Origin of the sequence: Kitasatospora sp. NPDC057965, assembly GCF_042887135.1 — a bacterium.
Lineage (GTDB): Bacteria > Actinomycetota > Actinomycetes > Streptomycetales > Streptomycetaceae > Kitasatospora.
In genome coordinates, this window is sequence record NZ_JBHVPZ010000043.1 from 1 (window position 1) to 41,697 (window position 41,697).

General features: G+C 71.2%; 39 protein-coding genes and 2 pseudogenes. 13 read left to right on the forward strand and 28 right to left on the reverse strand.

Annotated features, from left to right (window positions below):
• Positions 1–145: 145 nt before the first annotated feature.
• From ACFVVU_RS35705 to ACFVVU_RS35745, 9 genes are all read right to left on the reverse strand, one after another.
• Positions 146–1,822 (reverse strand): hypothetical protein, encoded by a 1,677-nt coding sequence (locus tag ACFVVU_RS35705; RefSeq protein ID WP_387794016.1) that lies wholly within the window; start codon positions 1,820–1,822, stop codon positions 146–148.
• 203 nt (positions 1,823–2,025) lie between these two features.
• Positions 2,026–2,430: a hypothetical protein gene (locus ACFVVU_RS35710; RefSeq protein ID WP_387794017.1), complete on the reverse strand. Its 405-nt coding sequence runs from the start codon at positions 2,428–2,430 to the stop codon at positions 2,026–2,028.
• Positions 2,427–3,095, reverse strand: coding sequence for an ABC transporter ATP-binding protein (locus tag ACFVVU_RS35715; RefSeq protein ID WP_387794018.1), 669 nt, complete (start codon positions 3,093–3,095; stop codon positions 2,427–2,429). Before ACFVVU_RS35715 ends, ACFVVU_RS35710 begins: the two co-directional genes overlap by 4 nt.
• A 1,747-nt stretch (positions 3,096–4,842) precedes the next feature.
• A complete protein-coding gene (locus ACFVVU_RS35720) occupies positions 4,843–5,031 on the reverse strand; it encodes a hypothetical protein (RefSeq protein ID WP_387794019.1) in 189 nt (62 codons plus the stop codon).
• A 383-nt stretch (positions 5,032–5,414) separates the two neighbouring features.
• Positions 5,415–5,819 (reverse strand): RidA family protein, encoded by a 405-nt coding sequence (locus ACFVVU_RS35725; RefSeq protein ID WP_380689666.1) that lies wholly within the window; start codon positions 5,817–5,819, stop codon positions 5,415–5,417.
• 391 nt (positions 5,820–6,210) lie between these two features.
• Positions 6,211–6,336, reverse strand: a complete 126-nt coding sequence (locus tag ACFVVU_RS35730) for a hypothetical protein (protein WP_387794020.1) — start codon at positions 6,334–6,336, stop codon at positions 6,211–6,213.
• 705 nt (positions 6,337–7,041) lie between these two features.
• On the reverse strand, positions 7,042–7,476 hold the full coding sequence (locus tag ACFVVU_RS35735) for a DUF6892 domain-containing protein (protein WP_387794021.1): 435 nt from the start codon (positions 7,474–7,476) through the stop codon (positions 7,042–7,044).
• 263 nt (positions 7,477–7,739) lie between these two features.
• Positions 7,740–8,018: a bifunctional DNA primase/polymerase gene (locus tag ACFVVU_RS35740; protein ID WP_387794022.1), complete on the reverse strand. Its 279-nt coding sequence runs from the start codon at positions 8,016–8,018 to the stop codon at positions 7,740–7,742.
• A 6-nt stretch (positions 8,019–8,024) separates the two neighbouring features.
• The gene (locus tag ACFVVU_RS35745; RefSeq protein ID WP_380688244.1) at positions 8,025–8,348 is read right to left on the reverse strand and encodes a hypothetical protein; all 324 of its coding nucleotides are present in this window, start codon (positions 8,346–8,348) and stop codon (positions 8,025–8,027) included.
• Positions 8,349–9,346: 998 nt separating this feature from the next.
• Here ACFVVU_RS35745 and ACFVVU_RS35750 point away from each other — a divergent pair.
• Both ACFVVU_RS35750 and ACFVVU_RS35755 read left to right on the forward strand, forming a co-directional pair.
• On the forward strand, positions 9,347–10,984 hold the full coding sequence (locus ACFVVU_RS35750; RefSeq protein ID WP_387794023.1) for a LuxR C-terminal-related transcriptional regulator: 1,638 nt from the start codon (positions 9,347–9,349) through the stop codon (positions 10,982–10,984).
• Positions 10,985–11,403: 419 nt separating this feature from the next.
• Entirely contained in the window at positions 11,404–11,559 is a 156-nt protein-coding gene (locus ACFVVU_RS35755) for a hypothetical protein (protein WP_387794024.1), read from the forward strand.
• Between the two features lie 194 nt (positions 11,560–11,753).
• Here the strand turns inward: ACFVVU_RS35755 and ACFVVU_RS35760 are convergent, their stop codons facing one another.
• The 6 genes from ACFVVU_RS35760 to ACFVVU_RS35785 all read right to left on the reverse strand — a co-directional run bounded on the left by ACFVVU_RS35760 (position 11,754) and on the right by ACFVVU_RS35785 (position 18,338).
• Complete coding sequence (locus tag ACFVVU_RS35760; RefSeq protein ID WP_387794025.1) at positions 11,754–12,653, reverse strand: nuclease; 900 nt, start codon at positions 12,651–12,653, stop codon at positions 11,754–11,756.
• A 19-nt stretch (positions 12,654–12,672) separates the two neighbouring features.
• Entirely contained in the window at positions 12,673–14,367 is a 1,695-nt protein-coding gene (locus ACFVVU_RS35765) for a GMC family oxidoreductase (RefSeq protein WP_387794026.1), read from the reverse strand.
• Positions 14,368–14,386: 19 nt separating this feature from the next.
• Positions 14,387–14,794 carry a sugar dehydrogenase complex small subunit gene (locus ACFVVU_RS35770; RefSeq protein ID WP_387794027.1) on the reverse strand — a complete coding sequence of 136 codons (408 nt, stop codon included), beginning with the start codon at positions 14,792–14,794 and terminating at the stop codon, positions 14,387–14,389.
• An 11-nt stretch (positions 14,795–14,805) separates the two neighbouring features.
• Positions 14,806–15,669, reverse strand: a complete 864-nt coding sequence (locus ACFVVU_RS35775; protein WP_387794028.1) for a nuclease — start codon at positions 15,667–15,669, stop codon at positions 14,806–14,808.
• 851 nt (positions 15,670–16,520) lie between these two features.
• Positions 16,521–17,129, reverse strand: a complete 609-nt coding sequence (locus ACFVVU_RS35780) for an SMI1/KNR4 family protein (RefSeq protein WP_380686902.1) — start codon at positions 17,127–17,129, stop codon at positions 16,521–16,523.
• 198 nt (positions 17,130–17,327) lie between these two features.
• Positions 17,328–18,338: an Lrp/AsnC family transcriptional regulator gene (locus ACFVVU_RS35785; RefSeq protein ID WP_387794029.1), complete on the reverse strand. Its 1,011-nt coding sequence runs from the start codon at positions 18,336–18,338 to the stop codon at positions 17,328–17,330.
• 189 nt (positions 18,339–18,527) lie between these two features.
• On the opposite strand from ACFVVU_RS35785, the gene ACFVVU_RS35790 reads away from it, so the two are divergent.
• On the forward strand, positions 18,528–20,123 hold the full coding sequence (locus ACFVVU_RS35790; RefSeq protein WP_387794060.1) for an MFS transporter: 1,596 nt from the start codon (positions 18,528–18,530) through the stop codon (positions 20,121–20,123).
• Positions 20,124–20,703: 580 nt separating this feature from the next.
• Here ACFVVU_RS35790 and ACFVVU_RS35795 read toward each other — a convergent pair.
• The 6 genes from ACFVVU_RS35795 to ACFVVU_RS35820 form a co-directional block, all read right to left on the reverse strand.
• A complete protein-coding gene (locus tag ACFVVU_RS35795) occupies positions 20,704–21,051 on the reverse strand; it encodes a hypothetical protein (RefSeq protein WP_387794030.1) in 348 nt (115 codons plus the stop codon).
• 400 nt (positions 21,052–21,451) lie between these two features.
• Positions 21,452–22,426: a DMT family transporter gene (locus tag ACFVVU_RS35800; RefSeq protein ID WP_380690001.1), complete on the reverse strand. Its 975-nt coding sequence runs from the start codon at positions 22,424–22,426 to the stop codon at positions 21,452–21,454.
• A 98-nt stretch (positions 22,427–22,524) separates the two neighbouring features.
• Positions 22,525–23,715, reverse strand: a complete 1,191-nt coding sequence (locus ACFVVU_RS35805; protein WP_387794031.1) for an argininosuccinate synthase-related protein — start codon at positions 23,713–23,715, stop codon at positions 22,525–22,527.
• A 13-nt stretch (positions 23,716–23,728) separates the two neighbouring features.
• Complete coding sequence (locus tag ACFVVU_RS35810; protein ID WP_387794032.1) at positions 23,729–24,454, reverse strand: 2OG-Fe dioxygenase family protein; 726 nt, start codon at positions 24,452–24,454, stop codon at positions 23,729–23,731.
• Positions 24,455–24,995: 541 nt separating this feature from the next.
• Complete coding sequence (locus ACFVVU_RS35815) at positions 24,996–25,127, reverse strand: hypothetical protein (RefSeq protein ID WP_387794033.1); 132 nt, start codon at positions 25,125–25,127, stop codon at positions 24,996–24,998.
• A 520-nt stretch (positions 25,128–25,647) separates the two neighbouring features.
• Positions 25,648–26,025 carry a nuclear transport factor 2 family protein gene (locus tag ACFVVU_RS35820; protein WP_380682847.1) on the reverse strand — a complete coding sequence of 126 codons (378 nt, stop codon included), beginning with the start codon at positions 26,023–26,025 and terminating at the stop codon, positions 25,648–25,650.
• 907 nt (positions 26,026–26,932) lie between these two features.
• On the opposite strand from ACFVVU_RS35820, the gene ACFVVU_RS35825 reads away from it, so the two are divergent.
• Both ACFVVU_RS35825 and ACFVVU_RS35830 read left to right on the forward strand, forming a co-directional pair.
• On the forward strand, positions 26,933–27,598 hold the full coding sequence (locus ACFVVU_RS35825; RefSeq protein ID WP_387794034.1) for a hypothetical protein: 666 nt from the start codon (positions 26,933–26,935) through the stop codon (positions 27,596–27,598).
• Positions 27,595–27,927 (forward strand): hypothetical protein, encoded by a 333-nt coding sequence (locus ACFVVU_RS35830; protein WP_387794035.1) that lies wholly within the window; start codon positions 27,595–27,597, stop codon positions 27,925–27,927. Before ACFVVU_RS35825 ends, ACFVVU_RS35830 begins: the two co-directional genes overlap by 4 nt.
• A gap of 370 nt (positions 27,928–28,297) precedes the next feature.
• On the opposite strand, the gene ACFVVU_RS35835 is transcribed toward ACFVVU_RS35830, so the two are convergent.
• The gene (locus ACFVVU_RS35835; RefSeq protein ID WP_387794036.1) at positions 28,298–28,798 is read right to left on the reverse strand and encodes a tetratricopeptide repeat protein; all 501 of its coding nucleotides are present in this window, start codon (positions 28,796–28,798) and stop codon (positions 28,298–28,300) included.
• A 546-nt stretch (positions 28,799–29,344) separates the two neighbouring features.
• Here ACFVVU_RS35835 and ACFVVU_RS35840 point away from each other — a divergent pair.
• Positions 29,345–30,061 carry a DUF6193 family natural product biosynthesis protein gene (locus ACFVVU_RS35840; protein ID WP_387794037.1) on the forward strand — a complete coding sequence of 239 codons (717 nt, stop codon included), beginning with the start codon at positions 29,345–29,347 and terminating at the stop codon, positions 30,059–30,061.
• Positions 30,062–30,595: 534 nt separating this feature from the next.
• On the opposite strand, the gene ACFVVU_RS35845 is transcribed toward ACFVVU_RS35840, so the two are convergent.
• Together ACFVVU_RS35845 and ACFVVU_RS35850 are read right to left on the reverse strand one after the other, a co-directional pair.
• Positions 30,596–31,657 (reverse strand): CU044_5270 family protein, encoded by a 1,062-nt coding sequence (locus ACFVVU_RS35845; protein WP_380682851.1) that lies wholly within the window; start codon positions 31,655–31,657, stop codon positions 30,596–30,598.
• On the reverse strand, positions 31,654–32,289 hold the full coding sequence (locus tag ACFVVU_RS35850) for an RNA polymerase sigma factor (RefSeq protein WP_387794038.1): 636 nt from the start codon (positions 32,287–32,289) through the stop codon (positions 31,654–31,656). Before ACFVVU_RS35850 ends, ACFVVU_RS35845 begins: the two co-directional genes overlap by 4 nt.
• A gap of 425 nt (positions 32,290–32,714) precedes the next feature.
• Here ACFVVU_RS35850 and ACFVVU_RS35855 point away from each other — a divergent pair.
• A pseudogene (locus ACFVVU_RS35855) lies at positions 32,715–32,852 on the forward strand (transposase); the annotation flags it as partial.
• Between the two features lie 155 nt (positions 32,853–33,007).
• Positions 33,008–33,562, forward strand: a complete 555-nt coding sequence (locus ACFVVU_RS35860; RefSeq protein WP_387794039.1) for a hypothetical protein — start codon at positions 33,008–33,010, stop codon at positions 33,560–33,562.
• 389 nt (positions 33,563–33,951) lie between these two features.
• Here ACFVVU_RS35860 and ACFVVU_RS35865 read toward each other — a convergent pair whose 3' ends face one another.
• The 3 genes from ACFVVU_RS35865 to ACFVVU_RS35875 form a co-directional block, all read right to left on the reverse strand.
• A complete protein-coding gene (locus tag ACFVVU_RS35865; protein WP_387794040.1) occupies positions 33,952–35,016 on the reverse strand; it encodes a hypothetical protein in 1,065 nt (354 codons plus the stop codon).
• Between the two features lie 221 nt (positions 35,017–35,237).
• Positions 35,238–35,780, reverse strand: coding sequence for a hypothetical protein (locus ACFVVU_RS35870; protein ID WP_387794041.1), 543 nt, complete (start codon positions 35,778–35,780; stop codon positions 35,238–35,240).
• Entirely contained in the window at positions 35,777–36,709 is a 933-nt protein-coding gene (locus ACFVVU_RS35875) for a class I SAM-dependent methyltransferase (protein WP_387794042.1), read from the reverse strand. The genes ACFVVU_RS35870 and ACFVVU_RS35875 overlap by 4 nt, the downstream gene beginning before the upstream one ends.
• Positions 36,710–37,024: 315 nt before the next feature.
• On the opposite strand from ACFVVU_RS35875, the gene ACFVVU_RS35880 reads away from it, so the two are divergent.
• The 3 genes from ACFVVU_RS35880 (at position 37,025) to ACFVVU_RS35890 (ending at position 39,023) form a co-directional block, all read left to right on the forward strand.
• Entirely contained in the window at positions 37,025–37,528 is a 504-nt protein-coding gene (locus tag ACFVVU_RS35880; RefSeq protein ID WP_387794043.1) for a hypothetical protein, read from the forward strand.
• A gap of 318 nt (positions 37,529–37,846) precedes the next feature.
• Positions 37,847–38,425, forward strand: a complete 579-nt coding sequence (locus tag ACFVVU_RS35885) for a hypothetical protein (protein ID WP_387794044.1) — start codon at positions 37,847–37,849, stop codon at positions 38,423–38,425.
• Between the two features lie 184 nt (positions 38,426–38,609).
• Positions 38,610–39,023 carry a hypothetical protein gene (locus tag ACFVVU_RS35890; RefSeq protein ID WP_387794045.1) on the forward strand — a complete coding sequence of 138 codons (414 nt, stop codon included), beginning with the start codon at positions 38,610–38,612 and terminating at the stop codon, positions 39,021–39,023.
• 189 nt (positions 39,024–39,212) lie between these two features.
• Here ACFVVU_RS35890 and ACFVVU_RS35895 read toward each other — a convergent pair whose 3' ends face one another.
• A complete protein-coding gene (locus ACFVVU_RS35895; RefSeq protein WP_387794046.1) occupies positions 39,213–39,764 on the reverse strand; it encodes a hypothetical protein in 552 nt (183 codons plus the stop codon).
• A gap of 385 nt (positions 39,765–40,149) precedes the next feature.
• On the opposite strand from ACFVVU_RS35895, the gene ACFVVU_RS35900 reads away from it, so the two are divergent.
• Complete coding sequence (locus ACFVVU_RS35900; RefSeq protein WP_380682866.1) at positions 40,150–40,707, forward strand: NUDIX hydrolase; 558 nt, start codon at positions 40,150–40,152, stop codon at positions 40,705–40,707.
• A gap of 676 nt (positions 40,708–41,383) precedes the next feature.
• A pseudogene (locus ACFVVU_RS35905) lies at positions 41,384–41,610 on the forward strand (transposase); the annotation flags it as partial.
• Positions 41,611–41,697 lie beyond the last annotated feature (87 nt).

The following is a 41,697-nucleotide window of genomic DNA, read 5'->3' on the forward strand; positions in this document are numbered from 1 at the left end:
CCACCTGCGGCAACAGGGGCTCTATCCGCTCCCACGCCGCGTCCGTCAACTCACCTCGACCTGCCACAAGATCAATTATCAGACAGGCCTTAGGACCAACTGCGCGAGGTCACCTGCGAGGACATCATCGCCGCGGGGCCGAGACCTAACGGCGAGGTGTGCGCAGGGTGACCCAACTGCTCGCAGTGGCGGCGAGGACGACGACGGCGATGCCGGCTCCGGCCGCGAGAAGGTAGGGAAGACGGCTGTCGAGGTGGTCCTCGTTGATCCGCAGGTAGGTGATGCCGACCATCGTGGAGGCGAGGGTGGCCAGTGCTGCGGAGATGGCCGCAGCAAGGAGGGCTTCGGTGTATTGGACGGCTGTCAGCCGGCCGCGCGCCATACCGAGGGCCCGTAGGGCGAACCACTCGCGGCGGCGTCCGCCGTCCTCGGTGACGGCCAGCAGGGCGCCGATGGCGGTGATCGCGGCGGCGACGGTCAGTCCGAGCAGGACCCAGTTGCCGGTGCTGTCGGTGACTTCCGACCACTGGTAGGCGTTCTCGAGCCGGAAGGCGGGTGAGGAGGACACCACCCAGGTCCTGGCCTCCTCCCAGGCCCGCACGTCCACGGCGACCCGCAGGTAGGCGGCAATCTGGAACGGGTCGCCGAGTTCAGCCAGGGCGGGGTCGTCGGGCGGCAGCACCATGACGGCCACGACCGGCGTGTCCAGGTCGGCGGGGAGATCGAGCGTTGTCGCGGCGGGCGGAACACTCGCCTGCCGGGTCCGGTCGGTGGATCGTAGGAGCAGGTTCCCATTGAGGTCCGGCGGGCTTGGCGCCACGGGTTCCCCGTCCACTGCGAGCGGGCCGCCGGCCCGCAGCATCATCCGGCCGCCGACGCAGTCGGGAAGCGCCCGGGCGAAGAGTTCCTCCAGCTGACGGCAGCCGGCGACGAGCGCGGTGTGCGCGGGACGGATGGCCTGGTCCTGAGCGGGAGACCACAGGGCGACGGCGGGCACCAGGCCGTGCACGGCCGCCGGAGGATCGGGTGTACGCAGGGGAACAACTTCCAGGGTCTCGGCTCTGGCCAGCAGGTCGGTGTGGCCGGCGGCGAGCGCCTGTTCGACCCAGGGCAGGTTGGGCTGGGCCATGACCTGGGAGACAGGTTGGGCTGCGCCGACCGCGAAGACGGCGATCCCGACCATTCCGGCGACGCGGAAGCGGGACTGCGGGTCCGCTGCCATCCGCCGCATCGCCAGCAGCCACACCACGCCGGCCTCGACCCGTCCGAGGAGCCGGGCCAGCCGCTGGCCCGCCCAGGCGGCGGCGCTGGGAAGGCCGGCGCCGAGCAGCACGATTGCCGCCCACAGGAGCGGGTCGCGCGGCTTGTGGCGGGAGTAGGCGACTGCCAGAAGGAGCAGTCCGGCGCCGAACAGCAGCGCCACCCACGGGCTGGTGAGCCGCACCGGCCGCAGGAACCGGACCTCGCGCGAGGCGCGGTCGGAGCCTGAGGCGGTGGCCGCGCCGAGCGATCCGGCGAGCGCGGCCACACCCAGGACGGTGAGAACCGACTGCCATGCGGGGACGCGCAGATCAGTGCCGAACAGCCAGCGGCCGGTCACGGGAAGGGCGAACATGTCCGGCAGCAGGAACGGCCAGGCGAGCGCGGCGGCGAACGCGCCGGCCGCGACCGGCGCGGCCGTCTCCAGCGCCCCGGCCAGCCGGGCCTGCGCTGCGGGCAGGCCGAGCAGGCGCAGTGCCTGGTAACGGGTGGTGCGGACATGGCGGCCGAATCGGCTGGCGGTCAGAACGAGCGCGACGGTGGGCATGACCAGGAAGAGCATGCAGCCGAGCGCCGGGTACCAGCCGAGTCCGCCGCCACTCTCGCCGCCGAAGCCCGTCAGCGGGCCCTGCAGGGTTCCCAGTTCCCCGGGAGTGACGCCGATGTAGGCGATGAGTTGGCCCGCGCTGCCGACGGCACGGGGCGGGAGGACCTCGGTGTCGGTGCCGACAAACCACTGTCCGAGGGAGGTGGGGGCCTGGCGGATCAGCCGGTCGAGCGCGGGCGAGACCAGGGCCCGCCCGGGGCTCGGCCAGGCGGTGACGCCGGGGGGAGAGGGCCGCGGGCGTACGGGTCGGCGACCCGCACGATCTTTATCCGGTGGCCGCGGTAGTCGTGTTCCACCTCGCTCCAGCCGGTCTCGGCCACGCCCGGGCGGCTGAGTACCGGTACCCCGCCGTAGCCGGTCTGCGGACCGAAGACCGGCACCGCCGCAGCGGTGCGGGCGCTCTCGCGGCCCTTCAACGACGCCGCACCAGCCGCGGCCAGCACCCCCAGCGCGGCGACCGCTCCGACCAGGGCGAGCAGGACGATCCTGCGTCGCGCCTGGCGCGACAGCACCGCCCGCCAAGCGACCGCCACCGCCGCCGGTACTGTGGCTGTCGGCCTCATGCCGGCTCCACCATCCGTCCTGCGGCCAGCACCACGGTGCGGTCGGTGCGCGCCGCCAGGTGCCGGTCGTGGGTAACCAGCACCACCGCCGCTCCGTGCTCCCGGGCCTGTTCCAGCAGCAGGCTGAACACCACCTCGGAGTTGCGGTCGTCCAGGGCTCCCGTCGGCTCGTCCGCGAACACCACGTCCGGGCGGTGCACCAGCGCCCGCGCGATCGCCGCCCGTTGCAGCTCTCCCCCCGATACCTCGCCGACCGTCCGGCGCCCCAGCCCTCCGATCCCCAGCGCCTCCAACTGCCCGGCGGCCCGTCGCCGGGCCTCCTTGGCCCTCATCCCTTGCAGGCGCAGCGGCAGGGAGACGTTCTCCAGCAGAGTCAACTCCGGTACGAGGTCGCCGAACTGGAAGACGAAGCCGAAGTGCGAGCGACGCAGCTCGTCGCGCTGTCGGACCGTCATGGCCTCGACTGGCCGATCGCGGAACAGGACGCTGCCGGTGTCGGCGAGCAGGAGCCCGGAGAGACAGTGCAGCAGGGTGGTCTTCCCCGATCCGGAGGACCCCACCACACCCACCACCTCTCCGGGGTCGACGCTCAGGTCAACGCCGGCCACCGCGGCCGCCGGGCCGTAACTCAGGTGCAGGGCCCGGGCTTGCAGCACTGGTGGCACGCGTTCACTCCTTACGAGGACTTGGTGGTTGGTTGGTCAGGTGTTGGTGGCGGTGACCCACCCGGAGCAGATGTCCGGGTCGTTCTGGCGCTCCTTGCAGACGTGGAAGTAGATGTACGGGCTGGTTACGGTGACACCGTAATAGCCCCAGTTGGTGTTGATGTCCTGCTGGCGGGAGATCCGGCTGCTGGCCGAGTGGTTCGCGTTGAACGCGTAGTCGACGTAGCAGTAGTCGCTGTCGTTGTTGTCCGCGTCTCGGATGCCGAACCAGTTGTTGGCATCGAGCCACTGAGCCTGGCACTGGCCGTTGGAGGCGTTTGATGACGCCGCTGTCGGCGGCGAGTGCCTGACCGGGCATCCTCCCCAGTCCCAGGGCCAATGCGGCCACTCCGACGGCGCCGCGCCGTATCCAGCTGCCGGTTTACTTCGAGCCCTTCATGAACACCCCTCCGAGAGTCGCCCATGTGGTTCATGGGTGCGTACACACGCTAGGCACCTCGAAAGGAAACTACAGGACGCCTTCAAGTCATTACAGTTAGTCACTATGGATACGCATGAAGCCGTCGAAATGGTCCCGCATCGATGTCAAACCAATGAGCGGAAGACGGTCACGATGAGACCGCGCGCCAGGTTACGGATCCACCCCGCCGGGTTCCGAGCAACGCATCTTTTGGCCTGAACCCGCCTGTCACCGGAGGCCAGTGCGGACGGCGCAGCTGTCATCGGTCTCCACCAGGGCTTCGAGTGGAGGGTGGGACGCAAGTCGACTCGACGAGTTCTTCAAGGCCGTCCGGATAGCCGGGGCGCAACTGCCGACCGCAACCCGCAGCGTCCGTTCTTCAGCAGTCGGCGCATCGGGCCCGTTTCGTGGGCCTGGGATTCGTGGGGCCGTGTACCGGCAGGCGGTGAAGCAGGCGTCGGCGCGGCATCGGAGGAGCTGCGCCTGGCCGCCGAGGCGAGGCCGGCCACCGCCGAGCTGCTCGCCGCCGTCCCAGCCGCGCCGCCCGCGTCGAGGACCTCCTCGAGCACGGACCCGCCGCCGCGGTGTGGCACCCGCTCGGCGGCGAAGGCCGGCACCCGTGCGACTGGACCCAGCTGCAGCCCTGACCACCCGCCCGCACCCTTGATGCCCCACCCGGGGCTTCCTGCCCGGGCGGGGCATCAAGGTACCCGGACCGGCCGCCACCAATGCTTTGACCTGCGAATTTTACCTATCCACCAAGGCTTCCGGAGCCGGTGGCAGCACGGCCGCCAAGGTATCGGGGGCGCCTTCCAAGGTGGTCATCAAGGTGACCACCGAGGCGGCGGGGCGGCCGTCAAGGAATCCCGCCTCGCCCTGGAACGGGCATCAAGGTACCCGCGGGGCGCAGCCGGACCACGGATCCGGTCGCGCGTACGATTCCCTGCCCAGGGCAAGCAGAAGACCTTCGAGTATCCTGACCGCCTGATCGCGGCGTAGCGTGCGCTGGTGGTCGTGCAGGCCGAGCGCCGGGCGCACCTGGCCGGGCTGCCGGGCTTCAGCGGTGATCTGGAGACGGCCCGGGAGGGGCTCGCCGAGGAGGTGCTGGCGGAGTCGGCACGCCTGGCGGAGGCCGAACAACAGGCCACCCACGGTGTGGGCGGACGAGTACTGGGTCGGTCTGTCGGGCGAGGACCGGGTCGCCGCCCGCAGCCGGCTCAAGCACACCGGCGAACCGGCCGAGCCCGCGGCCGCGCAGTCCGGCTCCGGGAGCCGCGCCGCTGCCCGTCACGCCCGGTAGGGCGTCGTCGAGGGGGTGGCTTCGTCGGCTCCGGGCGGCAGGACCGGCAGCGGCCAGGCGGGGTCCGGTGCCCAAGTGGGCCAGCCGGCACCGAACGGCCCGGCCTGGTCGTCCAGCATGCCGATCGCCCGGCCGCGGGCCCGGTCGATCTGGCCGGCCGTGTAGTCGTCGACCACCCCGAGGCGGCGCAGCTGCGCGTACGCACGGTGCGGTGCGGGAACGGCGCGCGTACCGCACCGACAGCTCGCGCGCCGTGCCCGCCATGCCGAAGGCTCTGCCCACCCGGCCCGGCCGTCCTACCTGACGGTCCAGCCCCGGGCCGGTGAGAACGGGGACGGTCCCGTTCTCACCTGCCACCCGAGCTCACAGGGATCCGGGGGTGGGATTCATCGGCCGGACGGTTGAGGGACGCCCTCCTGGACGCCGCGCCGCGCAGGATCCGGTGGCCTGACCGCTCCCGGGCGTGTTGCGGCGCCCGTCCCGGTAGAGGAGCCGGGTATGGGCCGCGCGCGGCCGGTTCCCGGAGCCCCTCCGTCTCGCAGGCCGAGCCTCGAGCCGGCTAGGGCTTCACATCAAGACGCACAAGGGCACCGATTTCCACGAGCTGGTCCGGCAGCGCCAAGTCCGATATGCCCATGACCGTGCTGGTCGGCCGGTGCTCCCCGAAGTAGTCGGCGTGGAGGCGTGCTGCCGCTTCGAAGTTCTCCCGCAGATTCCTCACTAGTACCGTGGTTTCCACGATCTGGCTCCGTTCAGCCCCGAACTGCCTCAGTACCAGGTCAAGGTTCTCCAGCGTGGTGCGAACCTGCAGTTCAAAGTCGCCGGCACCCACGAAGTCTCCATGCCGGTCATGGGACAACTGACCTGACACGTATACGGTTTCACCCACCTGAACGGCCTGGCTGTAACCGTACAGCGATTCCCACGGCATGCCGAACCCGAATTCCTTCACCTGAGAACTCACAAACCACTCCTTCAATACAGCACACGGTACTGCCGGTTGCAGACCGGAACCTTTCGGGTAGAAGTTACAGGTCCTCCGAAATTTTAATTTACCGACCGCGAACTCGAATTATTCTCTGCGCGCACGGACGGGGCTATGAACGCGGCCAAGCCCTCGTCGGCGCCGGGCGCGGCCGCGTAGCCGCCTCGGTGCGGGCGGCGGTGACTGGCCTGTGGTTCGTGGCCGAGGAGTGGCCGACCTGAGGCTGAGCCACCTGCCGCCCGCTCAGCCGTCGGGCGGTCTATCGTCCGGCGCGGCGCAGGGTGCCGCTGCGTCTACAGCGGGACGCCGAGGTGGACCCACTGTGCGAAGACCTCGGTGAGCGCCGTCTCGGTGCCGGCCTGCCGGCGGTTCAGGGCCAGGTCGGTGGCCGCGGCCCGTACCGCCGGGCCAGGACCGCCACCACCGGCTCCAGGTCCGCCGCCATCTCGGCCGGTGTCAGGCCCCTCGGGTGGTCCAGGCTCTCCCCCAGGAGCATCAGCGTCGACCGCAGCCGGGACGACTCCGTCCCGTCCCCGGCCGCGGCGCGCAGCGCCTCGAGGACGTCCAGCAGGGCCCGCAGGACCCAGGCGGGGAGGGCGTAGAGGACGACGGGGGGCGCGGTGTCCTGTACGGCGGCGGTGAGGTCGGCGGCGATCTCGGCGATGGCCTCGCCCGCCGTCTTCAGGGTCAGGGCCGGGAGCGGGTACGCGTGCGGGCGGACGTAGGCCGCCGCGGCGGTCAGGCCGAGAACTTCCGAGAGGTAGGCGGCGTGTGCCGGATCCAGGCCGGGTCGCCGGGCAGGACCCGGGGCAGCTCCAGGCCCGCCGGGCTCTTCGCCGCCACAGGGGCGAGTATCCCGGTTCCACGGTCACCGGCAGGCGGTTCCGGCGAAAGCCCCGTCCCGTCGCGGGCGCTGCGGTATCCGACGCGGCCAGCGTTCAGCGCCGCCGGTAGGTCGCGGCGGCCAACGGCGCGGCGGTCCGCCGACGCGGTCGTCCTACGCTCCTGAAACGCCGTCGACTCCGGTGCGCCATGGGTCGAGGATGCGGGCCGGCGCTCTGGGGAACCGGGCCATGACCTGGTGGCTGTCTCGGTCAGAGCCACCGACCGCCGCACACGGTTAGAGGGTTTCCTTCGGATCATCCGATCGATTGGCTGGTGTCTCGCTTGCCACGGCCCCGGCTCTGTTCCCGGCCGAGGCTCAGTCGGTCTCGATGCCGCGCGCGGCAAAGATCTCCGCCGCGTCCGGCACTGCGAGGACACCGTCCTCGACAAAGGTGACCTCCCGCAGGTTGGGCAGCAGGGCGAGATCGTCGAGCGAGCGGACATCGAACAGGTCGTCCTCGCCGTCCCAGGCAGGGGCACAGTGACGAAGGACATCCGCCCCCGCGTCAAAGCACAACTCCTCAACGCGGGCAAGCAGTTCGGCCGGGATCTCCAGGGACTCGAAATGGGCCCGGGACTCCGCCAGCACCTCCGTGTGCAGGCCGTTTTCCAGGACGTAGGACGCGGGGTCGCCGACCCCCCGCTCGGCCAGCCGCGCGGACACGTCGTAAACCGGGAGGAGCGGCTCGGGGCCGTACATGAGTTCCTCGATGACGAGCAGCTTGAGGTTGAAGTCGCTGAACTGGTTCATAGGGAATGGGTATCACGGAGGTACGACACCGGCCCCTGCCCGGCCCCACAACCGGGTGGAGGGGGCGGCGGCCCGCGCCGGGTCGCCGCTGGCGGGCAGCGGCGGACGGGAGATGTCGATCTGAGACGGCTGCTCCGTTCCGTCGGCTCAGACTGGCTATTGCCGCCTGGGCGCTCCTCGATCCATCCCGGCAGCGGGGCCACCGGGCGGTCCCGTTCGACAACGTACGAATGCCACTGACGTCCGAAGCCCGGGTCGGCGGGCTAGCCGCCGTTGCCCCCGCCCGGGCCTCGGACGTCGGTGCCCGGCCCGAGCCCGGTCCGGCCGCCGGAGACCGACGCGAAGGCGCAGCCGGGCGGGACGCGGAGGTACAGGTGCGCTCCGCCCGAGGGGCTGGTGACGGTCAGGGTGTCGGGCCGGGTTTCGCCGTCGTCTGGGCCGGCCGGGGCTGCAAGGACGTCCCGGCCGGCCCAGACGACGGGCAGGTCCAGGCCGAGCACCGAGCCGGCCCGGCAGCCGACGCCGATAGCGATAGATGGCAACGAGATCTAACCAACCCTGTCGTACTGCTGGATGTCGTCGAGGACAGTGATCGTCACCATGACGTTCAGCGGGCTTCCCCAGTCGACGTGAAGCAGGAACTCCACGCCGCCGGCTTCGGAACCGTTGCCATGAGCGCCGACGTTCGACACCCAGATGGGCGCTGCCCCGAGGCTCGGTCGAATATCCTCCAGGCCGCCGAACCCGCCAGGCCAGAAGAACTCTGCCGCAGTGATGATCACAGCGGACTTTTGACTGATGAAGGGCCAGTTGTGATTCCTCCTAACAGTACCTTCAACGCCGCTATAGAAGATGCGGAGTGAATGAGCCATTGCGCACTCCTGATGTTGGTCCAGACAGCCAATTCTGGACATTCGGGCGGAGGTGGACTTGACCTGGCCGAGCGCGCCCGCGCGGGGCGATCACCGCCGGTCTAAAGCCTTGTTCGTGTCGCGGAGTCGGGCGAGAAATCGTCGGCGACACGCAGGGCAGCGATGCTCTCTGTGGTGCCAGCCGTGCTGAATGCAAAACTCGGGATTGCTCGCGTTCCTGGTAAATGGGTAGCCGTCGTTGGCGAGCCCCTGAAGGAAGTCATCAATAGTGATGTTCATGATCTGCCTCGCTATAGATCAGAATGACCGGGCAGAGGGGGCCGTCGGCGTGTAGGCGCATCGAGGCCGCGCCCGCGTGGGGAGCAGGCCGGGATGGAAATGAACCGAACCGGGCTGGTGACTACTGAACTGTAGCCAGTACAGGTGGTGCAAGAAGTCGACAAGCGTTGCGCTTCACGAACTGCTCTCTGGTGCGGTGAACCTCGTGAAGAACTCCGAGGCTCCGCATCTGGAACTCTTCGACCCGTTCAGCGTGCGCCGGTGGGGGCCTGGGGCACATCGGGTGCACACCTCAGGATCCAGCCCGTCACGCCACTTCCCGCTCCATCCCGTCCGAGCACACCCCAGGCATGTCGGCCCCCTACGCTCGCAGGGCCTGCCCTGGCCGGTTCTGGATCCCTTGTGCCTCCGCGGGCGAAGGACTGATCTGGACATGATTGACTCCCATGTCGCTGTGGGCGGTTAGCGGTACCGGCGTCCTACGCGGCGGGATCCTTTGCGGATCGCCCTACGCCTCTGCCGGATCACGCTGTCGAACCTATCCGGGCGGGTGTGCACGCTGCGTCGGGTGAATGGCTCAAGACGCCCGGCGCGGTGGCATGGGCCGAACGGCCCACGGGCGACCGCCGGACCTGCCGGGTTCCGGGGCTCTCCACTAGATTGAGACAAGGAGCTCTGCATGGGGACTCGCGCCGGTATCTCGCGCACAGGGAGCGGCCATGAGTGTGGTGTCCCAAGATCTCGAACAGGGGCGCACCGCGTATGAGCGGCACTTCTGGGAGGAGGCGTTCACGCTGCTCAGCAGCGTCGACACGGCCTCGCCACTCGGCGCGGAGGACTTGGACCTGCTCGCAAAGTGCGCGTATTTCACCGGTCGGGGCGAGGTGTGTGTGGAGGTCGGCCGCCGTTCCTACACGGAGCGCCTGCGCGCCGGCGCTCCGCGCGGCGCGGCGATGTGCGCTTGCCAACTGAGCGTCGTTTTCATGCTCAGAGGCGAGGTGGCACTTGGTGGCGGTTGGTTGGCCCGCGCGCAGCGGTTGCTGGCGGAGGAGCCGGAGTGCGCGGAGCAGGGCTACGCCCTCGCGGTAGAGGCGGAGGCGCTCTACTGGGGTGGTGATCTGGAGGGGTCGCTTCTTCGGGCGTCCCGGGCGGCGGAGATCGGCAGCCGGTTCTCGGATGTCGACTTGGCGACCTTGGGCCTGCACCAGGTGGGCCGCGCGCGGTGCCGGCTCGGCGGGGTGGCCGAGGGGATGAGGCTGCTGGACGAGGCCATGGTCGCCGTGCTCGCCGGGGACCTCGACGCCTACTACGTGTGCTGGGTCTACTGCAGCTCGATTTCCCTGTGCCGGCTCGTGTCGGAGTTCCGCCGTGCTACGGAGTGGACCGCGGCCTATGGGCAATGGGTGGGCGCCCGCGAGGATGCCCTGATGTTCTCCGGCACGTGCCGCCTGCACCGGGCCGAGATCATGCGGCTCCGGGGAGCGTGGACGGAGGCGGAGCGCGAGGCGCGGCTGGCGTCCGAACAGCTGGACGGTCTGGACGCCATCGATGCTGCTGAGGCACTGTACGACGTCGGCGAGATCCGCCGACTGGTCGGAGATCTCCACGCGGCCGAGGAGGCCTACGTCCAGGCCAGCCGGCTGGGGCGGGAACCGCAAGCGGGTATGGCGCTCCTGCGGATGGCCCAAGGCCGGGTGGACGAGGCCGGGGCGGCGATCCGCCGGGCCCTGGCCGAACCCCACCGCGACCGTGCGGCCCGGGCGGCGCTCCTTCCCGCCCAGGTCGAGATCGCTGTGGCGGCCGACCGGATTGAGGAGGCACGCGCCGCGGTCGACGAGCTTCAGACCATCGCATCCGACTACGGCCCGGCCCTACGGGCGGCAGCGGAGTACTCGCAGGGGCTGGTGCAGTTGGCCGAGACGAACGCGAACGGTGCGCTTGCCTCCCTGCGCCGGGCGTGGCAGCTGTGGCAGGAGCTGGACGTGCCGTACGAGGCGGCGCGCACACGCCTGCGGATCGGTTTGGCGTGCCGTGCCCTCGGCGACGAGGACACCGCGCGCCTGGAGATCGACGCCGCGCGCTACACCTTCGCCCGGATCGGCGCCACGCCCGACCGCCGGCACGCCGAGCGGCTGCTCGGCAGAGCCAAGCGCACGGAGCTGCCCGGCGGGCTGACCTGCCGGGAAGCCGAAGTGCTGCGGCTGGTGGCCGCGGGCAAGAGCAATCGGCAGATCGCGGCGGACCTGTTCCTGAGTGACAAAACCGTGGGCCGCCACCTGAACAACATCTTCCTCAAGATCTCGGTAACCTCCCGTGCCGCGGCAACGGCCTACGCATACGAGCACCAGCTCGTCTGACCCTGCGCCGCAACCACGCAACTTGTGGAAGACGGAGCCCGCCGCGCCCTCCGCGACGGCCGTCTGACCGCCGGCCTGCGGAATCAGTTCTGTAGGCGGTCGGGGTGACGGAGTGGAGGCGCAAGCGCCGTGCGGGCCCTTGTCCCGGCTCGGCGAGGCCTTCGCCAGTTCACCTGGCAGATGGTCGGCAACCTGTTCGCAGGCCCCCTGCCCGAGCTCTCCTCAGGTCCGCTGCTGCCGTGGTGACCAGTTCAGGTCGAAGTCGTTGGGGTCGAAGTCGAAGTCGCCGGCGGTGAACCCGCCGTAGCCGGCGCCGCCGTCGAAGTAGTCCGCTAGCCAGTGTTCAGGTTCTCAGGTCCGCTGTGGCGTCGAGTGGGTGGGATGCGAGGCTGCCACGCGTCCGACACGTCGTCCCGGAGATGGCCGATCAGGCTGCCGCCCCACATCACCTTCCGAAGCAGTCGTACACGGGGCTGAAGAGGTTCGGGAGCAACCTGGTCAACGGAGTGCGTGCGATGCTCCTGGGCATCGCCCGGAAGATCATCGGAGAGGACACCCGGCAGCGGATCAAGTGACCGGACGCACGGTGGTCAGCGCGCTGCTCCCCCGATGGCAGGAGCAGCCGCGGCAGCAGGGCCGCGCTGGCCGACGTGCGGGCGGCGGCGGGGCGGCAGTCGCGAGCCCGCGCCGTGCCCCCTACCGCCGCCACGGAGGCGGCCGGCGCGTCCGCGGGCCGGGGTGGCTCGCGGGCGGCGGGTGTTTGCTGGTGCTACTTCTCGGCGAAGATGAGGTCCTCGATCGGGCGGGTCATGCGGAGGGTGCCGTCGGTCACTTGGACCACGTGCTGGAGGCCGAAGATCCTCTTATTGCGGTCCTCGGGGAGGGTGTACTCGTCGGCTTTGCCCGCCAGGAAGGCGGGTACGCCGCCCAGGTCCGGGCCGAAGACGCGGACGTAGTCGACGAGGTGGCGGAAGAGCTTGGGCAGCATGACCAGGTCGTCGGTGAGCGATTCGAGGTTCTCGATCTTCTCGCCGCTGGTGGTCTTGTCGTTCAGCCAGACGCTGTCGGGGGCCTTGTCCTTCCGGGCCTGCTGCGCGGTGGCGGTCATGTCCATCCGCAGGTCGGCGGGGAGGTTCTTGTAGAAGGTCGGGTAGACCAGCCCGAGGGAGAGCAGGTGGTGGTTGGCGGTGGCGCGCAGCATGTCGACCGTGACGTTGAGGTGGGTGCCGCTGCGCGCGGGATCCGGGTCGGTGCCGATCTTGGGCGCGTCGCCCCGGCCGACCAGTGCGATGCAGCGGTTGTAGACGTCGGCGCCGCTGGTGAGGATGTAGCCCGGCACGGCCCCGGGCTTCGAGGAGCCGACTCGCTCCTCCTCCTTCTTGTCGTCGCGCACGACCTCGGTGAAGCCCAGCCACGTCAGCAGTTCGTTCCGGGCGGCGTGCGCACCGAGCCCGAGCGGCTGGTGCACGAAGTCGCCGACGCCCGGGTAGTGGGTTTCGAGGGCGTCGATCCCGTCCAGCCGGATCGAGACCCCGCCGTGCTCGTTCCGCTTGACCTTGTGCATGCCGGGGACGTCGCACCAGAACGCCGCGTCGTCCGGGTAGAAGCGGACGGTGTCGCCGTCGGGGGAATCACCGGTGATCCGGTAGGTGCCGGTAATGAGCAGCATGGACATGTGTACCTCCCGGTCACAGGGTGTTGGCGAGGGCGTCCGCGGTGCGGAGGGTCAGGGCGGCGAGGGTGAGGGTGGGGTTGGCGGTCCCGGCCGTCGGGAAGACGGAGGAGCCGACGACCCAGACGCCCGGGTGGTCGTGGGACCGGCCGGTGGCGTCCACCACCGAGGTGCTCTTGTCGGTGCCCATGCGCATGGTGCCCATGAGGTGGCCGGCGCCGAGGAAGCGCAGGTCGGCCTGCAGGGGCTCGACCGCGGTGGCACGGGCGGTGTCCTGCAGGTGCTGCCACATCCGGCGGGCGACGCTGTGGCCATAGGCGAGGGCCCGCTTGGAGTACTCGTCGATCCGGTAGGTGATCCTGGGGCGGGGGACGTCCAGGGCGTCGCGCTCGTCGGAGAGGGTGACGCGGTTGTTCGGGTCCGGCAGCTGCTCGGTGGAGTAGCTGAACCGCAGCTGGTGCGTGATGCGGTCCTGGACGGCCTGCTGAAGGGGCTGGCCGATCTTCTTGATCTTCTTGTTGTCGGAGTCCCACAGCGCGTGGTCGAGGGCGAGGCCCACCGGCTCGCTGCGGCCCCAGCCGTCGTTGCCGATGGTCATCCGGAAGGCGCCGTTGTTGCCGCGGAACTTGCCGTCGCGGAAGGTGTCGATGCCGAGGGCGGACTGCGGGCCGCGGAAGGGGTAGAGGGGCTGGCCGAACAGGCCGACGACTTCATTGGCCAGGTGGTCCATCAGATTGCGGCCGACCTGGTCGCTGGTGTTGTCGAGGTTGGACAGCAGCCACAGCTTCGGCGTCTCGATGCCGTTGACGGCCAACACGACGTGCTGGCCGTCGACCTGCTGCTCGGCCTTGTCGGCGGTGCTCCAGTCCTTGAAAACCACTGTCGGTGCGAGGTCGCCGGGCCGCTTGGCGAGCCGGGTGACGACGCAGGCGGTGCGGATCTCGACCCCGAGGCCGAGGGCCTTGGCGATGTGGACCCCGCCGTCGTACTTGGCCCCGGAGGGGCAGATGGGCAGGCAGCTGCTGTTGCCCTGGCAGGCCGGACGGCCGTCGTAGTCCTGGGAGAGCCGGGCCTGCGGGGTGGTGAGCACGGTGACCGGGACGTCGTCGATCGGCCTGATGGTCGACAGGGCGGCGCGGACCAGCTCGTCGCCGTAGCTGGGCGCCATGCCGGGCATCGGGTAGGGGGCGCTGCGCGGGGTGAGGTCCGTCCACTCGGCGTCGTTGCCGGAGACCCCGAGCTCCCGCTCGGCCTGGACGTAGTACGGCTCGATGTCCTCGTAGGTGATCGGCCAGTCGACGCCGACCTTGTACAGGGTATTGAGTTTGAAGTCGTTCTGCAGGAAGCGGGGCGTGTTGCCGCGCCAGGCCCAGGTGCTGCCGCCGAGCATCCGCTGGAAGCCGCTCTCGTACAGGTCCGGGCCGGTCTCGACGTAGTAGCGGTTCATCGCCACCGGGTCCGGGGTGCCGTCAGAGGAGGGGGCGTAGGCGAGCCGGTTGTTGTCGAGCTTGGCGTAGGGGGAAGGGACGTTCTTGTTCCCGGCGGTCCGGTAGGCGTCGACGAAGGCGTCCCGGTCGGGCCCGGCCACGCCGTTCTTCCCGGCATCGATGATCAGGATCCGGGTGTTCGGCTTGGTGGTCTTGATCCGGCAGGCGGCGAGGGCTCCGGCCACTCCGCCGCCGACGATCACGACGTCGTACTGGGGGTTCATGACGGACGGTCTCCTCGCCTCACGGTTGCTTGGTCCAATAGCCGTAGCCGTCCGGGCTGGGCGGCTGGGGCGTGGTGCCCGGCGCCTTGGCCTTGATCACCCGCCAGAGCAAGCCGTCCTGGTACTGCGCGGCCGTGGTGGGGGTGTCGGGCTTGCCGTCCGGCCGGCTGAACTGGGCGAGGTACCAGACGGTGACGGTCTCCCGGGTGATCCGGGCGAGGGCGGGGTCGGCGTTGACCGCGTCGACCAGGGCGGTGGCCGGGTCGGGCTGGCCGGCGGCGGTGCGGTAGGCGTCGAGCAGGCGCGGCACGTCCGCCGGGAAGGCGGCGGTGAGCCGTTGGAGGTACTCGTCGGAGCGCGTGGCGTCCAAGGAGGCCTCGCCGGTCAGCAGCTCGGACAGCGCCAGGAAGTCGGTGGCGTCGCTCATGTCGGGCTCCCTCACGCCTCGTCGAAGACGAGGTCCTCGGGCGGATTGGTCATCGCGAGGGTGTTGCCGTTGGTGACCTTGACGACGAAGTCCAGCCCGGTGGTGAAGTGGCCGGTGGAGAGGATGGTGTACTTGTCCGCCCGCTGGGCGAGGTAGGCGGGGAAGCCGTCGAGGTTGAAGCTGCCGAGCTGGAAGTAGTCGATCAGGCGGCGGAACAGCTTGGGCAGGATCACGGCGTCCTGGGTGACGGAGGTCAGCCCGGTGATCTTGACGCCCGTGGTGGTGGCGTCCTGCGGCCACAGGCCGAGCCCGGCGGCGCGGGCGGCGACCGCGACCGCGGTGAGCTCGTCGCGCAGGTCGGGGAACAGGTTGCGGTAGAAGGTGGGGTAGGCGAGGCCGGTCGCCACCAGTCGGTGGTTGGCGGTGGTGCGCAGCAGCGGTACGTCCACGTTCACGTCGGTGCCGCTGTCCGCCGGCCCCTGGCCCTCGCCGACCAGGGCGATGCAGCGGCCGAACTGATCGGCGTCGCGGGTCAGGATGAAGCCGGGGTCACGGCCGGCGTGGCGGTGGTGATGGTGATGGTCTCGCTCGCGTCGCGCTGGAACTGGCTGAAGCCGAGGAAGGTGAGCAGTTCGTCGGCGGCGGCGTTGGCCGGGGACGAGGAGCTGGTGGTCGCGGTTGGGCCCGTAGTGGGTCTCGGTGGCGTCGATGGCGTCCAGCCGGAGCTGGGTGCGGCCCTGGCCGTTGTGGTGGACGGTGTTGGTGCCGTGCAGCAGGTTCCAGTCGTTGGGGTCGTCGGGCGTGAAGTGGATGGAGTCGCCGTCGGGCTGGGCGCCGACCACCTGGGAGGAGCCCTGGATCAGCAGCATGGTCATGATGGCCTCCGTGGGATGAGGGGGAAGGGCCCGTACGGCCGGTTCGACCGGGGCGGCTCGCTGGGACCCGCACGTCGGCGGCGTCACAAGGGCCATCATCACCACGGCGCGGTGCAGGCTGCTGCGTCTGTACGCCTATTCGGATGCCGACCGGCGTCCCGCCCCCGCTGGCGGGGGCGGGGGCGGGGGCGGGACGCCGACGGGAGGCGATGGTGCGCCGTACCCCGGGTCAGCGAGCTGGGATGATCATGGTCGAGCATCAGGCCGGCGGCGGCGACACTGCTCGACAGCGGTGAGGAAGCCGGCCGGGGCGCCGACAGTGACGTGCTGCTCGCCGGGGAGGTACTCCCAGCGTCCAGGAGGAGGGTGGAGGGGGTCGCTCCCCGCGCGCACGGGCCGGACACTCTCTGACTTACGGAGTTGGAAGAGTGTCGGCTGGTTGTGCGTGGGTGGGAGCGCCAGCGGGTCGCCCCGCAGGCGCGGGGGTCAGCCGTACCAGGGGCGGCCGCTGGGCCGCACCAGACAGTCCTCCCCGCGCAGGCGCGGGGGTCAGCCGGACCCGAGCGGGGGTTCCGGTGGGATCGGCGGGTCCTCCCCGCGCCGGCCGGGGCAGCCGAGGTACACCAGGAGTAGGCTGCGCCGACCATGAACGCACACGTCGACCCCGAGCGGCCCCGGCACGACGTGACCGCTTCCGGGCCGCCCATCCGGCGACTGTTCCAGGACGTCATCGCCGATCGCCTGTCGCCGGGCCGTAGGCCGCCCCAGGCGCCGATGCTGTTCGACGCCGAAGCGATCCCCGCTGGGACGATTCGTCTCCATTCTCAACCGGATGACGCGGCTTCGGATTCTCAGGACCGTGACAGATCCTTGCGGTCGCGGTGCTGTCTCTCGATGCGGTCGGCCGGCGCTCGCAGGGCGGGTGAGGTCAGGTTCAGGTTGCGGTTGTCGCGCCCGGCGAGCATGTGGTCGAGCCAGCGTTCGTACCAGGCCAGGAAGTCCGTGGCCGACGAGACGTTGGGGCCCCAGAAGCCGTCGGCGTTTCCGGTGACGACGCGACCCGCCAGGGGACCCGTGATACCGAGAAGCACCAGGTCGGAACACCCCGCCTCGATGATGTGCAGGAACAGGTCACTCCGGTGAGACGGGCCGCCGGTGAACGTGAACCCCCGAGGGCGGCCGGGCTCGCCGCGGGGGTCCATCCTGAACAGCCGGCATGACTGCAGCGGCAGCAGGCCGTAGAAAGGCGATGCGCCGCCCCCGCCCAGCCTGGTCAGGAAGCTGCGGTAGGGGGCGGGCAGTTCGATGTGGCGGTCGGCCTCGAACTCGGCGACCTTCGCGTCCGGCAACGGGGGTTCGAGGCGGAACCCGTGCTTCTCTTCGCCGAAGGAGTAGCTTCGCAGCGCGGCATAGGGCACCTTGGCGAGCTTGCGTCGGATACGGGCGATCCGGGAGTCCATGCGAACTCTTCTCTCTGTCCTCCGCAAACTACCTGCTCACCGGTACCGGTGTCACCAGTGTGATCGGCTGCCCCCATAAGCCCCTCCCCCGCTCCTTCGCGAGCGCTATGTTCGCATCCGCGTGAGGCGCCCACGTCGGGCCCCGCAGGCGCGGGGGTCAGCCCACGCCGGACGGCGAGATCTGAACCCGCGGCCCCTTCACCCCCAGCCCGGGTGGATCAGCCGTCCGTGGTGGATGAGGGACACGGACTGCTTGAGGCGGCGGGCGCGGATGCTGATCTCGTAGCCCCTGATGCCCTCGATGTGGGCCAGGCGGCGGCTGAGGTAGCGGTAGAAGTCCGGGGTGTCCTTGCAGATCACGACGGCCAGGAGGTTGTGCTTGCCGCTGGTGGCCGCGGCGAAGGCGCATTCGTCGTGCCGGTCGATCTCCTCGCCGATGCGGTGGAGGGCGGGCAGGTCGACCTGGAACCAGAGGAGCGCGCTGAATTCGTAGCCGAGCCGTTCGGCCAGGATGTCGATGCCGTAGGCGAGGGAGCCTGCGGATTCCAGGGCCTCCAGCCGGCGGGCGACGCGGGCCGGGGACCAGCCGGTGGTCTCCGCCAGGCGGGTGTGGGAGGCGCGGCCGTCCTCCGCCAGGGCCGCGAAGAGGGGCAGGTCCTCGTCGGTCGGGGCAAGCGGCGGCCCAGCGGGTACGGGGCGCTCCGCCATCAGCTGCCGCACCTGCTCGTCGGTGAGGGAGCGTTCCCCGCCGGCCCAGCCGGCCGTGGCCGGGGTGGTGAACGTGTGGATGAGCAGGTCCACGCTCGTGTCGAGGAGTGAGGCAGCCCTCGGGAGCTGCCGCAGCAGGACGTCGTCGCGCCCGGTGCCGCTGGCCGAGCGGATGAGGCAGATGACCTCTGACCCGCCCGAGGCGATGCCGGCGTAGCCGACCTCGGGCCTGCGGGCGAGGGACTCGGCGACGGGCCCGGCGGCGTCCGGGCGGCACCGCAGCCGCGCGATCCACTCCGCCCGTCCGTGGGCGGCCGGGCTGCTCAGTCCGACCACGCGCAGGACCCCGCCGCGGCGCAGCGCATTGTAGCGGCGGGCCACGGTCTGTTCGGACACTCCGATGACCTCGCCGAGGCGGCGAAACGAGGCCCGCGGGGCACAGTGCAGCCCGTGGATGATTTTGCGGTCCAGGTCGTCATACACGGAGGAATCCTGACACACGCGAGCGTACAGATGGAGGTTCTTCTCCTTCTACCGAGATCGCTTGGGGACTATCCGCCGGCGGGGGCGAAGCTGGTCGCTGCCCAACCAGCAGCCGGTGCCCGCGCGGCACCCCGCAGCCGAAGGAACCACTTCGTGAACCCCGCAACGGTGCAACGCCCCGGGGCCGGACGAGGCGTCACGCTCGTCATGGCCTGTCTCGGCGTCTTCGTCGCCTACCTTCCCGTGACCACCGTGTCGGTGAGCCTGCCCGCGATCCAGCGGACGCTGGGCGCCTCGACCTCCCAGCTGTCCTGGGTGTCGGACGCGTTCGTGCTACCGATGGCCGCGCTGATCCTGACCACCGGCGTGTGGGGCGACGTCCACGGCCGCAAGCGGGTGTTTCAGGCGGGCGTGGCCTTCTGCGCGCTGGGCGCGGCCGTCTCGCTGGGGTCGGACTCGGTGCAGTCGCTGTGGATCGGACAGGCGGCCTCCGGCCTGGGGGCGGCGGCCCTGCTGCCCACCACGCTGGCCCTGATCAGCCACGCGGTCCCCGACCACCGGGAGCGGGGCAGGTTCATCGGCGTGTGGGCGATGTCCATGCTGGCCTCGCTGGCCGTCGGGCCCCTGATGGCCGGGGTGCTGCTGGAGCACGTCGGGGTGCGCTGGATCTTCCTCCTGCCGATCCCGGTGTCCCTGGTCGTGCTGGCCGTCGCGGCCTTCCTGCTGCCTGACTCCCGGGCGCCGCACGGCCGGCGGCTCGACTGGCCCGGGCAGATCAGCGCGGCTGTCACCGTCACCTCGGTCGTCTACGGCGTGATCGAGGGCGGCGCCAACGGCTTCGGCGAGCCCGCGGTGGTGGCGGCCCTGGTGCTCAGTGCCGTGAGCGCGGTCGCGTTCGTCCTCGTGGAGCGTTGCAGCAGCAGCCCGATGCTCGACCTGGCCCTGTTCCGCAGCCCGGCCTTCGCCGCCACCACCCTGGTCGCCATGATCAGCTTCCTGGGGCTGATCGGCTTCTTCTTCGTCCTGAGCCTGTACTTCGGCCTGGTGCAGCACCTGACCACCCTGGAGGCCGGACTGCGGATGGTCCTGGTGAGCGGGACGTCCCTCGTCGTCGGCATCCCCGTCGGGCGCCTGATGCACCGGGTGTCCGCCCGGGTCATGATCACCACCGGTCTGGTGGTGATGGCGGGCTCACTGCTGTCGCTGACCGGCATCGACGCCGGCACCTCCTACGGGTCGCTCGCCTGGCGCCTGGTCCTGCTCGGCCTCGGCATCGGCGCCGTCCTCACCCCGATGACGGCCGCCGCCGTCTCCTCCGTGCCGCACCACCTGACCGGCATGGCCGCCGCGGGGAACAACGCCTTCCGCCAGCTCGGCGGCGCCCTCGGCCCCGCCGTGCTCGGCGCATTGCTGACCACCCGCGCCCTCGACTCCCTTCCCAGCCGACTCGCCGACGGCGGCGTGCCGGCGGAGGCCACCGGCCGTGCCCTCGCCGCCGCCCGGGACCAGGGCCTCGGCGCCGTGACCGGGCTCGACCTGGGCCCCACCACCGAACCGGCCCTGGCCGCGCTGGGCGGCTCCTTCCTCGACGGCCTCCGGCTCTGCCTGATCGTGTCGGCCTCGCTCGCCCTGCTGGCCGCCCTCGGCTGCGCCCTCCTCCTGCGCCCGGCCGCGCCCTCGGGCCGCCCCTCCCCCAGCGCCGGGTCCCCGGCCGCGGCCCCGGCCCCGGCCCCGCGGATCGCCGCGGCTGCCGCTGCTTCCACTGATGGCGCGTCCGTCGAGGAACTCCAACGCACACCGTGACATCGGGTGCGCTGCCCCACCCGGGGCGGCGCACCACCCCGCGTTCCGAACCAACGTCAGCCCGTGCTCCCCGCGCCGACGAGGGTCAGCCGGCGGTGGACGGTGGCGGCGACTGATCGGCTGGGTCCTCCCCGCACGCGCGAGGGTCAGCCCGGCTTCCCGGCGGCGAATCGGCAGACGCTGTGGTCCTCGCTTCGCAGGCGCTTCGGCGGCCACTGGCAGTCCGTGCCGCCGGCGCGCCGAGCGGAACTGGAAAAGCTCTGAACCGGACTGCTGACCAGCACCGAGGCGGTCGGCGCACTGCCGACGAGCCCGTCCGACCTCGTGGTTGACCGTTCCCCTGCGTCACGACGCCGTCCGTTCCTAGGCTCGCCGGCACACCGTGGGCGAGGAGGGGAACGCCGTGGCCCGCAGGCCCGCACGCCGACGCACCACAGCCGCCCGCGACCTGCTCGACGAACGTCCGCCGCCCGTAGGAGACGTCCTCGCACATGAAGCGCCGGGCACGAAGCCGCAGCACCACCCGCCGTCCCACCATGGGCACGTCAGCCGGAGACCGCAGGGCCGCTGGTGGGCGCTCTCAGTCGAAGTGCTGGATCACCGCGCTGCAGGCCAGGCCGCACAGCACGCTCAGGGCGGCTGCAACGAAGCGCCACGGAGCCCAGCGCATCCGGTGCGGCAGGATCCAGGCGGCCGTGACGAGCAGCAGCTGCGCGCCCATCAGGCCGTCGGCGGCGCTGTACTGCGGGCCCCAGTCCCGCCCGCAGGCACCCCGCGGCACGCACTGGTCGACCTCGACCGCGCGTACCAGGACGAAGTACCGGTAGAGGACCTGGCAGAGCGGCAGCAGTACCGTCGCGACGAGCGGGAACTTCCACGCGTCGCGGTCGCGCGATGACGGGTCAGGTCCGGCCGGGAGATTGTCCACGGGCCGATCCCACCGCACCGCACCGAACCGCACATGAGTGCGACTACTCAGTCGGGGGCGGATCAGGTACCCAGTCGTGCCCGGCCGGGTACCTGATCCGCCGCGGTACGGCCTGACGTCCGGCCGTGGCGGCCGGGCCGGGAAGGGCGGCGGCCGGGGCCCCGGACACGGACCGGCCGTCGCGACCGGGGGCATGGGCGCCGCCCGGGCCGCGGCTCACCGCGACCTTCGCCGGCCGTGGCCGCCACGAACCCGGACAGGAACTGCGGGCCTCGCACGGGATCTCGGGCGCATGCCGCTCGCGCTGTCGCATGCCGCCGTCCACCTCGTCGACCCGGGCCTCCGGCCGTCGAGAAGGTGCCCGGCGCAGGTCGTGGCGTGCCGGTGTGCGGGCCCTGGGTCAGGCCGGGTGGGCGAGTTGGGTGTCGGCGGGATCATGGTCGGGCGATTCGCCGTCCGGTTCGGGGTGGCCCGCCGTGCCTTCCCGGTGTCGGCGTTCGATGCGCTGTCCCCAGCCGGCGCCGATGATGATCAGCGCCGCGCCCGCGGCGCCGTACGGTCCGAGGTGGTCCCCGCCCAGGAGGACGCCGACCAGCAGCGCCCACACGGGTTCGGTACCGAGCAGCAGGCTGACCCGGGACGGTGACGTGGTGCGTACCGCCCACATCTGGACGAAGAACGCGAAGACCGTGCAGATCAGCGCGAGGTAGAGGAGGTCGACCCACTGCATGGGGCCCAGCCGTGCGGCCAGGGCGGGAGCGGAGTCACCGGCCAGCGGGCCGGCCAGGCAGAACAGCACCGCCGCCGTCGCCATCTGGAGGAAGGTGAGGGTGAACGAGTCGTAGCTCTTGCGGGCCGAGCGCCGGTGCATCACGGTGATGTGCACGGCCCGTACGGCCGCCGCCGCCAGGATCAGCCAGTCGCCGAGCGTCGGGGCGTGCAGGCCGGAGCCGGAGGCGAGGAGGGCGACGCCGGCCACGGCCATGGCCGCGGCCAGGAAGAACCGGGCGGGCAGCCAGGAGCGGCTCACCGCGCTCTCCAGAAGCGGGGTCATGACGATGGTCAGGCTGATGATGAGGCCGGCGTTGGTCGCGGTGGTGTGGGCGATGCCGAAGGTCTCGAACAGGAAGATCACGGCGAGGATGAGGCCGAGGAGCGTTCCGGTGACGATCTCGTCCCGGCCGGCACCGCGCAGTCTGCGCACGGCGAGCGGCAGCATGGCCACCGCGGTGACCAGGAACCGCAGCGCGAGGACGGCGACGACGGTGGCGGGCGTGACGAGTTCCTTCGCCGCCAGGTAGGTGGAGCCCCAGACGGCTGCCACGAGCAACAGCAGGAGGTCGATCAGACCGGCGCGTGACTGTCCTTTGGGCACGAGGTGCTCTCTCGCTTTCGTGGTGTGGAGTGGGTGCGGCGGGCCGGGTGACCGGGGGTTCCCCGGCCACCCGGCCCTGCCCGTCACGCGGGGCCCGGTCAGGCTGCCAGGTACGGAGCCCGCTCGGTGCGGATCGATTCCTTCTCCCACGCCTCACGGTCACGCAGGTAGCGCGGCTCGTCGGCGACGATCGCCCGGGTGTCCGCGCCGCCGCTGGTCAGCCGCCAACGTACCGTCCCGGTCACGCGGCTGGCGCAGGAGTCGATGAAGTGCTGGACGGCCAGGCGCAGTTCGCCGTACCAGCGGCCTTCCAGCGCCTCGCGCACCCACAGCTGCTCCAGGTGCATCTTCTCGCGCATGGTCTCGGCTTCGAGGGTGGCGGTCTCCAGGTGACGGAAGGTGCGCAGCAGCAGCCAGGCCGCCGGCATCTCCCGGATCTCCAGGACCTTCTCCCCGTTGTCGAGGTGTTCGAGGCCGCTGTAGCGGCCCAGTCCGTAGGCGCCGACGCGGGTGTTGAGCCCGGCGATCAGGTCGAGGATCGGCAGTTCCTCGCCGTCGACGGCCACCGGGACGCCCTGGTGGAAGCGGATCTCGACGGTCTCCTCGGTGTGTTGCGGCCGGGGGGTGCTCCATGCGTACATGTGGGCGGGTACGGCGTGCTCCTCGGGGTCGTCGAGGATGCCGGACTCGAACTCGCGGCACCACAGGTTGGAGTCGCCACTGACGACGCGTTCGCTCATCTGGTCCAGGCCGGCCTCCTTGAGTTCGAGGATCTTCTGGTCACGGTCGACCGGGTCGAGGTCGTACGGGCTGCCGTAGGCGCCGCGGAAGTCGAGCAGGGTGAGCGCGCCGTTCAGCCGGCGCAGGGTGTTCTGCGACCGGTTGGCGGTGTGCAGGACGGCGATGGCGTCGAGTTCGCGGGCCAGTTCGACGGCGAGGCGGGCGATGAGGGGGCGACTGAGCGTGGAGCTGACGGGGTGGGTGTCGAGGTAGACCGCCTGGGCCGCGATGGCCGGGCGGACGAACTCCTCGGCGAAGACCTGCCGGCCGTCGATGACGTGCAGCCGCACGCCGAGTTTGTCGGCGATTCGCTGCTTGTGCTCGGTGGTCTCGTCCTCTCCGAGGTTGACGCTCACCGCGTGCACGTCGCGGAACCCGGCGTCACGCAGGCGCAGCAGCAGGTAGCTGCTGTCCAGGCCTCCGCTGAACAGGGTGACGACGGGTGCGGCGGGGTCCAGGTGCTCGGGGGTGAGCTGGCGGAAGGAGCGGATGATCCGGCTGTGGTTCATGGCCCTCTCCTGGTCAGCCGTCGGCACGGGTGAACATGGCGATCAGGACGTCGCGGTGGCCCTGGCCGCCCGGACGGGCGGGGGTCAGCGGGGTCACGCCGTGCACCATCTTCTCGTCGTCGGCGAACAGGAACTCCCCGGGTTCGGTGAGCAGGACCTCGGCGCGGCATTCACGGGTGCGGGCGTCGTAGAGCGCGCTGGTGCCGCCGTCGATGGACTCGCGCCCGACGAGCAGGGTCAGGACGAAGTCGACGCCGTCGCGGTGGATTCCTTCGGGCGTGGGCTGTCCCGCTTCCGTGGAGCGCGCCAGGATGCGGTTCTGGAAGCTCTGCACCTTCCAGTGCGCGGTTCCGGTGGTGCGGGCCAGGATGTCGGCGCACCACTGGAAGATCGTATTCAGCACGGGGCTTTCGGCGACGTGTCGTTCGAATGGGTCGAAGTGTCGTTCGATGCCTCCGTTCAGGTAGTTGATTTCCTTGGTCTGGGAGTAGGGCACGTGCGGGAGCAGGGCCGTGCGTCCCTGGGCGGCGTCGTGCGAGAACTCCGAGTAGCGGCGTTCCCGGTAGGTGCCGCCGTCGGACATGTAGCCGTCCCGGCTCAGGCTGTTCCAGCTGTCGGCGAAGAGTTTCCAATCGGCGCCCTGAATGAATTCGGGACCGATCACGGTGCCAAATCGGCTGTGGACGTACCCCCGCTCGCCGATTTCGAGCGCACCGGCGGGCTGGCTGGACTCGTTCATTGATTCCCCCTCTGCAATGTCCGGCGGAAAAATGTTCTGGATCCACTCGTCGACCGGCTTCGTTCAGCTCCGGAGCGTCGGAAACATACCAGCGGAACCTGACGAGAAGGTTCCCACCCGCGCGGGGTCGAGCTTCCGCACGGCGTCCGACATGCGAGACTTCGGGCAACCCTCGAAAAAACTATTGGAAACATCGCATTCCCGAAAGATTCTCCGTCCATCCTGCAGTGGCCCGGACGATCTTCAATCGGTACCGCCGGGAATTACGCGAAACATCCGGCGAGGAGATGTGACCCACCTCACCGCGGCATGGGAATGGGGAAAGATCTCGAAGATTTGTCGATTTCGCAGCTCGCGGCAGGTGCGAAGGCTTCTCCGACCCCGGGGCCGAATCGCCGTTCCGATCCGTTCGAGCCACCGACCGTGGACAAACACGCCATCTTGCGCACCGGCGGCAATGGCGGCAGCGGCGGCAGCGGACCCGGCCGCTCGGCCGGCCGGGCGAGCACGGGGCCGGCGGGAGGCGCCGGGCCCGCCCCCGTCACCACGATGCCCCCGGCACCCGGATCGGAGGCGGTTCGACGTCGCGGTCGTCGAGTTCCAGGTACCGCGTGATCCGCTCGACCCTCTTGTCGCTGGTCTTCGCCGAGATCGCAGCCTTCAACTTCGGCATGGCGCCCCTCCTCACGGACGGCGGATTCCCCCCTCGGCGGCGTCTGCGCTCCACCCGGGTGGCCCGACTCGCCCGAAGCATACCGTGCGTATGCGAATACTCACCGTGCGCCACGCCTCGTGGGGACCGGGCCACCCCACCGCGCCCGGGGCATGCTTCTTCCACGCGGCGAAGAGCAGGCCGGTCCACCCGGGGGCGGCACAAGCGCCCGCGCCGCTCTCGGACCGCCACGCGAAGAGAGCGTTCACCTCGGGCCGCACCACCTCCGGGACCGGGAAAGACGGCCGCAGGCGGAAGGCGACCCGCGGGATCAGCCGGTGGCGGTCCCGGCGCGCCGGGTGAGCGCATCCAGGCGCGCGGTCCGCCGCCCGGTCAGCTTCCCCTCCACCCCGGCCAGCGCGGCCACCCGCTCGCGCCTGTTCGCTCGCCCGGGGCGGGCTACAGGCCGAGAGGGCGGGCCGGGCGAACGCCTGGTCCCTCGACGCGGCCGGCAGGGGAAGGACAGCGGCAGAAGGATCACTCAGGAGGCGGACGGTTCGATCTCCCCCGCAAAGACGATGACCTGATCGATGAGGCTCCGCCGCAGATGGACGACGTCCGTTCCCGCCAGGCGGGGACCTCCGTCCGGCGTGGTGAAGACCCATCGGTACCGGGCCCACTCGTCAGGCATGTCCACCTCCGAGCAGCGCATCATCGTGCCGGTCCCCGCCGGGTGGCGGCGGAGGTCCAGCACGAACCGCTCGACCGCTGCGATTCCTTCGCTGCGACCCAACGGCCCCCAGAAGACCACGTCCGAGGTCAGAGCCTGGGAGAGCAGGGCAGTCACATAGCTGTCGTCCGAGGCGTTGAACGCGGAGATGAACGTGTCGATCGCGGAGCGTGCAATCTCTTCCTGCATACCCCAGTAATACCAGCCGTTGCGCGTGCGCCCGTCCCGCGAGCCGCCTTCCGATCACCCGGATTCGCCCGCCAGTACCGGAAGACCGTTGCCCTGAACGATGTCGATCCGCCCCGCCGCGATCAAGTCGAGGGCGGGTTCCTCTCAAGTTCGCCCTGGCCGAGCGTGGTGCACAGCGAGTCGGGGAAAGCGTGTCGGGCACCGTCGGCGGCAATGCCGGACTCGTCGAAGATGTGGACCAGGTGCATCGCGACGGCGAGCCAGGCCGGCCAGGAGGGATCCTTCCACCGGGAGAGGACGCGGTCAGGCTGCGCCCTGGACGGACACGGCCGAGCCGGCGCGGCCGGTCAGAGAATCGGAAGGATGAACCCCAGGCAGACGCGCTCTCCGGCTTCCTCACGATCAACGTGGTCCACATCTCCAAAGCCCCGTGGAGTTCCCGGGCTCCTACGTCGACTTCGACGGCACGTACAACCGATGGTTCGCCCCCTCGAACGCTCAGGCGATCCTCGTGCGCCCGGACTTCTACACCTACGAACAGGCGAACACCTCCGCGGAGGTCGCCGACCTCCTCACCGCAATGGTCGGCCGCCTGCGGAACCCCCCTGGACGCCGCACCCAGTCTGTACTGACGGCCGGGCAGTTCCAGGGCCGGGTCCGGAACCCGCACCCCGCCCCGCCCCGCCCTGGAACAGCCGCGCGACACCACGGGGCATCGCGCCGCTCCGACGACGTCACGGGCCGCGTCGAGGATCCGCCGCCTGCTACGTGCCGCGTCCCCCCGCATGATGTACCGCCTTCCACGAACCCGCTCGAACCGGAGAGTTTCTCTCCGTCTATGCTATCGTCTTAGAAGCGGAGAAAAGGTCTCCGTTTAAGGGCTCCTTCTCATCGAAAGGGGCACGCCATGAACGGCGCGCTGACCGTCCGGACCGTGATCGACGGCACCGAGTACTCGCAGGACGACATCCGCGCATGGGAACTGGACCGCGCGCGGAACGCGCTCGCCCTGCTCAAGAACCGGATCGGCGACGAGTCCATGCGCGAACTGCTCGCCGAGGACCTGCGGGCGGCGGACGGGATCATGGCCCCGCTGCCCGGCGCCTCGGGCGGCGCCTGGCGGTCCGCCGTGACCGAGCTGGAGATCGGCGGCATCACCGCCGAGGAGTTCCTGACCTGGTGGCAGGGCCGGCTCGCGAGCGGCGACCGGACGGCGCTGCTCGCGGCCAACCCGGAGCACTACCTCGCCGCCTCCGCCGACGGCGTGGTCGAGATCATCGAGACCATCGGCTCCGGGCCGCTGCGCTTCTTCCTCACTTTCCACGACGGCGTCGCGATCGAGGACGAGGGCCACGAGACCTACCCCGTGCGCATCGGCGGCACCGGACGGCTCACGGACGCCACCGAGATCTGCCGTGTCATGCACGAGTTCGGCGACGGCCCGCGCGGCCTGCGCATCCGCCTGACGATCCAGTTCCCCACGAGCGCCCCCGAGCACGTCTTCACCGGCCACCAGTGGCACTTCGCCTGCGAGTTCCTCAACTGGCTGGAGGCCGCGCACACGGCCCGATGACGACGGCCGAACGGCGGTGGGGAACCCCTCGCGCTGCCGGGTTCCCCACCCCGCAGTCCTGCCGGCACGCACGACACGGATACATCGAGGTCACCCCTCATGCGGACCAGCCCCCCGGATCCCCCCTCCTGATCGGCGCCTTCCTGCGCCGCCCGTCCTCCCTGCCGCTGCTGCCGTACACCGTCGGGCTGGCAACCGCCCTCATCATCGCCTCACTGGGCCCCCGCAGCGGCGGATCCGCCAACCCCGCACCGCAGTTCTGGCACACGCTCACCGCACCCGCCCGCCGGGCCCGCACCCGCCACGCCCCCGGTACGGACTCCGGCTGATCGGCCCCGCCCCCCGCGCGGGGCACGCCAGCCGCAGCCGGCACGGTCACCGCCCGCCGACAGCGGACCGTGCTCGTGCCGCCCGCGGCGCACCGAGCTGTCCGTTCTCGGACGCCGGGGACGCGGTGGCGCCGGACTTCCTCCAGCAAAACCGAGTGCCCTTCCCCGTACCTGGCCACGGCCGCGAAGACACCGTCCACTGCGGTGCCGACGGGTGGGCCGGGGGGTCGGCTCGGCGTGTGTCGTGCGGCCGGCCGGGGCGGCCGTGCCCGGGGGCGGCAGGTCCTCGTGGACGCGCCGGGGGCGCGGGTCGGCGACGGCGGGCCGGGGGGGCGTCGCAGCGGAGGGGGTGGCTCCGCTGCGAGCGGGTTCAGGCGGTGTGGTGCAGGTCCTTGGCGTAGTACTCGATGGCGCGGCGGTAGCGCCGCACGTCCGGGTCCTCGCTGGTGGTGGCGAGCAGGTCGAGCAGCAGGCTCATCGCGCCGTGGTGGTCACCGACGTTGAACAGGGCCATGCCGAGGAAGGTGCGCAGGGCACCGTCGTTCGGGTGGCGCTGGACGCCGGCGCGCAGCGTGTCGACCGCTTCCGGGTAGCGGCCCAGGACGCGGTAGGTGCTGCCGAGGCCGAGGAGAGCGCCGCGGTGGTCCTCCTCGGACAGGCCGGTGGTGGCGAGGCTGCGTTCGTAGAAGGCGACGGCCTCGGCCTCCAGGCCCATCCGGTCGTGGACGGATGCCGTGACGTAGGCGATCTCGGCGTCGTCCGGGAAGCGCGCGGACAGTTCCAGCAGACGTGAGCGGGCTTCCTCGAAGCGCTCCTCCCCGCGCAGGCGGGCGACTTCGGACAGGCCGGCTTCCTTGGTCTGTGTGCTCATGCGCACATCGTCGCAGAGCCCGCGGGCGGCTTCTCACCAGGCGGGAAGGCGGGGGGAACGAAAGGGGAAGCGGCACTTCGACACTCGGCGCAGTTGCCGTGGCCGGGAGGGGCGGGCCCATGACAGAGGCGTTGGGCGGGAGCGGGTGCTGGTGGTGGAGCCGTCACCGGGGCTGCTGCGCCGGGCGGCGCGGGCGGGGTTCCTCGTCCGGCCGCCGGCCGACACGGGCGACGCCGCGCCTTCCGGCACAGGCTTCCCCGCTCCAGGAAGCCTGCGTCCACACCCTGGTGACAGCGCGTTCGACACTCCACGGACACCGGGGGCGTGCGGCACACGCATCGCTGCGGGACAGCGGCGGGCAGTGTCCACGGCTCAGCGGGAAGGAAGCGGACCAGACCGATGCAGGTGTGCTCAATTCACCCAGGGTTGGCGGCATGGGCCCCTTCCGGCTGCCGGCAGACAGGGAAACGAGCGTTGGGAGGGCAGGCCGCCTCCCGGGTACTCGACACCCGGGTCGGCACCGCTGTTCACCCGCACACTGGGGCCATGGCCTCCTCCTCGACGAACCATCTCCCCGGCCCGGTGTCCCACCTCCGACCGGAGAGCGACGGCAGCCTCGCGGACACCTTGTGCCGCACAGCCGCCCGGCTCGGCCTCTCCCTCCCCATGGCGGAGGACACGTGGGAACGTAAGGCGGAGTTCCACAACGACGGTCGGCGCGTGGTCGTGCGTCTCCTGCGCGATGAGCGTGGCTACTGGGTGCGCTGCCACAAACAGGGCGCTTGGCTCGCCACCGGGATGACTGCGGAGCTGACCGCCGTGGTCAGGGCCGCGGCCGCCTGGACGGGCGGTGCGGACCTCGAACGGATCCGGGACGCCGCCCCGTTCATCCAGTTCGGGGATTGGGCCCTCGCCCACGAGCGTGAGCCGCTCGACCCGGTCGAACTGGCGTGGTGTCACAAGCTCGACTCCCTGCGCCTGTCGCCGTGGGACCGCACCCCCCGCAACCTCGCCCTCCTGGAGGCGGCTTACGCCCGGCCGGAACTGCGCCGGCTGACACCGGTCACCAGCCACTTCATGCTCTGGTTCTCCACCCGCGCACACTTCCCGTACGCCCGGGTCGGGTATTCCATCGACCCACGCCCTGACGGGCGATACGTCGTACGAGACAGGGGAGACGTCGTCGCACACACCGCGAGCCCCGAGGAAGCCGTCGCCCTCGTAGTGGCCGAACTGCCCAACGACACCGGGCCGGCTCACTGACCAGGGCCCATCGGGGGCCGACCAGGACAGCGGCCCGGGGCAGGGCGCAGCGGGACGGCCCGGCCGTCGCCCAGAACGACCGCCGTCCGTCAAGCGGTACCCGGCGGCTTGACGCCGGTCACCCGCATTGCGCACCGGCCGGTCAGCCACGTCGCCACGGCACGATGGTCATGCCCGCCGAGAACCGCGCCCACTGCCGGACGTGCTCCGGGCCCGGCCCCTCGTGCCGCGGGAGGGACGGGGCGGGATCGACCGGCCGTGCCACCGGTACGGGCCGGGCTTCGGCGCGGTGCTCCTGGAACTCGCGCACAGCCGGAACTTCGACTGGGCGTGCTCGGCCAAGGCCCTGTACGCGGCGAGTGGCGGGCGCGACCCTCACCACCGCCCCACGCGAAGAGGTCTGTGGCATCCGGCACGCTGCTGGGGGTGACTCAAGGCCGGCGGTCCGGTTCACCGGTCGCGGCGAACCGCCGGTCGCGGTCGCGGATCACCGGCGGCACCGGCCGGGGCGGCGCCCCGGCCGGCACCGGGCTGTCAGGCCGTGGCCTGCCCGGCCCCGGGGCGCTGGTTCTTGGCGTCGACGACCGCGCGGGTGACGATGGACGTGCGCTCCACGACGGTGCCGGGCTTGACGCCGTTGACCTCGCGGATCTGCACGCCGCGGCTGCCGAGGTACTGGTGGCTGTCCCGGTCGAAGATCCACTCCGACCGCTCGCCGGTCTGCGGGTCCAGACGCGCCAGCGCGATCCCGTCGCGGCCGGAGGCGTCCTGCGCGTGCTCGACCACCACGACGCCCGGGATCCTGCCGGCCGCCTCGTAGAGCGCGGCGGCGAGGCCGGCGGGCACGAGTTGCTCGCGGATGACGGAGCCGATCTCGTTGAACGCCTGCTGGTCACGGTCGCGGGTGCCGCTCACCGTCGAGTAGGCGAACTTCAACAGCGCTTCGGGGTCGGTGGGTTGGGTCGCGAGCCACTGGTAGGTCTGCTGCTTGCGGGGATCGCCGTTGTCCAGCGTGATACCGCCCTTGTCCTGGTAGCCCGGTTCGTCCAGCCAGCCCTTGGTGCCGTCGGGGGACTTCCACACCTCACGGTCGTGCAGCGGCTGGACCCAGGTGGCGGACTCCCCCGTGTCCGCGTTGAGGCTGGAGGCCATAAAGGAGACCCTGCTCTTGATGTAGATGTATTGGCCCGGTCCGGGCCGGGGCGTGGCGTTCGCCGTCGCGGCTGCGGCGGCAGCGATCTCGCGGACCGTCGAGGCGAGTTGGACGGTGCTCCCCTCCTCGATCTGCACGACGGGCGCCTTGACCAGCCGCGGAGCCGCCACCGTCGTGGTGCCGGGCGAGCCGCCCGAGGAGACGACCAGGGCCAGGGCCGCGGCCGCGGCGACCGGCACCGCGATCAGGGCGGCACGGCGCAGCGGGCGGCGTGGAGGGGAGGGCGCGGGGGTGTGGGCGGAGTGGTGGATCTCGTTCATCAGGTGGTCCTCGAGCAGGTGCCGGCGGTCTGCCGCCAGGCGGGGGTCGGCCGGCGCGGGCAGGAGGCGGGCCAGTTCCGCGTGGTCGAGCGGTTCGTTGCGCCGCCGCGGGTTGCGGATCATCGGTGCGTCTCCTTGTGCGGCCGGGCCGCGGTGTCGCGGCTGCCCTGTGTTTGTCCGGGGGGCCGGAGGGGTTCCGTGTTGTTCTTCGTGGCGCGCAGTTCCTCGTCCGCGAGTTTGCGCAGCCGGGTGCGTGCGCGGGACAGACGCGAGCGCACGGTGCCGACGGGCACGCCGAGGGTGGTCGCCGCTTCGGCGTAGCCGAGCCCGGACCAGACGCACAACGCGAAGACCTCGCGTTCCGGGCGCCGCAGGCGCGCCAGGGCCTTGCGGGCGGCCGCGAGTTCCTCGGAGTCGGCCATGCGGCCGACGAGTTCGTCCGCGAAGTCGGGGACCGCGTCGGCGGCGGGCACACGGGACATGGCCGCGCTGTGGCGGCGGGCGGCTCGCGTCGTGTTGCGCAGCACGTTCACGGCGATGCCCATCAGCCAGGGGCGTGGGCTGTCGCCCTCGTCGCGGAGCTTGCCGCGCAGGCGCCAGGCCTCCAGGAAGGTCAGCGAGACCACGTCCTCGGCCAGGGCCCAGTTCCCGGTCACGCGCACGGCGTGGCGGTAGACCAGGCAGGAGTGGTCCCGGAACAGGTCGCGGAACGCTTCGGGATTCCCGGCCCGCAGCCGGGAGTGTGGATGGTTCACGTCATGCCTTGTCCGGGCCGAAACACCGGTTCCCGTGACACAGGTCACCGGCCGGGGCCGGCGAGGGTGGGTGCGAGGCCCGGCCCAGAAACCCGGATCCTACATACCCGCCCCCTCGCACCGCGGGAAACACCCCCTGAAGAGAGCCTGGACAAGGACGTCCCCGACCAAGCTGCCGGCCGGGCCCACACGTTCGGCGCCGACCCGGCGGCCGTCGACCACCTGGTGGGCGAGCTCCGCCGACAGCCCCGTCTGGGAGCGGGCGGACGGCGAGCCGGCCCGCGCGCTCACCACGACCACCGCGTCAGGCCGGCCCGCCCGGGCCGGGCCCGCCGGGCACTGCGGGAGACCGCCGCCCGCCGGCACCACCGGCCCCTGCCCGGCGAGAGACCCGGCGGGCGGCTGTCGCGATGACCCACGCCCGCCGGACCTGCGCCCGCGCCCTGATCGACGTCGGCGACGCGAGCGCGTTCCCGAGCGCCGCCCACCTCGCCTTCTACGCCGGCCTCGCCCCCTCGACTCGCTGTTCCGGCTCCTCCAGAGGACCCGCCGCCCCGGGAGGCCGCCACCACCGTCCGCTCCCGGCTGCTCGCCGCCGCCGCACCCGATCAGTACCGGACTGTCCTCCGGCAGGCGATCTGCCCCACGCCACCGGAGCTCGGCCAGTCCCGGAAAGGTCCGGCCGGGGAATGTCGGACCTCGTTCCTACGATCACGGCATGCCTGATGCCTTCACCGTCCTGTGGACTCATGACACCTGCCGTGCTTTGCGCCGGGCCGGACGTGTGGGCGAGCGGCCGCCGGTCGCCTACAGCGGGGTGCACACCTCCCTGCCGTCCTGGTCGGGAGCCCGGGTCGGCGACGAGGTGTACGCGCTGCACGTGAACCGGCGCGAGGTGTTCGTGGTGAGCCGGATGCGCGTGCTCGACAGGGAGCGCCGCGACTGCTGCGGCACCGCGCCCGTGACGTGGAACGACCCCGCTTTCCCGGGCCACGACGACTGGTCGATGCTCGGCGCCGCCGGCTGCGGCGCGGCACCCGTGCACGTGGACGCCACGCCCGTGGACTTCGAGACCCCGGTACCCGGCGACCTGCTGGAACGGCTGACCTGGCGCAACCTCCGGGGCCGGACCCGGGGCCTGAAGTACGTGGTGGACGGCCGCCTCGAACGTTCCATCAGTCTTCAGGGGTTCTACCGCCTGACCCCCGAATCGGCAGGCGAGCTGGCGCGAGTCGTCGGCGCCACCGACCGGCCCGCGGTCGAGCAGCGTTGACGCCCTCCGACAGGCCGTCCCGACCGGCATGCGCCAAGGGCCGTGCGGACGTGCCGGCTGCCGGGTCCCCGGCTCGTCGGGTCGGTCGGCGGGGGCTTTCTCGGCAGCGTCGGGGTACGCCTCGCGTTCGGCGTGCTCGGCCAGTGCCCGGTAGGTGCCGGCCACCGAGAGGTTGCGCTCCTTGCGCTTGCCGGTGGGGGTGATCAGGTCGGGCTGGATCTGCTCGACGCACTCGCCGTTCGCACGGCGCCGCACCACGGTGTGCAGCATGTCGTCGGTGATGACCGGCGGTCGGCCACCGTGCTTGCCCTTGCGAGAGGCGGTGTCGAGCCCTTCCCGTGTGGACTCGCGGATTTTCTCCTGCTCGGCACCCCGCGGGAAATGGCAGCTCAGCCGGCGCGCGCAGTCCACTTCGGCGGCGTCCACAACCGGGCAGTGGCGCTGCCGACCTGGATCAGCGTTCCGGTATGTCGATCCTGACGCGCCGGGCGGAACCCGTCGATCGCGAACACCTGCTGTCCGCTGATGATGTCGACGCCCTGCAGACCGGCCTCGTCGGCGATCAGCAGATGCTCTCCGTCGGTGAAGAAGCCGAGATCGCCGACCGGCCAGGGGAACGTCGCGACCGCCTTGATCCATCGGACGCCCGGCGAGCGCAGTTCGATCGAGGTGGGGTCGAGGACGTGGACGGTACCGCTGCCGGCATCGTCCCGGTCATACACGGCGATCCGCCCGTCGTCGATCCACACCACCGGCCAGTTCCACTCCGAGACCTCGGGATACACCGCATAGCTGGGCCCGTCCTCGGACTCATTCGGGTTGTCGTGCAGCCAGGCGGTCAGGCTCCACACCGCCGGCATCCCCCACGGCTGCCACACCCAACCGCCGTCGTAGACACGAGTCCCGTCAGGACTCAGCGACGGCGCGCCGTGGAAGTAGTCGAGGTCGTGCTCCGCATCGTCCTCGTCTCCATCCGGGCTGTCCCGCGCCGTGAGCACCTCGCCGGACGCGAGATCGGTGACATCCAACCGGTTCCAGGCAGTGCGATGGACGACAACCGGCCGGCCACCGTGCTCGGCGAACGCCAACGCGAACGGGACGGTTTCACAGCAGTAGTCCCCGCCGTCCAACTTCAACGCCGGCGAACCGGTGGTGAGATCGACGACGGTGCCGTACCGACCGCGGTCCTGAACCACCGCCGCCCAACGGCCACATCGAGACACATGAAGCCGCAGTCGAACACCGCCACCGTATTCGGACGCCAGCCTCTCCTCCCGACACCGGGCCACGTCCTGCACCTCGCCGGTCGCCGGCGTCCACCGCGCCAGCCGTCCGTCCCCGGACAGCACCAGCCACGCCGGCCCCGCGTCACCGAGGGCCGCCGGCAACGCTGCCACATCCACGACCGGCCGCAGCGCGTCGGGAGCTGCCACGTCCACCGTGATCGTCGCCATACTGATCCCCTCGGTGCGCCCGTGCGACCCCCGCGGCAATGTGAACAGCAGGTGATACGGCACCGTACCGGCAAATCGGTGAGCGCCGCGATGCCGGTCACGGCGGTGAGGTGAGCACGGGACCGAGAACGACGACAAGGGCGAGCAGTCGCCCCGGTGCTGGGTCGGCCGGTCGGTGGGGTGACCTTGCCGCCAAGGTCCGGAGGTGGCGAGGAGCGCCATCAGTGCTCGGCGACGGCGTTGCCGGGTGTGGCGTGGGCGGGGCGGTACCAGCGATGGTGGACGAGGGGCTCGACGGACAGCATCGCTGTGCCGGCCACTGCACCGACCAGGAAGGAGGCCCAGCCACCACCGTTGAGGAGCGCGCCGAGGCACGCGGCGGCGATGGCCAGTGGGCGCAGGAGGGTGAGCGGGCCGAGTCCGATGACCACGGCGAGGGTGCCGGCGCGGAACGGCAGGAGGAAGTAGGCGCCGAGCGAGAGGAGTACCGCGGTGGCGTAGAGCGTGAGCGGGAGCAGGTAGCCCAAGCCGCCGGCGGTCAGCGTGGCGTAGGCGCGCTGCGGGTCGGTGGCGGTGAGCAGATGGAGGACGGCGGTCACTGCGGGGGCGAGCAACAGGACGGTCCCGACGGCCAGTCCGCGCAGGGCGGCGCGCGTGGTGGCCCGATGCTTGCGGATGCGAGCGTCGCAGCCGGCATAGGCGCGGAAACCGCTGAATGCCGCGTCGACTGCGCCGAGTACCGCCAGTGGCAGGGCGGGTGTCATGGGGCGGCCTGTGCGAGCTGCTCGGGGCCCAGGAGCCGGCGGGAGGAGCGGCCAAGGGCCTGGCGCAGAGGTGCTTCCAGGTGCGGGCGCAGCCCGAGGACCGGGCGCAGGGTGGTGCAGAAGGGGTTGGCGATGCGTCGGGGCTCGTAGAGCAGTGGCCGCATGCCCGAGGCTGCGGCGGCCCGCAGCAGGGTCTCGTCGCTGTGGGCCCGCCGGGCGGAGGCGACGCCGTCGTGTCGTCCCAGCGGGTGGCGCATCCGGGCGCGGTGGAACATCCACGCGCCGACAGGGGCGAGGCCGGTCGCGGCGATGTCGTAGTGGCAGAACGCCAGAGCAGGGGAGCCTCCCTGGGCCGCGAAGAAGTCCGTCAGCGCCGGCTCGGGGAAGTGGTGCAGCACGCCGGTGGACACGTACACGGTGGCGGCCTCCGGCAGCGCGAAGGCATCGCCGTGGACGAAGCGGCAGCGCAGCCCCTCGTCCCGGGCCAAACGCCCTGCCTCGCCGACCAGCGCCGCGTCGAGGTCGACCCCCAGCAGTTCGACGTCCGGAGCAAGGGCGCCGGTGGCCGCGAGCCAACGAACCAGGTAGCCCAGCCCGCAGCCGATGTCGACCAGGCGATACGGCCCCGGCACACCTGAGGCCCGGATCGCGGTGAACAGCGGGCAGAGCAGGTGGACGAGGCGCTCGCCGATGCGCAGTTCCTCGCTCAGGCGCTGCAGCTCGGTGTGCACGCTGATCAGCAGCCGGTCCACGGCGACCCCGTCCAACACTCCGTCCTGGTCGGCGGGCAGCCCCGCCACGATCCTCGCGGCCCGCTGGTCGCCGTGCGCGCGCAGCCGCTCAACGACCTCGGCACGCCGAACCGGCAGCCGTCGTCCGGTGGCCGGGTCGACTGCGGTAATCAGGTCAGAGATCTCAAGCGGAGACACCCGGAGCACTCTACGATGCCGCTACGAGGCTCGATTTCCCACCGAGCCCGGGCGCCACGCCAAGCAGCGGCCTCCTCTCAACGCCCCTCCACGGACACGTTTCGAGTGGTGCACGCCGCTCTGTACCCTGCGGAGCAGTTTCCGGAGCACGCCGACAGGTGTCGGTGCTTGTGTGAACGCGCTCAGGCACGTACCGATGAACGTGCCCGGTCTCGCCGAACCCGAACGGGTCTCTGCGGGGCTTCGACATGCATCAGGGGTGCCACGGTGTGTGGCAGGCTTCCATCCACCAGTTGGTTGAGAGGGGCGACAGTGATGTCGAGCGGCGCGGTGTCTGCGGATTCGTGCTGGGACCCGGACGAGCACGTGCGGTTTGCTCGCTACCGGAGGGCGTTCGACGAGGTGGCCCCGGTGGATGCCGTTGCCCTTGTCGCCCGAGTACTTACCGATCCCGACAAAGGGATGGCGAACAGTGCCGTCTGCGAGTACCTCGACAGACGGGCCGCTGAACTGCTCGCGGATCCCGGCTATCCCTCCTGGTACCTGGAAATGGCCGACGCCGTTGTGGTGGACGACTTCTCCGCACGACGCCTCGACGAGTGGACTTTGCTGCGGGCGATGACCCTGGACGAGCCGTGGGACACCAAGAGCCTGCTCGCGGCCTCCAACTGGCTACAGCTTCGCACAGCCGAGAAGTCCTCAGCCGTGACCGTTCTGGAGGTTCTGGCTGAGAGTGGCCGCACCCGCCGCATCCGCAACATCGCCAAGTCCCGGCTGTCCGCCGCTCAACGGTCGATACCGGCCGGACCGGGACACTGAGCTGCCGGCCCCCTTCACCGCGAGCAAGCGCAAAGGCCCAAGACGAGCTTCCGCATCAGCGGCGGAGCACTTCAGAGATACGAGGTCCTCCCCGCAGGCGCGGGGCCAGCCGGAACATCTGGACGGTTCCTCGGTGTGCTCGTAATCCTCCCCCCGCATGCGCGGGGGCAGCCGACCAGCCGGAGTGGTCGCTCGAAGGCCAGGTGGAGGACTGCGCGTGTGCACCGGCCAGCCGAGCGTGACCTGTGGACTTCGCCGTACAACGCAGCGGAGGTCCTGGCAGGATGACGCGCGGACGTAACTCTGCGGGAGGGATTTGTGACGCTCCGCCAGGACGAGTGGGCCGTGCTGGAAGACCTGGCAGGCCACGATGTGGACAACTGGACTACCGGAACACAGCTCCTCGGAAAGCAGTCCCGCGCCAGAAGCATCACGCGCGGTCTGAGCGAGCACGGCCTGTGCGAACTCGCCGGCGACGACGTCCTCGACACCCTCGCCACCGACAGCGCCCACCCGAACTGGGCAGCACGGATCACCTGGTTCGGCCGCACCGCCCTGGCCTTCCGAGCCCTCCAGACAAAGCCGGAACCCCAGCCGGAGCCAGCACCGGGCCCGACCCGGATCCAGGTCCGCGGCACCAGCATGGACACCCTGCGGACCGCCCTCGCCGCCGCCGAAGCCGGCACCCTGCCCGGGCTCAACACCTCGGCCCTGCGCAACGCGCTGGCCGGCTCCCGCCCGGTCCCCGGCTCCCGCCAGCACACCATGGACCCCACCGACAGCGAACTCGCGACCATCCACACCGTCCTCCACCTGGAATCCCTGGTCCGCGACGCCACCGGCTACCACCACCTCATGCGCCAACTGCCCTTCGGCTTCTCCATCCCGAAGGCATAGGGCGGCCCGCCCGGGACACAGGCCGGACCGACTCACGGCACCGAGGCAGTACCCCGCCGACTGGCCCAGAAGAAGAACACCTCGGGCCCGGGGCGGCCGGTCTCGCCCCCCGGTGGGCGGCGCTGCCGGGCAGGAGCAAGCGGACGCCGCGGGTGGGTCGGGTGGCTTCGACCAGGCCGTGGCGGTGGCACAGGAGCAGGAACGAGAACACGGGCCAGAGGGCCATCGCGGCCGGGACGAGGATCACCGCTTCCTCACCGAACCGGCCCAGGGCCACCGCCAGGACGAAGACGAGGATGCCGGCCAGGCGACATGCCTTCATCAGCCGCCTGCCATCGAGACGGTCCGGTTCCAGGGCAGCCGCAGCAGGGAAAGTGGCCTCCGGCGGCAGGCGGGTGAAGCGGTCGTGCGCGAGGTTGTTGGAGATGCCGGCGGCCAGAACGCCGAGTTTCCGGGCCGCCGCCCGCCTGTCGACGAGCAGGTCGTCGGCTGCCAGGCCCCAGGGCAGCCTCCACCCGCTCAATGTGCCATCCGCATGACCGACCACCGCGCCCTCGCCCTGTGGGCCGAGGGCACCGGCCGACCCCCCTGGCACTGACACCCCGACCGTCGAACCCCCGGCGGGGCGTGCCCGCGGTCAGGGCCACCGCGGGGTTCCGGTTCCTGGCAGTCCCGGCCGACAGGGGCGGGAGGCTGCGGGCGTACGCTTCCGGACCACGCATGCTGGGATCATCCCGTGCGGAAGATGACGAGACACAGGTGGGTTGCCGGTCACAGGGACGCGCTCCTAGCGGCGCAGGAAGGTCCCGCCACCGATGACCCAGAAGCCGGCCGGAACCGCGCCGCACTTGACAACCTCGGAGTGCATCTGGGGGTCGGTCCGGTTAAAGCCGACCCGGCGCTCGCCCTGTTCGTCGGTCGGGTAGAACGTGAGGCCGGCCTCGGGGTGCCGACCCTCCTCGAAGAGGTACGGCTCGCCCACAAGCGGGGTGATCACGACCTGCGAGATGGGCCCGGTCACGGTGATGGCGCCGTTCCCGTCGACGGTCAGGCAGTCGACGTCGAACTCGGCCCGGGTGGTGCCGCTCTTCTCGAACACGTGCTGCACCACGACGTGTCCCCGGGAGTGGCCGTCGACCGTACGGGCGCTGACCTGCGCGGTGAGCCGCTCGCCGGGGTTGGGGCCCGGGCCGTGCTCGTTGAGCAGGGTCCAGCTGTGCAGCGCGAGGTGCTGGGCCGGTAGGGGGGTGGCCGGCGCGGCCGCGGCGGTGCCGGCCGTCCCGGCCGCGAGGGCCACGGCTGCGGTGGTGAGCGCGATGGCGGTGGTGAGCTTTCGCATGGTCAATCCTCAGCGGGTAGAAGGGAGTCGGGCTCTTCCCGACTGCCTCCAATCTCCCGCCTCACCCCCGGTCGCGGCCTCCGCCGCAGGGAGGGACCGGCTCCCCCTGGCGGGGGAACCGCTCCTCATCCGCCCGACCCACCGAGTGGCGGCCACCGCGCGGCGTGGCGTATCGCGTCCAGGGGCGAGGGCGGCCGCGGCCGGCGCCGGGGGCGGTGCACTGCCCTCGACCTCGCAGGGACCGCAGTCGTTCAGCCGCTCATGCTCCAGGCCCGTACGCTCCAGCAGATCCTCGCCCCGTGGGCGGCCGAGCGGCCCGTCCTGGAACTGGCCGCGCGCGTGAGAGAGTCGGGGCACCAGCTCGCACGCGCGTGAGGAGGACCCGGTGCCGGGATCGGAGTGGCAGGTCTACGGGCGGCGACAGGTGTACGGCTCGCCGTGGGTCGAGCTGTGGCTCGATGACGTCGACATCCCCGGGACCGGCCGCACCGAGCACCACGTCGTCCGCATGCCCCGGGCCTCCACCACCGCCGTCGTCACCGATGAAGAGGGGAACTTCCTCCTGATCCACCGGCACCGGTTCATCACCGGCCGGTGGGGCTGGGAGGTACCCGCCGGGTGGGCCGACCCCGGAGAGGAGCCGGCCGCCGCGATCGCCCGCGAGGTCGAGGAGGAGACCGGCTGGCGGCCCGGCCACGTCGAGCTGATGACCGAGTACGACGCCATGGCGGGAATCAGCGACGCGCACTTCCGCGCATACCACATCACCGGGTGCACACGGATCGGCGAACCGCAGGACATCTCCGAGGCCGCCCGGGTGGAGTGGCTGCCGGAGACGGAGGTGGTCAAGCTCCTGGTCGATGGCGAGGTGTCCGACGGGCCCTCGCACGCCGCCCTCTCCTACTACCTCGGGCCGCACCGTCTCGCCACCACCAGCCCCTGACCTGGCCTGTCCAAGCCTCCTCGTCGATCGACGCAGCCCGCCAGCCCCTCAACACCGAGACCGCCGTCAGCCCTGCACCGTCCTCCCCGCAGGCGCGGGGGTGACCCCAAGGTCTTCGTCAGGTGGGCGGTGACGTCGGCAGCTGCTCAGTGGGTGGAGAGGCCAGGGCGATCGGGGCAGGCCAGGACGGCAGGCGACCATAGCCCGGCACAGGCACAGGCACAGGCACCGGCCACCTTCACCGAGGGCAACTGCACTGGCCGGACCGGCCACGGTCCGGCCAGTGCAGTGACGGGCCGACGACGGGGCCGGCCACGGCCCTGACAGTGGCCCGACGGCGCAGGGCAGGCGGCAGGGCCTGGTCCAGCACAGCCCTTGGCGCTGGCCACGGGTGCCGGGGCGGAGCACGCCGCGCCCAGCCAGGGCCCAGTCCGGTGGTCCGCGATGGTGACCCGGTTGCCACCCGTGCTCGGTACTCGGGGAAGGCAAGTGGCGCGGGGTCCCGGAGTGGGGAAGGGCGAAGGGGAGGCCGTTGCGGCAGCCGGTGCAGGCCGGAGCCGGGCCGGTCAGGGATCGATTGAGGCCGGGGTCGACCCGGCCCACCCGCTGCCCGAGCGTGTCCCGGTGTCCCCCGCTCCTCCAGGTCGTGCGTCCCTCGCTTCGCTCGGGGCACTTCGCCTGGATCGACTCCACCCACGTCCGGGCCGCCCGACGAGGCCCAAAGGCGGGCCGAGCCCGGTCGACCGCGCGCGACCGGGCTGCAAGCGCCACATCCTCGTCGACGGCCGGGGCATCCCGCTCGCGGTGTCACTGACGGGCGGCAACCGCGACGACGTCACCCAGTTGCTGCCCCTGCTCGCGAAGGTCCCCGCCGTGGGGGGGGGGCGGGCGGCGGCGGCGCGGCCGGCGGGGGGGGGGGGGGGGCGGACCCCACCGGCGGAACAGGCCGGGGGACGCCCCGGGGAGGCCCCCGCCGAGGGTGGCGCGGGG

What these genes read in the sequence shown, in the direction of transcription:
- ACFVVU_RS35735 (WP_387794021.1), bottom strand. Translation starts at nt 7,476, where the DNA reads ATGAACCAGTTCAGCGACTTCAACCTCAAGCTGCTCGTCATCGAGGAA.
- ACFVVU_RS35730 (WP_387794020.1), bottom strand. Translation starts at nt 6,336, where the DNA reads ATGCTCCTGGGGGAGAGCCTGGACCACCCGAGGGGCCTGACACCGGCC.
- ACFVVU_RS35880 (WP_387794043.1), top strand. Translation starts at nt 37,025, where the DNA reads ATGTCGAGCGGCGCGGTGTCTGCGGATTCGTGCTGGGACCCGGACGAG.
- ACFVVU_RS35820 (WP_380682847.1), bottom strand. Translation starts at nt 26,025, where the DNA reads ATGCAGGAAGAGATTGCACGCTCCGCGATCGACACGTTCATCTCCGCG.
- ACFVVU_RS35840 (WP_387794037.1), top strand. Translation starts at nt 29,345, where the DNA reads ATGGCCTCCTCCTCGACGAACCATCTCCCCGGCCCGGTGTCCCACCTC.
- ACFVVU_RS35830 (WP_387794035.1), top strand. Translation starts at nt 27,595, where the DNA reads ATGACGACGGCCGAACGGCGGTGGGGAACCCCTCGCGCTGCCGGGTTC.
- ACFVVU_RS35760 (WP_387794025.1), bottom strand. Translation starts at nt 12,653, where the DNA reads ATGCTGCTCATTACCGGCACCTACCGGATCACCGGTGATTCCCCCGAC.
- ACFVVU_RS35815 (WP_387794033.1), bottom strand. Translation starts at nt 25,127, where the DNA reads ATGCCGAAGTTGAAGGCTGCGATCTCGGCGAAGACCAGCGACAAGAGG.
- ACFVVU_RS35765 (WP_387794026.1), bottom strand. Translation starts at nt 14,367, where the DNA reads ATGAACCCCCAGTACGACGTCGTGATCGTCGGCGGCGGAGTGGCCGGA.
- ACFVVU_RS35870 (WP_387794041.1), bottom strand. Translation starts at nt 35,780, where the DNA reads ATGACACCCGCCCTGCCACTGGCGGTACTCGGCGCAGTCGACGCGGCA.
- ACFVVU_RS35895 (WP_387794046.1), bottom strand. Translation starts at nt 39,764, where the DNA reads ATGCGAAAGCTCACCACCGCCATCGCGCTCACCACCGCAGCCGTGGCC.
- ACFVVU_RS35705 (WP_387794016.1), bottom strand. Translation starts at nt 1,822, where the DNA reads ATGCTCTTCCTGGTCATGCCCACCGTCGCGCTCGTTCTGACCGCCAGC.
- ACFVVU_RS35750 (WP_387794023.1), top strand. Translation starts at nt 9,347, where the DNA reads ATGAGTGTGGTGTCCCAAGATCTCGAACAGGGGCGCACCGCGTATGAG.
- ACFVVU_RS35825 (WP_387794034.1), top strand. Translation starts at nt 26,933, where the DNA reads ATGAACGGCGCGCTGACCGTCCGGACCGTGATCGACGGCACCGAGTAC.
- ACFVVU_RS35845 (WP_380682851.1), bottom strand. Translation starts at nt 31,657, where the DNA reads ATGATCCGCAACCCGCGGCGGCGCAACGAACCGCTCGACCACGCGGAA.
- ACFVVU_RS35770 (WP_387794027.1), bottom strand. Translation starts at nt 14,794, where the DNA reads ATGAGCGACGCCACCGACTTCCTGGCGCTGTCCGAGCTGCTGACCGGC.
- ACFVVU_RS35805 (WP_387794031.1), bottom strand. Translation starts at nt 23,715, where the DNA reads ATGAACCACAGCCGGATCATCCGCTCCTTCCGCCAGCTCACCCCCGAG.
- ACFVVU_RS35865 (WP_387794040.1), bottom strand. Translation starts at nt 35,016, where the DNA reads ATGGCGACGATCACGGTGGACGTGGCAGCTCCCGACGCGCTGCGGCCG.
- ACFVVU_RS35835 (WP_387794036.1), bottom strand. Translation starts at nt 28,798, where the DNA reads ATGAGCACACAGACCAAGGAAGCCGGCCTGTCCGAAGTCGCCCGCCTG.
- ACFVVU_RS35810 (WP_387794032.1), bottom strand. Translation starts at nt 24,454, where the DNA reads ATGAACGAGTCCAGCCAGCCCGCCGGTGCGCTCGAAATCGGCGAGCGG.
- ACFVVU_RS35745 (WP_380688244.1), bottom strand. Translation starts at nt 8,348, where the DNA reads ATGGCTCATTCACTCCGCATCTTCTATAGCGGCGTTGAAGGTACTGTT.
- ACFVVU_RS35860 (WP_387794039.1), top strand. Translation starts at nt 33,008, where the DNA reads ATGCCTGATGCCTTCACCGTCCTGTGGACTCATGACACCTGCCGTGCT.
- ACFVVU_RS35780 (WP_380686902.1), bottom strand. Translation starts at nt 17,129, where the DNA reads ATGGACTCCCGGATCGCCCGTATCCGACGCAAGCTCGCCAAGGTGCCC.
- ACFVVU_RS35790 (WP_387794060.1), top strand. Translation starts at nt 18,528, where the DNA reads ATGGCCTGTCTCGGCGTCTTCGTCGCCTACCTTCCCGTGACCACCGTG.
- ACFVVU_RS35710 (WP_387794017.1), bottom strand. Translation starts at nt 2,430, where the DNA reads ATGAGGCCGACAGCCACAGTACCGGCGGCGGTGGCGGTCGCTTGGCGG.
- ACFVVU_RS35775 (WP_387794028.1), bottom strand. Translation starts at nt 15,669, where the DNA reads ATGACCATGCTGCTGATCCAGGGCTCCTCCCAGGTGGTCGGCGCCCAG.
- ACFVVU_RS35755 (WP_387794024.1), top strand. Translation starts at nt 11,404, where the DNA reads ATGGCCGATCAGGCTGCCGCCCCACATCACCTTCCGAAGCAGTCGTAC.